We start from the raw sequence: 49,863 nt of genomic DNA on the forward strand, positions 1-49,863 counted from the left end.
ACCGTCCGATTGGACAGATAAAATATTCACTAATTTAATTCAACCAACAGGTATATTATATTCTTCGTAGACGCTTTCCAGCTCGGTTTGGAAAGTACGGAATACAGGGTTGATCATACGTTGTGAGTAAATCTCCAGCCACTTGTTGATCTGATAGGGAGGGAACGAGTTGTGATAATAAGTCAAGTCGAAACTGGTTCCGGCATTCAGTCCTTTGCCACCCATGCTCTCTATTAGGTTCATAAATTCTGTAGAAGAGCTGACTTTTGCAGCCTCTATGGTCAGTTCGTTGATTTCTTTAGCGATGGCTTCCTTTTTCAAGGGATCTGCTTCATCAGCCATTTCATCGTACTTGGCGATGATTTTCTCGTAAAGGGGTTTTTCGGCAGCCCAATCCAGTGCACCGATTTTGTCGGTACCCTTGAACATCACGTGCTCCAGATAGTGTGCCAGTCCGGTGTATTCCTCCGGATCGTTGACTGAGCCGGTGCGGCAAGCCACGATACCATATACATCCGATTTCGTGTTGTCTTCCCATATATATACGGAAAGACCATTCTTCAGCTTGAATACCTTTAGCCCTTGACCGAAAGACGGTAAAGAGACTGCCATGACAGTCAGAAGAATGAATAGATTGATAATTCTTCTCATAAATTTTAAAGTGTTTCTTAAATAAAGTGTTTTGGTTATATGTAGGCAAAACTATAAAAAAAACACAGATTCTTTACGAAATCTTCGGAAAAAGATACGTTTTTTGTTGAAAACAGCACCGAAAAACTCTCAAAAGAGGGATAAAATCTATCGGATGTCTGTTTTTCCCCTAAAGAAAAACAAAACTAATCCCCTGAGAACCGCGGAACTCGCCTATACTTGCAATCACAAATTAAATATGAATATGATGTATTTTAATAAAAACCAAAGTATGGATACTTATAATATTGAAAATGGGTTGCCTAATGGGCAAAAAGAGTTGCTTCGCTTTGGATATAAGTTGGCAATCGATAAAAAAGGATATAAGAGAATATTTCAAGGGACGTCGTTCGAAGTGTTGGGCTGGATGGATAAGTATGCTCCCGATACTAAGATCAAAAAGTGGGTGTATGTCTTTATGCGTACTCTTTTTATCGATAGCTTCCGCCGGATCGTGTGCGAACAGATTTTCGCGGACCGGACGGACTGTTACTATACTCTGGATATATCGTAGGATACCGCTTTATATTGCAATATGATATAAAACATATCTTTTGATGCGAAGATTTTGGGCTGAATTGTGTCTATATGTCAGAATAAACCTTTATATTTGTACTTGTTAAGAGCCTGTTTAAATTTTGTTCAGCCTTCTTTTGAGAGTTCTTTTTGCGGATGTTTTTCTGTTTTTATAAGGAGCATAGCGGGCTATGTGACGAATAAAAAGAGGAAAACAGACTGGAAAGAAACTCTAAAGAAGTTGAATAAAAAAACTTTTTGAAGAAAATTTAAACAGGCTCTAAGTTAACCTGAATAATTCATGTATGTTAAACCAATAACTGCTGACTGCGATGAAAAAGGAAATTAAATTCAGTCTTGTTTACCGTGATATGTGGCAATCTTCCGGTAAATATCAGCCTCGTGTAGATCAATTGGTACGCATTGCCCCGCTGATAATCGAAATGGGGTGTTTTGCTCGTGTGGAAACCAATGGAGGAGCTTTCGAGCAAGTAAACTTGCTCTATGGTGAGAATCCCAACAAGGCTGTGCGCGCTTTTACCCGGCCGTTCAATGAGGTTGGTATACAGACACACATGCTCGATCGTGGTTTGAATGGGCTGCGCATGTATCCTGTTCCTGCCGATGTACGCCGCTTGATGTATCGTGTGAAGCATGCCCAAGGGGTGGATATCACACGTATCTTCTGTGGACTAAATGAGACAAGGAATATTATTCCTTCCATCAAATATGCGCTGGAGGCAGGAATGATGCCGCAAGCTACGTTGTGTATCACTTACTCACCTGTGCATACGGTGGAGTATTATGCCCGCATTGCCGACCAGTTGATAGAGGCAGGAGCACCCGAAATCTGTTTGAAAGACATGGCAGGAATCGGGCGTCCGGGAATGTTGGGTTGTCTGACGAAGACCATCAAAGAGAGGCATCCGGAAGTGATCATCCAGTATCATGGCCATAACGGCCCGGGTTTGGCGATGGCTTCCATCCTTGAGGTTTGCGAGAATGGGGCGGACATTATCGATGTGGCTATGGAGCCGATGTCGTGGGGAAAGGTACACCCGGATGTGATTTCAGTACAAGCCATGCTGAAGGATAAGGGCTTCCAGGTGCCGGATATCAATATGAAAGCGTATATGAAAGTACGTGCCATGACACAGGAGTTTATCGATGATTTTTTGGGCTATTTCATGGATCCGACGAACAAACATACCTCTTCTCTGCTGTTGAAGTGTGGTCTGCCGGGTGGAATGATGGGCTCTATGATGGCTGACCTGAAAGGCGTGCATTCAGGCATAAACATGATACTGCGTGGAAAGAATAAGTCGGAACTCAGTCTCGACGACCTGTTGGTGATGCTGTTCGACGAAGTGGAATATGTATGGCCCAAGCTGGGTTACCCACCACTGGTGACACCCTTCAGCCAATATGTGAAAAATGTAGCATTGATGAACCTTATGCAGTTGGTGAAAGGTGAGGAGCGATGGACAATGATAGACAATCATACCTGGGATATGATACTGGGTAAGAGCGGACGTCTGCCCGGTGAGTTGGCTCCTGAGATTGTGGAGTTAGCAAAAGCGAAAGGATATGAATTTGTCGACACGGATCCCCAGCTGAACTATCCGGATGCACTGGATGACTATCGAAAGGAGATGGATGAAAACGGTTGGGAATACGGCGAAGACGATGAAGAACTTTTTGAGCTCGCTATGCACGACCGTCAATACCGCGATTACAAATCAGGGGTTGCCAAGAAGCGTTTTGAAGATGAATTATTGCGTGTCAAGGATGCTTTCATGGCAAAGAGCGGCTATTCGGAAGAAGAAATCCGGAAAATGAAGCGTGCCAAGGCAGATCCTATTATCGCTCCGGAGAAGGGGCAGGTGTTGTGGGAGGTCTCGGTCGAAGGTCCTTCGATAGCACCGTTCATCGGTCGTAAATACCAGCATGACGAAGTTTTCTGTTATCTCTCTACCCCGTGGGGCGAATATGAAAAGATATTCACCGGCTTTACCGGGCGCGTAGTGGAAGTATGCGCCAAGCAAGGCGATAAGGTGAACAAGGGTGATGTGATAGCTTACATTCAACGAAGCGATATTTTTGCCTGATTTATGCGGATGGAAGGTGTGTCAAAACGCCTTTTTAAAGAAAATCACTCCTGCCACAGCTATTTGTGACAGGGGTGATCCTTTCAATTCGAGCATTATGACACGCCTTCCGGAATGCCGTCTGTCCATCGTCAGAACGCTTCTGTTATGTTAAAGTAGAAAAGCGTCTGATTATTGACTGTGTTTTTCCCCAGTTCGAGGCGTACGTTCATACGGGGTTGTACTTCGATGCGCAGTCCTAAACCATAATTGGGCAATACACCTTCTATTTTTCCAGGAGTAGGCCCCATGAAGCCGCATCCTGCCCAGCCTGCAAAACCGAGATGGCTGATCAGCCGTTTCAATCTCGTGCTTTTATCCGTATTTATCATCTGACGGTACTCCGCTATGAGTATGTGCGAAGATTTGTCGCGATATTGTCCCATGTAATATCCGCGCAGGTCGAATGGAGTTCCGGTAAGCACATATTGTGTCAGAGGCACATGTCCGAAGACATTCTTGCTTTGTGCTGTCCAGGCGATGACTTTTCGGTTGCCTACACTCTTATATTGGCGGTAATCTATTTCCAGGCGATAGAAGTTCTTGTCACTTCCGAGTAATTTGGTGTACATCATTCCCCGGAAATCAAGATACATGCCCCGATAGGCATTGGCAGGAATGTCGCGGCTGTCGTATGTCAGCAGGAATCCGATACCAGAGTTGAAATTGTTATATCCGCTGCTTGTACCTCCGGCAGCCTTGTAGGAAGGTTCTTCCACCAGATGCTTGGCAGGCTCCGTGAGCTTGTCATAATTGATGTCTATCTGTGGGCCGGCAAAGATGTTGCTGTTGCCCAGACGGAAGAGAAACCAAGGATTGACCTGTATACCACTGTAGCGATATTGGCTGGTGGTGTCGCTACGCACATAATCCTTGTTCGTACGATAACCCAATCCGTAGAAATTGTCCGTCGTGTTTTTGTAAGCAAACTTTCCGAATATACGGAAACGGTCGCCCTTGAAGAACAACTGAGGCTTAGAGAAGAGGTTTATCCCTCCATTAAACATGAAAGCGATACCTATGGGAACCACCGAACGCAACTGAGTGCTGTCGTTAGGATTCATTCGGAAGGTCAATAGGGCACTTCCGCCAAGTACGGCGCCAAAATCGGGAGTATAGCTGGGACCACCTAAAATGTTGTAATGCAAATTCCGTTTTGCTACCTTTTGTCTCCGCAATTCTCGTTTGGTCAATGCGGTTATTGTGTCCTTGCCGGCAACTAACTCCGCAGTATCCTGAGCTGAAATAATTGTTGCAGAGAATAATAAGATCAAAATACCTGTTATAATTTTTTTCATATCATATTACAATGAGAGTGCAAAGAAAACTAAATTATTTGGTTTAGTTTTTAGCCTGAGTGACAATAAATCTAAAGAGTCTACTAAAAGTTCCAAAAAAACGATTAAATTTGCGTCATTCTCGCAGTTGGGCAAGGTTGGCAAAGAAAAAAGAATGTTTCCATACTGTGCGGGATGATTATGTAAACCAAATATACTCAACATAAAAATAGATTCTTATATGAAGAAACGAATTTTATCAGTTTTTGTTTTTAGTGCTGCTCTTTTTCCCATGCAGGCACAAGACGGAAAAGGCGGTATTAGCGAAGCCATGCTGAATCAGATCAAACAAGCCTATCAGGGAACTGCCTCCGACAAGGCGCTACGCAATGCTATTGGCAACAACGACATCCGCAAACTGGCACTCAACCAAGAGAACCTGACGGGTATGGATACCCACTTCTCCGTAAAAGTTGAGTCAAAGGGAATTACGGACCAGGAGTCTTCGGGACGTTGCTGGCTCTTCACCGGACTGAACGTGATGCGTGCCAAGGCTATCGCCCGATATGGCTTCCAGTCGTTCGAGTTTTCTCAAATCTACCCCTTCTTTTGGGATCAATTGGAAAAAGCAAATCTTTTTCTGCAAGGCGTGATTGATACAAGTAAAAAGCCGATGACCGACCAGACTGTAGAGTGGTTGTTCAAGCATCCACTGAGCGATGGAGGTACATTTACCGGTGTAGCCGACATTGTGGGCAAATACGGAGTAGTGCCTAAAGAAGCCATGCCGGAAACGAATAGCAGTAATAATACATCGCGTATGTCTAATCTGATCTCTCTGAAACTGAAAGAGTACGGTCTGCAACTTCGTGAACTTGCTGCTGGAGGAGCGAAACCTGCCGCATTGGATAAGGAGAAGACAAACATGCTTGGCACCATCTATCGCATGCTGGTGCTGAATTTAGGCGTTCCGCCTACGGAGTTCGATTATATACGCAAAGACGCCAAGGGTAATCCTGTAGAGACGGAACACCATACTCCCATGTCTTTCTTGAAGAAATATGGCGACGAAAATCTCCTGAGCAATTACGTGATGGTCATGAATGACCCCACCCGTGAATACTACAAATGCTATGAGATAGACTACGACCGCCATCGCTACGACGGCAAGAACTGGACTTATGTCAACCTGCCCGTAGAGGAAATCAAAGAGATGGCCATCGCTTCGCTGAAGGATAGTACGATGATGTACTTCTCCTGTGATGTAGGTAAGTTCCTGAATTCCGAACGTGGTTTGCTCGATGTGAAAAACTATGATTACGGTTCACTGATGGGTACTACCTTCGGTATGGACAAGAAACAACGCATCCAGACATTCTCCAGTGGTTCCAGCCATGCTATGACTCTTATGGCCGTAGATCTGGATAAAGACGGGAAACCCGTGAAGTGGATGGTGGAGAACAGCTGGGGAGCAGCGAGCGGCTATCGGGGACACCTGATTATGACCGATGAATGGTTTGATGAATACATGTTCCGCCTAGTGCTGGAGACAAAATATGTCCCGGCCAAAGTGATGGATCTGTTCAAGCAGAAGCCTGTCCGCCTACCAGCATGGGATCCGATGTTTGCTGAGGAATTATAAAATTTGAATTATGAAATTTGAATTGCTGTGTAGCCGGATTTGAATTATTGCACTGTCTGATTTGAATCGCCGTATTGTCTGATTTGAATAGCTGTACTGTCGGAACAAACACCCCCTTTCATAATTCAAATATGAACCTCGTGTTCGTTAACGAAAGGAATTACGGAAATTTCTCCGTAATTCCTTTCTTTTTTGCTCTTTATTCACGCTCTTTTTTGTTACTTTTGCGGCAAATTAATGAAACCATTATTTTATATACACGCATGGCAAATGTAATTAAGTTACGTAAAGGCCTTGACATTAACCTGAAAGGTAAAGCCGTTCAGGAGTTGAAGCCTGTGAAAGAACCGGGATTCTATGCATTGGTTCCCGACGACTTTACGGGTATCACTCCGAAAGTGGTGGTCAAAGAACAGGAGTATGTGATGGCCGGAGGACCCTTGTTTATCGACAAGAATCATCCTGAATTGAAATTTGTTTCGCCCGTGAGCGGCGTAGTGACAAGTGTGGAGCGCGGTGCACGCCGTAAGGTGCTGAACATTGTCGTTGAAGCTGCTGCCGAGCAAGACTATGAAGAATTCGGAAAGAAAAACGTGAATGCCCTGGATGGAGAATCGGTGAAAGCTGCATTGCTGGAGGCCGGTATGTTTGCGTTCATCCGTCAGCGTCCCTACGACGTGATTGCTGATCCTACGATGTTTCCGAAAGCTATCTTCGTGTCTGCCTTCGACAGCAATCCGCTGGCGCCTGATTTCGAATTTGTTCTGAAAGGGGAAGAAGCAAACTTCCAGACAGGACTCGATGCCCTTGCCAAGATGGCAAAGACGTATCTGAGTATTAGTGTAAAACAAAAGACTACTGCACTGACGCAGGCTAAGAATGTGACTGTTACCGCTTTCGATGGGCCTAACCCGGCCGGAAACGTCGGTGTGCAGATCAATCACATCTCACCTGTTGTGAAAGGTGAAACCGTGTGGACAATCGGTGCGGAGGCAGTCATCTTCATCGGTCGCCTGTTCAACACTGGTCGCGTGGACATGACACGCAAAGTGGCTGTGACCGGTTCGGAAGTGTTGCGCCCCGCATATTGCAACCTGAAGGTAGGTGCACTGCTGACCAACGTATTCAGTGGAAACGTGACTACAGATAAGTCGCTACGTTACATCAGTGGTAATGTGCTGACTGGTAAGAAGGTAAGCCCGAACGGTTACCTCGGAGCTTTCGACAGCCAGCTGACGGTGATTCCCGAAGGCGATAATATCCACGAAATGCTGGGTTGGATTATGCCTCGTTTCAATCAGTTTAGCGTGAACCATTCTTATTTCAGTTGGCTGATGGGCAAGAACAAAGAATACGTGCTTGATGCACGCATCAAGGGTGGCGAGCGCCACATGATCATGTCCAACGAATATGATAAGGTATTCCCAATGGATATTTATCCCGAATATCTGGTGAAAGCCATCATTGCAGGGGATATTGACCGGATGGAAGCCTTAGGCATTTATGAAGTGGCTCCCGAAGATTTTGCCCTTTGCGAATTTGTATGCTCTTCGAAAGTGGAGGTTCAACGCATTGTTCGTGCCGGACTCGACATGCTTCGTGCAGAAATGGCATAGTTTTTAACTAATAAACTAATAAACTGAAATTAATGAAAGCGTTAAGAAATTATCTCGACAAGATAAAGCCGAACTTTGAAGAAGGCGGCAAACTCCACGCATTCCAGTCCGTGTTCGATGGATTCGAAACATTCCTTTTCGTTCCTAACACGACTTCGAAATCGGGAACGCATATTCACGACGCTATCGACAGTAAACGCATCATGTCGATGGTAGTCATTGCGTTGCTGCCGGCGTTGTTGTTCGGTATGTATAACGTAGGTTATCAGCATTTCCACGCTACTGGTGCTACAGGTAGCTTCATCGAACTGTTTGCCTACGGTTTTCTGGCAGTATTGCCCAAAATCATTGTATCCTATATCGTAGGTTTGGGCATTGAGTTTGTAGTAGCTCAGTGGAAGAAAGAAGAAATCCAAGAGGGTTTCCTCGTTTCCGGTATCCTTATTCCTATGATTGTTCCTGTAGATTGTCCGCTGTGGATTCTGGCTGAGGCAACCGCATTTTCTGTGATTTTCGCCAAAGAAGTATTCGGTGGAACAGGTATGAATGTGTTCAATGTAGCTCTGGTTACGCGCGCATTCTTGTTCTTTGCCTATCCGACCAAGATGTCCGGTGATGCCGTTTGGGTATCCGGTGATTCAATCTTCGGCTTGGGTCAGACCGTTGACGGATTGACTGCTGCTACTCCGCTGGGTTTAGCCGCTACTTCGGGAGCCGTTCCTCCTTTCTCATGGGATATGGTGGTTGGTTTGATTCCGGGTTCTATCGGTGAGACGAGCGTTATTGCCATCGCCCTCGGTGCTATCCTGCTGTTGGCAACGGGTATTGCAAGCTGGAAGACGATGTTATCTGTGTTCGTAGGTGGTGCATTTATGGGATGGGTATTCAATACAATCGGTCCTGATACAGCAATGGCTCACATGCCTTGGTATCAACACCTTGTGCTGGGCGGTTTCTGTTTCGGTGCTGTGTTTATGGCTACTGACCCTGTGACATCAGCCCGTACGGAGACAGGTAAGTACATTTTCGGTTTCCTGATCGGTGTGATGGCAATCGTGATACGTGTACTGAATCCCGGCTATCCCGAAGGCATGATGCTTGCCATCTTGCTGATGAATATCTTCGCTCCGCTGATTGACTATTGTGTCGTACAGAGCAATATCAGCCGTCGCGAGAAACGTGCAATCAAGTCTAACAATTAAAAATACCGGAAAAAATGAATACCAATAGTAATAGTTATACTATCATTTATGCTTCGGTAATGGTTGTTATCGTTGCATTCCTGCTGGCATTCGTAAGCTCTTCACTGCGTGCTACGCAGAACAAGAACGTGGAACTTGATACAAAGAAGCAGATTCTTGCCGCTTTGAACATCAAGGATGTGAAGGATGCCGACGCAGAATATAATAAATACATCAAGGGAGACATGCTGATGGATGCCGACGGCAATCTGGCAAAGAATGAAGGCGCATTTGCCACGGCATACGAGAAAGAGGCTAAGGAAAACCAACGTCTGCACGTGTTTGTAGCAGAAGTGGATGGAGAGACTAAATATGTATTCCCGGTTTACGGTGCCGGTCTTTGGGGCGCTATCTGGGGATATGTTGCGTTGAACAGTGACAAGAATACCGTTTATGGTGTCTATTTCTCTCATGCCAGCGAGACTCCGGGCTTGGGCGCTGAAATCGCTACTCCGCACTTCCAAGGAGAATTTCCTGGCAAGAAGACACTGGAGAACGGTGAAATTGCCCTCGGTGTAGTAAAGAATGGCAAGGTTGAAAAACCGGATTATCAGGTAGACGGCATTTCGGGTGGTACTATCACTTCTGTGGGAGTGAACGATATGTTGAAGAAGTGCCTGAGCAGCTATCAGAAGTTTTTAACTAATAATAATGAGGAGAAATAAGAATATGGGAGCATTGTTTTCAACGAAAAATAAAGAAGTATTCTCCACTCCGCTGGGTATGAACAATCCGGTGACAGTACAGGTGCTGGGTATTTGCTCTGCCTTGGCTGTTACGGCTAAGCTGGAACCTGCCATCGTGATGGGACTTTCAGTGACGGTGATTACGGCCTTTGCCAATGTGGTCATCTCATTGTTGCGCAAGACCATTCCTAACCGCATTCGTATTATCGTTCAGTTGGTGGTGGTTGCCGCATTGGTGACAATTGTAAGTGAAGTCTTGAAAGCGTTTGCTTACGATGTAAGCGTACAACTTTCTGTGTATGTAGGTCTGATTATCACAAACTGTATCCTGATGGGGCGTCTGGAGGCTTTTGCCATGCAGAATGGACCGTGGGAGTCATTCCTCGATGGTGTGGGCAATGGTTTGGGATATGCCAAGATTCTGGTTATCGTAGCTTTCTTCCGCGAACTTTTGGGTTCAGGTACATTGCTCGGTTTCAATATCCTGAATCATGAGTGGTTGAAGAATCTGGGTTATGTGAACAACGGTTTGATGCTGATGCCGCCGATGGCACTGATTATCTGCGCTTGCATCATCTGGTATCAACGTGCACATCACAAAGAATTGCAGGAAAAGTAAAGTAGATTTATGATTTCAAATTTATGGTTTGTTTTCTGCTGTGTATAGTGTTGATAAATCATAATTCATAAATCATAATTCTTAAATCATAAATCAAAAAAGATTATGGAACATTTTATAAGTTTATTTGTCCGCTCCATTTTTGTGGACAACATGATATTTGCGTTCTTCCTGGGTATGTGCTCGTATTTGGCTGTATCGAAGAATGTGAAGACTGCTGTAGGACTGGGTATTGCTGTGACTTTCGTATTGACTGTTACGCTTCCGGTCAATTATCTGTTGCAGACAAAGGTGCTTGCCGCTGATGCTATAATTGATGGTGTAGACCTTAGTTTCTTAGGTTTTATTCTTTTTATTGCTGTCATAGCCGGTATCGTGCAGTTGGTAGAAATGATAGTAGAGCGTTTCAGCCCTTCGCTGTATGCTTCGCTGGGTATCTTCTTGCCGCTGATTGCCGTGAACTGCGCTATCATGGGTGCTTCGTTGTTCATGCAGCAGCGCATCACGCTGGGCGAAAGCGATCCTAAGTTTATAGGAGGCATTACAGATGCTATCTCCTATGCGTTAGGTTCCGGTATCGGTTGGCTGCTTGCTATTGTCGGTCTGGCTGCTATCCGCGAGAAGATGGCCTATTCAGATGTTCCCGCACCATTGAAAGGTTTGGGCATCACATTTATCACGGTAGGTCTGATGGCAATGGCATTCATGTGTTTCTCTGGTTTGAACATCTAATAAAGAAAGGAATAGAACAATGGATATGAATTTAATATTAGCGAGCATTGGAGTATTCCTGGTGGTTATTCTGTTGCTTGTCGTTATTCTGTTGGTGGCCAAGAACTTCTTGGTTCCTTCAGGTAATGTGAAACTGACTATTAACGGTGATAAGGTGCTGGATGTTGCTTCCGGTTCTACACTGTTGAATACGCTGTCCGTGAATGGTGTGTTCCTTTCTTCAGCTTGTGGTGGTAAAGGTTCTTGCGGACAATGCAAATGCCAGGTAATGGACGGCGGTGGTGAAATCTTGCCGTCGGAAATACCTCACTTCAGCCGTAAGCAAGTGCAGGATCATTGGCGTCTGGGTTGCCAGGTGAAAGTGAAGGGTGACATGGCTATCAAGATTGACGAGTCTGTACTTGGTGTGAAAGAGTGGGAGTGCGAGGTTATCTCTAACAAGAACGTGGCTACGTTCATCAAAGAGTTTATCGTTGCTTTGCCTAAGGGTGAACACATGGACTTCATTCCTGGTTCGTACGCACAAATCAAGATTCCTAAATATGAGATGGACTATAACAAGGACATTGACAAGAGCTTGATTGGTGAAGAATATTTGCCGGCATGGGAGAAGTTCGGTTTGTTTGGTCTGAAGTGTAAGAATGAGGTAGATACTATCCGTGCTTATTCTATGGCCAACTATCCGGCAGAGGGTGACCGTATCATGCTGACGGTTCGTATTGCTACTCCTCCGTTCAAACCGAAAGAACAGGGACCGGGCTTCATGGATGTAATGCCTGGTATCGCTTCTTCTTACATCTTCACGCTCAAACCGGGCGATAAGGTTATCATGAGTGGTCCTTATGGTGATTTCCATCCGATATTCGATTCGAAACGCGAGATGATGTGGGTAGGTGGTGGTGCCGGTATGGCTCCGTTGCGTGCACAGATCATGCACATGACTAAGACGTTGAAGACTACGGATCGTAAGATGTCTTATTTCTACGGTGCCCGTGCCTTGAATGAGGTGTTCTATCTGGAAGATTTCCTGCAATTGGAGAAAGACTTCCCGAATTTCTCATTCCACCTTGCACTTGACCGTCCTGACCCTGCCGCAGATGCCGCAGGTGTGAAGTACACGGCGGGCTTCGTTCATCAGGTGATTTACAATACTTACCTGAAAGATCATGAGGCTCCTGAGGACATAGAGTACTACATGTGTGGTCCTGGTCCGATGTCGAAAGCCGTAGAAAAGATGCTTGACGACCTTGGCGTTCCGTCTCAGAACTTGATGTTCGACAACTTTGGCGGATAAGACGGTACATCTGAGTATATAAAATACTTCGATATTGACAGAAGCTCCTGCATGACTACGGTTGTGCAGGAGTTTCTTGTTGATACAAGGCTGCAAGAGCATGCTTTTGTGAACAGTTACATGCGATTCCAACTAAGTAATACAAGTGATATGGATGTTATAAATCTGTCTATTGCTTCAGATAATAGAGAACAAGCTCTTTTTAGTTGTATTCAGAGTATGTTAACATAAATGGCTAAGTATGTTGACATACATGGCAAAGTATCTTTAGATACTTTGCCGAGTATCTTGACATACTGTCTTTGACTGGTTTTAATGCTACGGCACTTCATTTCAATGGTGAAACAGTCTGCTTGCCTGAAAGTGGACGAAGAGGGTAGCGAAGGGGCTGTTGTAACAATAGCGTTTATTGATATGGCTGCTCCTCCGGTATTCGAAAAGGCTACGTTTGAGGCTGACCGTCCGTTCTTGTTCATGATTACCGAAGGCGGAACTGATGTCATCTTGTTTATAGGAAGTGTAGAGGCTTTCTGATAACCGTATTTGGAAAAGACAGAAATAAGGACTGGGACACGAATTACGCGTGACTTGCGTAATCCGTGTCCCTTTTTCGGTTTTGTATCTTGTGTTATAATCATAAAAAACATTCTATTTCTCCTATTTCTGCTGTATATCTCGCAAGTTCGTTTTATCTTTGAACCGTCAACATAGGAGTATGTATGGTTTTTCTTGTAAAAGAGTACTTAAAAACAAGATTGAGTAAATCCAGACTGCTTCTGATTTAGAAAAAAAACAATATGGAAATTCAAGAGATACTGCGCAATCTGCAAATCGCACAACTTACCCCGATGCAAGAGGCTGTACGGGAGGCTTATCGTGAAAACAAAGACTTGGTGTTGCTTTCGCCTACGGGTTCAGGCAAGACACTTGCGTTTCTACTTCCTTTAGTTCAATCGCTGAAAGCGGGATTACTGGGCGTACAGGCTGTGGTCTTAGTACCTTCGCGTGAATTGGCACTACAAATAGAAACGGTATTTAAGTCTATGGGAACGCCGTTCAAGGCAATGAGCTGCTACGGTGGCCGTCCGGCTATGGAAGAACACCGTACGATGCGTGGCATGAATCCCGCAGTCATCATCGGGACGCCGGGACGAATGAACGACCACCTGAAGAAGGGCAATATTGATGCGCATGCCGTGTCAACCTTGATTATTGACGAGTTTGACAAATGCTTGGAATTCGGTTTTCAGGATGAAATGTCGGAGGTAATCGGGCAGTTGCCCTCATTGAAAAAGAGGGTATTGCTTTCCGCTACCGATTCGGAAGAAATACCGGCGTTTGTAAAGGTCAACTCTGCATCCGTAAAGGTCAGCTCTACGCCCGTAAAGGTCAGCTCTACATCCGTAAAGGTCAACTTGACGGATGCCAACCTTCACTCTGCTGAAACGGATGGTTTCATTAAACTGAATTTCCTGTCAGAGGAGAACGTTTCCGAACGCTTGAATTTGCAAAAAGTGTTCTCTCCCGAGAAAGATAAATTGGAAACGCTTTACCGTTTGTTGTGTACGTTAGGCAATGCCTCTACGTTAGTGTTCGTCAACTATCGGGAAAGTGTGGAACGGGTTACCGGTTATCTGCAAGCACAGAAGTTTCCTTGCGATATGTTTCATGGCGGTATGGAACAGCCCGACCGGGAACGTTCGCTCTATCGGTTTCGCAACGGAAGTTGTCCGGTATTGGTCTCTACCGACCTTGCTGCACGTGGCCTTGATATTCCCGGCCTTGACAATGTGGTACATTACCATCTTCCTGTCAATGAAGAGGCGTTTACACATCGCAACGGGCGTACGGCACGTTGGGAGGCGAGCGGAGCTTCTTTCCTGATTCTTCATTCGGAGGAACGTCTGCCTGATTATATATCGGAAGACATTCCTGTCTTTGCTTTGCCTGACCAGACACCTAAACCTTTTAAGCCCCGTTGGACTACCTTATATATAGGTAAAGGCAAAAAGGATAAACTGAACAAGATAGATATTGTCGGTTTCCTCTATAAGAAAGGAGGATTGGCGCGCGAGGATGTGGGGCAAGTGGATGTAAAGGAACATTATGCATTTGTAGCGGTTCGCCGTAGTAAAGTGAAGCAATTGCTCACTTTGATACGTGGTGAGAAAATAAAGGGCATGAAGACGATTATCGAAGAAGCGAGGTAGATTGCTTATGAATATTTACTTTTTTTGCATTTGTACTTTTGAATAAGAAGTTATGAACCAGTGTTGCTTTTAGTTTCTCTAAAAGTCGCTTCCTTGTTAAGTAAGGATAACAAAATGGTGTATATATCTTGTATAAACCATAAAAAAGTAAGTGAAATGCGGTATAACAATAGAATTTCATCATGAAAGGTTTGTTTTAAAGAAATATTTCCGTAATTTCGCAAAGTCGAAAGACACTAATGAACGAAATTGTATAACCAAAACAAACTTCAAATGAAAAAGCATAATTTCAATGCAGGACCTTCTATTCTTCCTCGTGAGGTGATTGAGAATACGGCAAATGCCATTCTTGATTTCAATGGTTCCGGCCTTTCACTGATGGAAATCAGCCACCGTGCAAAGGACTTCCAACCCGTTGTGGACGAAGCTGTAGCGCTATTCAAAGAATTACTCAATATTCCTGAAGGATATTCGGTATTGTTCTTGGGCGGCGGCGCCAGTTTGGAATTCTGCATGGTACCCTTCAACTTCCTCGAAAAGAAAGCAGCCTATCTGAACACAGGCGTTTGGGCAAAAAAGGCCATGAAAGAGGCCAAAGGCTTTGGCGAAGTGGTTGAAGTCGCTTCTTCCGCTGAATCCACTTACACTTATATTCCTAAAGACTATACCGTGCCTGCTGATGTGGATTATTTCCATATCACGACCAATAATACGATTTATGGTACAGAAATCAAGGAAGATCTGGATGTGAACGTTCCGTTGATTGCCGACATGTCTTCTGATATTTTCTCCCGTCCTATCGACGTGTCTAAATATATCTGTATCTATGGTGGTGCGCAAAAGAACCTGGCTCCTGCCGGTGTGACATTTGTTATCGTAAAGAATGATGCTTTGGGTAAGGTTTCACGTTACATTCCTACCATGCTGAATTATCAGACACATGTCGATGGTGGTTCAATGTTCAATACACCTCCGGTTGTTCCTATTTATGCGGCATTGCAGACGTTGCGTTGGATTAAGGCACAGGGTGGCTTGAAAGAGATGGAACGTCGTGCCATCGAAAAGGCAGATATGCTCTATGCTGAGATCGACCGTAACAAAATGTTTGTGGGCACTGCTGCCAAAGAAGACCGTTCACGCATGAACATCTGCTTCGTTATGGCTCCCGAATACAAGGAACTGGAAGCTGACTTCTTGAAGTTTGCTACGGAAAAAGGCATGGTGGGTATCAAGGGACACCGTTCTGTAGGTGGTTTCCGTGCATCTTGCTACAATGCTATGCCGAAAGAAAGCGTACAGGCTTTGATTGACTGCATGCAGGAATTTGAGAAACTTCATTAATCATATTGTTCACCGCAGATTACACAGAGCTACACAGATTGTATTAAGATTAGAATCTGGTGGTAATTTGTGCAATCTGTGGTGAATTCTTTTTTAATATCATAAGAATCATGAAAGTATTAGTTGCCACAGATAAGCCGTTTGCCAAAGTTGCTGTTGACGGTATTCGCAAAGAAATTGAAGCTGCAGGTTATGAACTTGTTATGCTGGAGAAATATGGAGAGAAAGCACGGTTGCTGGATGCAGTGAAGGACGTTGATGCCATCATCATCCGTAGTGACATTATAGATGCAGAAGTATTGGATGCCGCTAAAGAACTGAAGATTGTAGTGCGTGCCGGTGCCGGTTATGATAATGTAGATCTGGAAGCTGCCACTGCACATAATGTATGTGTGATGAATACTCCGGGACAAAATTCAAATGCCGTAGCCGAACTGGCATTCGGTATGATGGTTATGGCTGTACGCAATATGTATAACGGAACTTCCGGTACCGAATTGAAAGGTAAGAAACTGGGTATCCATGCATACGGCAATGTAGGTCGCAACGTAGCCCGTATTGCCAAAGGGGTTGGCATGGAAATCTATGCTTTCGATGCTTTCTGTCCGAAAGAGGTGATTGAGAAAGACGGTGTGAAGGCTGTTGCTTCTGCCGAGGAACTTTACTCTACTTGTGATGTCGTCTCACTGCATATTCCTGCCACTGCCGAGACCAAGAACTCTATCAATTATGCCTTGGTGAACAAGATGCCGAAAGGCGGAGTCCTGATAAATACGGCACGTAAGGAAGTGATTAATGAGACCGAACTGATTCAGTTGATGGAAGAACGTGTCGACCTGAAGTACATGACTGATATCATGCCTGCTGCCAATGAAACGTTTGCCGCCAAGTTTGTCGGACGTTATTTCTCTACACCGAAAAAGATGGGTGCACAGACTGCCGAAGCCAATATCAATGCCGGTATTGCTGCTGCACAGCAGATTGTAGGCTTCCTGAAAGACGGTTGCGAGCGGTTCCGTGTAAACAAGAAACCTTAGTAATCCATATAACACATACTCTTATGGCAATAATTAAACCGTTTAAGGGCATACGTCCTCCACAGGACCTGGTGGAACAAGTTGCATCCCGCCCTTATGATGTCTTAAATTCCGCAGAGGCACGTGCAGAGGCGGAAGGTAACGAGAAATCCCTCTATCATATCATTAAGCCGGAGATTGATTTCCCTGTCGGTACGGATGAACATGACGAGCGTGTTTATCAGAAAGCAGCCGAGAACTTCCAAATGTTCCAGGACAAGGGATGGCTGGTTCAGGATGATAAAGAGAACTATTATGTGTATGCGCAGACCATGAATGGGAAGACACAGTATGGTCTGGTAGTCGGAGCATACGTTCCCGACTATATGAACGGCGTTATCAAAAAACACGAGCTGACCCGTCGCGATAAGGAAGAAGACCGCATGAAACATGTCCGTGTGAACAATGCCAATATCGAACCGGTATTCTTTGCTTATCCGGATAATGCCGTGTTGGATGCTGTCATTTCCCGTTATACTTCCGAGAAGCCGGTATATGACTTTATCGCTCCTGGCGATGGTTTCGGACATACGTTCTGGATTATCGATAAGCAGGAAGATATAGATGTCATCACTAAAGAATTTGCCAAGATGCCTGCTCTTTACATTGCCGACGGACACCATCGTAGTGCCGCTGCCGCTTTGGTAGGAGCTGAAAAGGCTCAGCAGAATCCCAATCATACGGGTGATGAAGAATACAACTATTTCATGGCAGTTTGTTTCCCTGCCAACCAATTGACTATTATCGACTATAACCGTGTTGTCAAAGATCTGAATGGCCTGACACCGGAAGAGTTTCTGGCAGCCGTCAGCAAGAACTTCACGGTTGAAGAGAAGGGTGAGGACATTTATAAGCCTTTCGGTTTGCATAACTTCTCCCTCTATCTGGATGGGAAGTGGTATAGTCTGACAGCCAAACCGGGTACATATAACGATAATGATCCGATTGGTGTATTGGATGTTACTATTTCTTCCAATCTTATTTTGGATGAAATACTCGGCATTAAAGACCTTCGTTCTGACAAGCGTATTGATTTTGTTGGAGGTATTCGTGGCTTGGGCGAGTTGAAGAAGAGGGTAGATAGTGGAGAGATGAAAGTGGCTCTGGCTCTTTATCCGGTCAGCATGAAACAGTTGATGGATATCGCAGATACGGGCAATATTATGCCTCCCAAGACAACGTGGTTTGAGCCTAAATTGCGTTCAGGCCTTATCATTCATAAGTTAGTGTAAGACTATTCCCCATAATAAAAAAAGGAGTGCGTCAGAATCTTCAGAGACCAATCGTGAATTGCATCCCTAAAGTTGAGTACAGAACTTTAGGGATGCAGCACAAAAGATGAGAGGAAAATGGAAGATTTTCTTTTTCGGCCTTGAAATTGGGATGTTTGTTGTTAGGTATGGGATTGGGCTGATCACGGCCTTTATTGCGGAATTGAAGCTTAGCAAGAAATAATAGCTTGAGCACAGTAAATTCTTTAGTTACTAAGAGAAAGTTGTCAGTTACTGGCAACTTTTTTTCGTAATGGAGAACATTAAAGATATCCTGCGTGTTACTCTTTTAGTAAATAACCTAAACCGAATAAGATTATGGATAAGAAAGAAGAAGAAAAGGCTCTCGAAACGAAGAGTAAGATGCAGAAGAATATCGAAGGCAGACTGCCTGGGCGACAATTGGGATTATATACCAAAATCGATAAGAAGGAAGTACGTAATATGGTTTCCGAGATAAATCCGGATAAGAATAGCTTGGATAGCCGAGGATAACTTCGCTTTTTATCATGGTAGCAAGAAAGAGTTGTCACGTATCGTCGTTGACAGCTCTTTTTGTTTTATATTACTCTTTTTGCTAACTTTGCCGTTATTAAAATAGGATAGATATGTTTCGTAAACTTGTAGCAATAGAACCTGTCAGCTTGATACCTTCGGCAGAGAAAGAACTACGCTTGTATGCCAATGAAGTAGTGATGTATCCCGATGTGCCGGCAGGAGATGAGGAAATTGTAACCCGTATCGGAGATGCCGATGCCGTGCTCTTGAGTTATACTTCCCAGATCAACCGTTCGGTATTGGAGAGATGTACGGATGTGAAGTATATCGGAATGTGTTGTTCGCTGTACTCTCCCGAAAGCGCCAATGTAGATATCCGTTATGCCAACGAACGGGGAATCGTCGTGACGGGTATCCGTGATTATGGTGATGAAGGAGTGGTGGAATATGTGGTCAGCGAATTGGTGCGCTGCTTACATGGATTTGAACAGCAACCGTGGGATGGAATGGCGCGTGAGATTACCGGATTGAAGGTAGGCGTTGTCGGATTGGGTAAATCCGGAGGTATGATTGCGGATGCTTTGAAGTTCTTTGGGGCAGATATCGTTTACTTTGCCCGTAGCGAGAAGCCGGAAGCGGCAGCTAAAGGATATCGTTTCCTTCCGTTGGATATGCTTCTTGCCCAAAGTGAGGTAGTCTTCTGCTGCCTTAATAAGAACACGGTCCTGCTGCATGAGGCAGAGTTCGGGCAACTTGGAAATAAGAAGATTCTTTTCAATACGGGATTATCTCCGGCATGGGACGAACAGGCATTTGTCAAATGGCTGGAGGGTGATAATCTTTGCTTCTGTGATACGGTGGGAACTTTGGGAGGCGAACATCTTCTGAGCCAGCCCCATGTCCGCTGCATGCAAGTATCGACAGGCCGCACCCGTCAGGCGTTTGACCGCCTGAGCGAAAAGGTGCTTGCCAATATAAAGGAGTATCTCCGTTGACCGGATCAGGAGAATACGATCGGTGACGTGATATTGAGCAGGGTGTTCACGACAGACCACCCTGCTATTTCAGCAGTGGCACTGTACACGTCGATGACGGCATGAACCTGATCATTCTTTATCTCCACTCTTTGCGTGTCTCCTACGAATCCGGGGGTGGACTGCATAGACATCTGCATATTTTCAGGACCTACGGAAGCCAGTGAGGCGGCAACCGCTACATTGACTTTGGTGGGGAACATGGCAATGGCTTCGGTGGCATTGCCGGAGAAAACTATGCGCTGTTCGGTTTGCAGCGCCTCATCATATACGGCAGTCCCTTTCAGGGCATTGGGACCTTTTTCGTTGAAGAATTTGGCGGTCGCATTGCCCATCAGCGAGGCGGTGCGTAGCACGTCAAATCCGCCGGTGGCTCCGGAGACGATATACACGCGTGTACCGTTAGCCTTGGCTGTCTCGGTCACTTCCTGACGGAAGGCGGTGTCTGCCAGTGCGCCTATGGACAGGGTGACGATGGAAGTCCCGTTCTTCAGAGCGGGTAGGGCAAGCTCTTTCATGGCGGCAGGGGAGGCTGCTTCTACTAAATAGTCAGGTTTCAGAGCCAATAAATCTTCTATGGTTCCGCAAGCCATGCAGGCTTTTCCATGCTGTTGCATTTTGGCAACAATGCGTTCTGCTTTTTCGGTAGTGCGAGAGTATACGCCCACCAAATCATATTCCGGCAATATGCCATTGACAACTGCGTCCGAAACTATTCCGGCAAGTCGTCCACATCCGACAATAACTAATTTTTTCATGCGGCAAAGATACTCCTTATTCGCATAATTCCCAAATAGAGGCGTTAGCTCTGTGTGCCTCTCTTAACGGGGTAGCGTAGGAAAGAGCTCTTTCGGCATTGAGTGACGCGCATATCTCTCCGACATTAATATGCATATCTCTCTGACATTGACGCGCATATCTCTCCGACTGTCCGCCGGATGTTGGCGTATGCAAATCCCGGCTGCATGGCTTGGGTCAGTGGCACATTCGGGGCGTTAATGGAGAATACTCCTTGAAATCCGGCTTTATGCAGTTCGTCAGGGTCCTCTATCCTGCCGGCGAGTAAGATTACCGGAATGTTTTGCTTTCGGGCTTCCCGGAGTATGCCGGAAGGTACTTTTCCCATCAATGTCTGTCGGTCCGCCTTGCCCTCGCCGGTGATTATCAGATCGGCATCCGCTATCTTCCTGCCGAAGTCAAGCACATCCAACATCAACTGTATACCCGGTGTCAACTCTGCATTCAGAAAAGCCAGTAGGCTACCGCCCATACCGCCTGCCGCACCGGCTCCGGGGCAATTGGATATATCTTTCCCTGTTGTGCGGAGAATGACGTCTGCAAAGTTTCTCATGCCCGTATCCAATGCTTCCACCATTTTCCGGTCTGCTCCTTTCTGAGGGGCAAAGACGTATGCGGCACCATCGGGACCGTAAAACGGATTCTGCACATCGCAGGCAATCGTAAATCGGGATGCAGGCAAACCCGGATGGGCGAAGTCCGTATCAATGGAGGTTACTTGCAGCAAGGCGCTTCCATTGCCGGCTTCTAACACTCTTCCTTCTTTATCCCTGAAACGGAAACCTAATGCCTGTAGCATTCCTAAGCCTGCATCGTTGGTTGCACTGCCGCCAATGCCGATGATGAAGTTGCGGCAACCACGTTCCAATGCATCTCGAATCAGTTCTCCCGTCCCGTAGGAAGTTGTTATCATGGGATTCCTTTTTTCCGGCGGCACCAGAGGCAGGCCGCTGATGCTTGCCATTTCTATACAGGCGGTTTTCCCGTCTCCCGAAATGGCATAGTATGTATTGTGGTTTTTGAGAAGCGGGTCGTGGGCAATGATGTGGATTTTCTGACTTCCGGTCGCTGCCGCCAGTGCCTCTAACATGCCTTCGCCCCCATCGGCTATAGGCAAACACTGCACTTCACATTCCGGATATCTGCTGCGGACTCCTTCGGCAGCGGCTTTTTCTGCTTCTGCCGAAGATAAGCATCCTTTAAAGGAATCGATGGCGATGACTACTTTTTTCATTTGCTTTAGACGGTTCGTTTCGGGCAAAGTTATCCAATTTCTTCCGGTTATGCAAGAACATCTCTTTGTTGGGTATTGCCGATGACTGGGTACATCATAACAGAACCCCGTCATATTTCCCAGGTTGAGTATCGCGCCGCCGCCATTGTTTGTCCAGCCCAGTATGCCGGAGAGCGTCAGGCTCGGATAGAATGCCGCGCGACTGGAGCGGGCTATCAGGGTTTGCAGGTGGGCATCGGTGAAAAGCTTGCGCCAAGCCGGGGCGGCTATGGATGATGTTGTCCCTCGATCGGAGAACGAAAATACCAATTTGTCGGTATTGCGTGAGCCTTGTCTATCAAGTAATTTTGCACCCGTTAAACATAAAGGAGTCGGTTCCTGATGGAATACTGACTTTTGGCAAAATACAAAACAAACAACGCGCAGTGTCCTATCACGTAAGTCCAGTTGGCTTTTATGTTGGGACACTGTTTTTTGTGCCGATAACCAATGAAGTAACATCACATAATATAACTATTATATAACTATGATTGGAAGAAAGAAGATAATATTGACCGTCTGTCTGTTCGTGCTCTGCTTCACGACATGGGCACAAGGACAGAATCCGCCCTCTTTGTCAGGCCGGATTGTATCAAAAGAAAAAGAAGAAGTTTCGTATGCTACCGTTCTGCTGAAAGGCACCTCCTACGGCTGTGCCACCAACGAGCAGGGCATGTACTACCTGCACGCTCCGGCAGGGAAGTATACACTGGTTGTTTCTGCTATCGGCTATGACGCCGTGGAGAAACCTGTTACGCTGACAGCCGAACGGCAGAAGATGAACATTGTCCTGACTGCCTCGCAGGTGCAGCTGGACGAAGTGGTGGTGATGGCTACCGGCGTAGGTCGGGTGAAGCGTTCGCCCTTTAATACCGTAGCAGTGGACACACGCGAGATGCAGAACACCACTAAGAGCCTGAGCGATGCCTTGGCAAAAGCTCCGGGACTGAAGTTGCGCGAGTCGGGCGGTGTAGGCTCCGACATGTCGCTCATGCTCGACGGATTCAGCGGCAAGCACGTCAAGGTGTTCATCGACGGTGTGCCGCAGGAGGGAGTAGGGCAGTCGTTCGGGCTGAACAACATCCCCGTCAACTTCGCCAACCGCATCGAGGTCTATAAAGGCGTGGTGCCCGTAGGCTTCGGTACGGATGCCATCGGCGGAGTCATCAATGTGGTGACCGATAAACGGCGTAAAGGCTGGTTCTTGGATGCCTCCTATTCCTACGGCTCTTTCAATACCCATAAGTCTTACGTCAACTTCGGCCAGACCTTCGGAAACGGACTGACGTATGAGATAAACGCTTTCCAGAACTACTCGGACAACGACTACCACGTAGACTCTCCGGTAGAGGACTTCGAGACAGGCCGCATCGACCGTGACAAGAAGGTGCGCGTGAAGCGTTTCAACGATACCTACCACAACGAAGCCGTCATCGGCAAGATAGGCCTGACCAACAAGAGCTGGGCAGACCGCCTGATGCTGGGGCTGACCTATTCGCACATGTACAAGGAAGTGCAGACCGGTGTGCGCCAGGAAATTGTCTACGGAGAGAAACACCGCCGCGGACACTCGCTGATGCCTTCGCTGGAATATGCCAAGCGCAACCTTCTGACCAAGGGGCTGGATGTAGTCCTCACCGCCAATTACAACGATGACGTCACCACGAACGTCGATACCGCCTCCTACAAGTACAACTGGCTCGGAGAGCGTGCCTTGCTCAACTCTCCCGGCGAGCAGAGCTACCAGTACCTGCGTGCCACGAACCACAACTGGAACGGCACGCTGACCGTGAACTACCGCCTCGGAAAGGCCCACCTTTTCACCTTCAACCACGTACTGACCGACTTCCGCCGTTCCAACACTTCGCTACTGACCCGTGAAGCCGTGACTGACCCCATCGACAAGCAAACCCGGAAGAACATCTCCGGCCTCTCTTACCGCCTGATGCCTACAGAACATTGGAACTTCTCTCTCTTCGGAAAGTATTACGACCAGTATGTATCCGGTCCTGTAGCCACCACCGAAGCGATGGAGAACTACGAACGCGCCTCGCGCAGCATCTCTTTCTGGGGCTACGGTGCTGCCGGAACCTACTTCATACTGCCCTCCCTGCAAGCCAAGCTCTCCTATGAGAAAGCCTGCCGGCTGCCTACCATCGAAGAGATGTTTGGTGACGAAGACCTTGAGATGGGCGACATCGGCATCAAGCCCGAGCGTAGCGACAACCTGAACTTCAACCTGAGCTATGCGCAGACCTTCGGCAAGCACTCGGTCTATGTGGAGGGCGGCTTGGTCTATCGCAATACGAAGGACTACATCCAGCGCAACATCGCCTCCATGAGCGGCGGTAAGTATGCGGCAACCTACATCAACTACGGCAGTGTGCTGACCAAAGGCTACAACCTTTCCGCCCGCTACAATTTTGCCCGTTGGATAGGCATCGGCGGCAACTTCACGAAGATGAACGTATGTGACAACATGAAGACCTCGCAGGGAAGTACATCGCCCAACGTCAACTACAAGGAACGGATATCCAATCTGCCCTATTTGTTTGCCGATTCAGACGTCAACTTCTATTGGCACAATCTGGGCCGGAAGGGCAATGTACTAACTGTGACCTATGACAATCAGTATCTGCACAGTTTCACCTACTACTCCGCCAACATCGGAGCCAATAAGGGAGACTATGTAGTGCCCGACCAGTTTGTCCACAACCTCACCCTCTCTTACAACTTCTCCAAAGGACGGTATAATCTCTCCTTCGAGTGCCGCAACTTTACCGACGAGAAGTTGTATGACAACTTCTCCCTCCAGAAAGCAGGACGGGCGTTCTATGGAAAGGTGAGGGTACACTTATAATTTCTCAACTCTTAAAGAAATAACAATAATAGTAATAACAATAATAGTAATAACAATAATAGTAATAACAATAATAGTAATAACAATTGATTATGAAGAAAAACTATCTAAACAAGATCTCATTCGCTGCCCTGATGGCAGTAGCTCTTACGGCATGTTCCGATGATAATGGTGTTCCTGAAGTGCCGGTGACTGGAACTGACAGTAGCTTTGTATTGGCAACTTCCGTCAAGGACGGTGAACAGACTGCCAACGTGTTGCTCACCTCACAGAGCCTGGAAGAGGGTAGTGTATCTGTCCGAAACAATGGATTAGTCAACGATGGAGCTACAGAGTGGGTATTCTACAAAGACCGCTATCTTTACGCCCTGACCTACAATCAAGGAAATGCCGGGACAACCCGTTCTTATGTTATGGGTGAGGATGGACAGGTACATCCCCGTTCTGCCGAATACAAAGTCAGTCGTTTCACTTCTTTCGGTCAGTATGGCAAGTATATCCTTTCAGTCTCTACTGGCGACGGCCTTGCCGAATATGCGGATGCTGACGGAAACCTGCCTAAAATGTTGCTGCTGACCTACCTCGATGTAGAGGCTGAGACTGCCAAGGCAAGCGACTCGCGCGGCAACAAGGATGCCCTTATGGCAGAAAACTTCTTGGGTAACGGTGAGTATGTGACGCTCTCCGGTTTCGAGGAGGCAAACGGCAAGCTGTATAGCGGTATAGTCGGCATGGGGCTCAGTCCCTACGGTTCTGCCATCGACGGGGGCAAGTATATCCGCGAAGGCTATGAAGACTTGGTGAAGACCGAAAGCGGCGGCACAGGCAGCGGCTCTTATAAGAAAGGCGAACTCCTAGGAACGCAATACCCTGACGAATGCTGGGTAGCTATCTTCGACAATGAGACTTTGGGTGGCAGAAAGCTCATCAAGACCGACAAGATCAGTTATCCGTGCGGACGCTTCCGTTCTCAATATTACCAGTGTGTATGGGCAGCCGACAACGGTGACGTCTACGTATTCTCGCCCAGCTATGCCAAGACCTTGACAGACAAACGTCAGCAGACCAAACTGAATGCAGGCGTTGTGCGCATCAAAGCCGGTGCCACGGAATTTGACCCCAACTATTACTACGACCTCGAAGCACAGAGCGGCGGCGTATCGTTCCTCCGTTGCTGGCATGCCGGCGGCAACTACTTCCTGCTGCGTATGTACGACCGTTCCTTCACACAGTCGGGCACACCCGTTGCCAACCGTCTTGCTGTTTTCAACGGTGACAATGGCAAGCTGACTTTCGTCAGCGGACTGCCTGAGGCAGACCAGATTTCCGACTTCGGTAAGATGCCCTACGTGGCAGACGGTCATATCTACATGCCTGTCGCAACATCCGACGGTTATCCGGCCATTTATAAAATCAATCCGGCGACTGCCACAGCCACGAAAGGCTTGACGATGGAAGTCAACACCGCAACGGCAGTGGGTCGGTTGAGCATGTTGAATTGATGGAATGCTTTATGCAATGATTTGAATACTTTATATGACGATTTTAAATGTTTTATACGACAATGAAAAAGTTATTCCGTAAGATACATCTTTGGCTTTCTGTGCCTTTCGGCCTTTTTATTACACTGATATGTTTCTCGGGCGCCATGATGGTGTTCGAGAAAGAAATCAACGAGATATGCCGCCACGACCTCTACTTTGTGAAAGAGGTCAAGGAGAAGCCCCTGTCGCTGGACGAACTGATGCGGACGGTAGCAGCTACTTTGCCCGACAGTGTCACTATCACCGGAGTAACAGTCTCTCCGGACACTGAGCGTGCTTATCAGGTAAGCCTTTCCAAGCCCCGTCGCGCCTCCATCTATGTAGATCAGTATACGGGCGAGGTGAAAGGTCGTAGCGATCGTCTGCCTTTCTATGACACCATGTTCCACCTGCATCGCTGGATGATGGGAAGTTCTCAAGGTTTCGGCAAGTGGCTGGTAGGTACCTGTACGCTGCTGCTCGTAATCATCCTTATCACAGGTATCCTGATGTGGCTCACCAACAAGCATAAGCCTTTGGCAAAGAGCCTGACTATCTCCTTTACTAAAGGATGGCCCCGCTTTTGGCACGATCTGCACGTGGCAGGAGGTATCTATGCTACCGTCTTTCTGCTACTTATGGCGCTGACAGGACTTACGTGGTCGTTCTCTTGGTACCGTACCGGTTTCTACACCTTCTTTGGCGTAAAGGCAAGTGCTGAACAGCGAGGGGGAGGTCGTGCCGGAGGTGGACAGACGGGGCATACTCCTCGTGCTCCGTTTGCCCATTGGCAGGAGGTTTACGAGAATCTGGCAATGACGCATCCCGGTTATCGGCAGATAACGCTTTCCGAAGGTTCGGCAAGTGTGGTTCCTGCCGGGCGTAACAGCCTGCGTGCGGGCGATCGCTTCGACTTCGATGTCAGAAGCGGCAAGATAACGGGTAGCAAGCCCTATGCCGAGCAGGACAAGGCGACCAAGCTACGTAGCGCCATTTATACTGTGCACGTAGGCAGCTGGGGAGGAATCTTTACCCGTATCCTCAATTTCCTTGTTGCCTTGCTGGGAGCCACATTGCCGCTGACGGGATATTACCTGTGGATCAGAAGGTTGGTGAACAAATCTGCGCATACATCGCATCTCCGAAAGTAAGTCTGATATTTCTAATTAAGTAGATGCCCTTGTTCGTCTCGTGAGATAGGTGATTTCGTCTCATGAGGCGAAAAAATCCGTCCCGTGAGATCAAAAAATCCGTCTCACGGGACGGATAATTTCATCTCGTGGGACGAATAATTTCATCTCACGAGACGGATTTTTTCATCTCACGAGACAAATAAATTCATCCCGTGAGGCAAATCCGTCCGTTCTATGGGATGAAGAAAATCCTCCTGTGAACAGGAAAAAACGACAAGGGAGAGAGCAATAAACAATTTCTCTATAACGATAAGAATTAGTATCTTTGCGGCATGAGTGAAGATACCTATAAAACCATAAGCCTTCCTTCCGAGGGGATTTATACCGAAAAGCGCAGCAAGTTCATTGCTATAGCCTTGCCAGTGCGTACTGTAGACGAAGTAAAATCGCATCTGGAAACTTATCAGAAGAAGTATTACGATGCCCGTCATGTCTGCTATGCCTACATGCTGGGGGCAGAGCGCAAGGACTTTCGTGCCAACGACAACGGCGAACCTTCCGGTACGGCAGGAAAACCGATACTGGGGCAAATCAACTCCAATGAACTGACAGACGTCCTGATTATCGTTGTCCGTTATTTCGGCGGCATCAAGTTAGGTACAAGCGGACTGATCGTAGCCTATAAGGCAGCTGCTGCCGAAGCGATAGCCGCCGCCGAGATTGTAGAAAAGACTGTGGACGAAACGATAACCTTCCTCTTCGAATACCCTTTCATGAACGACGTCATGCGCATTGTCAAAGAGGAAGAACCCGAAATTCTGGAACAATCATACGATATGGATTGCCGCATGGCGCTCCGCATCCGCAAGTCGATGATGCCGAAGCTGAGGGCACGCTTGGAAAAGGTGGAAACTTTGAGAGTAGAGGATTGAGAGCGGATAGTTGAGAGTTAGGAAGGGAATAAAGGTATTCTGAGTAACTCTCCACTCTTAATTCTCACTTAATTAAATAAAAACATAACTATGTCATTCGAAGCAACAAAACGTGAATTGGGCGAACTATACACCTTCTTTCGTCTGCTGGCGGACGGAAAAGTCTCGTTAGGTACGCCGCAAGCAAAGAAAGATGAGACCAAGTGCTGGCCCGTGGCGCTGGTACAAAGAGAAGAACATGACGGTACGCGCCGTTATTATATCGGAAATGACAACGTCCGCATAGTCAGCGGCACACTGGAGAAAGACGGCACGTTCATCGCGTCTGCTGAAGGAACCCAAGTCCCCCGCGAAGACTTTGGCGGAGCAGCCGACCTGATACTGCAACTGCTAAAAACGACAACCGGTTCCGATGCGATCGAAGTTTCCGAAAGCCTGGAAGGATTTCTCGATGCCGTCAATATCTACGACCTGGAGGCAAAGACGGAAGACCGTACGGACTTTTCCGTAGCCTTTTGGCATACCGAGGCTCCGTTGACGGGGTTCAATGTACGTTGCAGGCTCAGCGGAATGAATCCCTTGCTGGACGGTGGGCGCACGGCAAACCTCAAACTGGAACAGACAGGTGTCAAGTTTGCCACGCCTACGGTGAACAAGATAAATGCCCTGCCGGAGTCGCCGACCGAGGTGACGGAACGCATGCTGATGATTGAACGCCTGGGCGGAGTACTGAAATACTCGGATGTTGCCGACCGTGTATTCCGCTGCAACCTGCTGATGATCGACTTGCATTTTCCCCGTATGCTGGCGGAGATGGTGCGCATGATGCACCTCGAAGGCATCTCCCGCGTCAGCGAGCTGACTGAACGTATCAAAGAGACCAATCCCCTGAAGATAAAGGACGAACTGATAAACAAACATGGTTTCTATCAGTATAAGATGAAGCAGTTCCTGCTGGCACTTGCCTTGGGCATGCGTCCGGCGAAGATATACAACGGCACGGATTCCGCCGTCGAAGGTATCCTGCTAGTCACTGCCGAAGGTGAGATACTTTGTTACCACCAGTCGGAGCGCCGCACCTTTGCCGATTTCCTTTACCAGAACTCCCGTTTCGAGAAAGGCTCGTTGGACAAAGACAAGTACGGCTTTCTGGAGAAGGAGAACGGTACGTACTATTTCAAACTGAATGTAAAAATCGGACTGACCAAAAAATAACAAGTATGAACGAGATTCTGAAGAACATCAAGTCGCGCCGCAGTGTGCGCGCCTATACGAAGCAGCAAGTTTCGTCCGAAGACCTGACCGCCATATTGGAAGCGGCAACCTATGCCCCCAGTGGGATGAACCTACAGACGTGGCATTTCATTGCCATCCAAGACGCCTCCGTGCTGGAGGAACTGAACGAGAAGATCAAAGGCGCTTTTGCCAAGAGTGACGAACCCCGCTTGCAAGAGCGCGGGCATAGCCAGACTTATTGCTGCTATTACCATGCGCCTACGTTGGTCATCGTCTCCAACGAGCCTACACAATGGTGGGCAAGCATGGATTGCGCCTGTGCATTGCAGAACATTTTCCTTGCAGCCCATTCGCTTGGCATCGGTTCCTGCTGGATCAACCAGTTGGGACAGACGTGCGACGATCCCGGAGTCCGTGCTTTCCTTACGAAGCTGGGCGTGCCTGAGAATCATCGTGTGTATGGTTGTGCGGCATTGGGCTATGCAGTACCCGATGCTCCGATAAAGGATAAGAAGCTGGTGAAAGGAAGCGTGACGGTCATAAAGTGAACGTTTGCACGCTTGCCCTTACCTGATAAAGTGTGGCGTATGAAGATGCCTTACCGATAAAAGACGGGTGTGTCTAAGCTGCTTTTTATCATAAGTTACCCCGATTAGTACAGATTATCTGACGCGATTCTTGATCGTTTAAAGATAAATCCGTGCTAATCGGGGTAATCTGTTGTCAGTCTCGGCACGTTGTCCTCAGAAGGTGCGAGAAACTACCGTTACTCGAAGCATCCGTAGCATGTCGGCAACAGCTTGCGGTCACCCAGCGTATTATCTACGCGTGCCACGTTCACCCAGAACTTGTTCTCGCGTACGCTCTCTATCGGATAAGCTGCTTTCTCACGTGTATAGCTGTGTTCCCAATTGCTGGACACTACTTCATACTCGGGATGTGGCGCATTGACCAGAACATTATCCGTCTTGTCCGCTTTTCCGTCTTTCACTTCTTTTATTTCCTCCCAGATGGTGAGCATCACATGCACGAAGTTATCCAGTTCGGCAAGGCTTTCGCTCTCCGTAGGCTCTATCATGAGTGTGCCGTGCACAGGGAAGGAGAGCGTAGGAGCGTGATACCCATAATCCATCAGACGTTTGGCAATATCATTTTCGCTGATGCCCGTCTCTTCGTGTATCTTACGGCACTCCAATATCATTTCGTGGCCGACAAAACCCGTAGCGCCGCGATATACGATGCCGTATGTATCTTTCAGGCAGGCAGCCAGATAGTTGGCGTTCAGGATAGCTGTCTTGGTGGCGCGTGTCAGTCCTTCCGTTCCCATCATGCGGATATATCCGTAGGTGATGGGCAGGATACCCGCACTGCCGAATGGAGCGGCGGAAACTTCATTGGCCGGATTGCCGAACAACGTATGTCCGGGCAAGAACGGAACCAGATGTTCGGCAACGCAAATCGGACCTACACCCGGACCGCCGCCGCCATGAGGCGAAGCAAATGTCTTGTGCAGATTCAGGTGGCAAACGTCTGCACCGATAAAACCAGGATTCGTCAGCCCCACCTGTGCATTCATATTGGCACCGTCCATATATACTTGCGCTCCGCAAGCATGGATAATGCGGCAGATCTCTACGATTTCCGTCTCGAAGATGCCGTGCGTAGAGGGATAAGTGATCATCAGTGCGGCGAGATCATCTTTGTTCTCTTCCGCCTTGGTGCGCAAGTCGTCCATGTCTACATTGCCCTGATTGTCGCAGGCGCAGGTCACCGTAGTGAAACCTGCCTGAACGGCGGATGCCGGATTAGTGCCGTGTGCCGAAGCAGGAATCAGTATCTTGTTACGGTGTCCCTGACCGATGCTTTCCAGATAGGCACGGATAACGCGCAAACCTGTATATTCGCCTGCCGCACCGGAGTTGGGTTGCAGGCTGACTCCGGCAAAGCCGGTAATGGTCTTCAGCTCTTCGCTGAGGTTGTTTATCAGTTCGCGGTAGCCTTCGGCCTGGTCTTCGGGGACAAGCGGATGCATGCACATGAATTCCGGTCGGCTGAGGGGCAGCATTTCTGCCGCGGCGTTCAGCTTCATGGTGCAGGAACCGAGGGAGATCATAGAGTGGGCAAGGGAGATATCCATGCGGTCGAGTCGTTTGATGTAACGCATCATTTCTGTCTCCGTATGGTATTTGTTGAATACCCCATGCGTCAGATAGGAACTTTGGCGTTTAAGGTCTGCACTGATCGTATTGGCTACGGGAATATCTTCCACCTTGTCCCAATCCCTCCCGGCAGCAATGGCAAAAATGGAGAGCAGGACGTTGGCGGCAGATACATTGGTCGTCTCGTCGATACTCATGCCTACATCTCCGTTGTGGAAATAGCGCAGGTTGACCTCTTTACTGAGGGCGATGGTACGTATCTGTTGTGCCGAAACGTTGTCGGGCAATGTGAAGCGCAGTGTGTCGAAGTACTGGGCATTCACCTGCTTGTATCCTAATTTGTTGATGGCACTCTCCAAGTATGCGGCAATGCTGTGGATGCGTTCTGCGATGGTGCGGATGCCTTCAGGTCCGTGATATACGGCATAGAATCCGGCCATTGTGGCAAGCAGGGCCTGTGCGGTACAGATGTTCGAGGTGGCTTTTTCCCTCTTGATATGCTGCTCGCGGGTTTGCAGTGCCATGCGGTAGCACAGTTTCCCATATTTGTCCTTCGACCAACCAATGATTCGTCCCGGCATGCTACGTTTGTATTCATCGCGTGTGGCAAAGTATGCAGCCGAAGGTCCGCCATAGAACATGGGCGTACCGAGGCGTTGGGTGGTTCCGAACACGATGTCGGCTCCCCATTCTCCCGGAGGAGTGAGTAGGGCAAGGCTGAGGATGTCGGCTGCTACGGCCACTTTGCAGTGGGCGGCATGTGCCTTTTCTACAAAATTACGGTAGTCTTCTACGTTTCCGCTGGCGTTGGGATATTGCAGCACGCAGGCAAAAACGTCCGGAGTGAGTTCTGCTTCCGTATATTTTCCCGTACGTATCTGGATGCCTTGCGGAATGGCACGCGTAGTCATTACGGCCAGTGTCTGCGGGAAAATCTTCTCGTCCACAAACACGACGTTTGCACCGGACTTCTGCATGTCGCGCGGACGCAGGGCATACATCATGCTGACGGCTTCGGCAGCGGCAGTGGCTTCATCCAGCAGCGAGCAGTTGGCAAGCGGCATACCCGTCAAGTCGCAGACGGTCGTCTGAAAGTTCATCAACGCCTCGAGACGTCCCTGCGAGACTTCTGTCTGATAAGGAGTGTATGAGGTGTACCATACCGGATTCTCGAATACATTCCGTTGGATGACAGCGGGGGGGATGGTGTTGTACCAACCGAGACCGATGTACGTGGTGTAAAGTTTGTTTTTGCATGCCAGTTGGGCGATATGCTGGCCGAATTCATATTCTGTCATCGGTTCGGGCAATGCCAATGGTTCTTTCAGGCGAATGTTTGCGGGGATGGTTTGGTCGATCAGTTCATCCAGGCTGTTGACTCCGATTTTGCGGAGCATTTTCTCTTCGTCTTTTTCATTGATGCCGATGTGGCGGCAAGCTAAAAGGTCGCTTTTCATGGTAGTATCTATTTATTTAAGTTTATCTGAAAAATGGGTTTTCTGCCTTCTCTACACCTATGGTGGTCGGAGTTCCGTGTCCCGGATAGACTACTGTTTCATTGGGCAGCACGAACAAACGGCTGCAAATGTGCTCTTTCAGTTCGTCAAAGTTGCCTCCAGTAAGGTCGGCGCGTCCGATACTGCCTTGGAAGAGGACGTCACCGGAGAACATGCAGTGGTCTTTGGCGCAATAATAGACAAGACTGCCCGGCGAATGCCCCGGTACGTGGATCGCTTCGAGTGTTGTATTGCCGAAGGTGACCATATCACCGTCATGCAGGTAGGCACCTATCGGTGCCGGTGTTTCATTCCACTGGAAGCCGAACATGCGGCTCTGCTTTGGGGCTTCGTCAATCCAAAACTCGTCTGCTTTGTTGGCTTTTATGGGCAGGCCGAATTCTTTGGACATGAAGTTATTTCCGAAGATGTGGTCCAGATGTAGATGAGTGTTGAGGAGGTGTTTCACTTTTAGTTCATTCTTTACGATGAAGTTTTTCAGTGTCTGCTTTTCCTCTTCGTAGAAGCAACCGGGGTCTATTACCGCTGCTTCGAGGGTATCGTCCCACACAACATAGCAGTTGACGGGGAACATGTTGAATTCAAACCTTTTTATTTTCATGATAGGTATATGTGTTAATCATCTTCAGTTGTCAGACAGCCACGTAGACCACTTTCTTGGTGTCGAAGAACTCTTCGTCGAAGTAGTTCTTCAGGTCGTACATGGTTGTTTTGTGTTTGAAAGGCATGGTTTCGTTGGCCAGCTCACCACCTTTCAGGCAAATCAATCCGTTGGGCAGGGCATTATGCTGTTCGGATGCGATGTTCTTGCGGATAATCTTCAGCAGGTCGGCAAGGGGCATCACAGCACGGCTGACGACAAAATCAAATTGCTGTTTCTCTTCTTCAGCGCGTGCATGGCGGAAGGTGACGTTCTTCAGCCCGATGCTATTTGCCACTTCCGTAGCTACGCGCACTTTCTTGCCGATGCTGTCGACAAGATGGAACTGCACTTCGGGAAACAAGATGGCAAGGGGGATGCCTGGAAAGCCGCCGCCAGTACCCAGATCCATGATACGTGTACCTGTCTTGAAGTGGATGATCTGAGCTATTCCCAGCGAATGAAGTACGTGGTGTTCGTACAGGTTTTCGATATCCTTGCGGGATATGACGTTTATTTTTGAGTTCCAGTCCATATAGAGGTCGTAGAGGGCGGCAAACTGCTGCTTCTGCGTTTCTGTGAGGTCAGGGAAGTACTTTAGTATGATTTCCATGTTCATAATGAATAAACCGTATATTAATTGTTGTATCTCACTTCGTTCAATACCATAGTGTCGTCGCTCAATAGATGGGACATGATTTCATAGGGCAGAGTGATCTCTATCGGTCCCATCACGTAGGGGGCAATTTCATAGATATTATAATAGAAAGTGATGCCTTTATCATTGAGGTAGAAGTTTTCGGTAGGTTCCAGGTTTCCGGTACTGGTGTATCCTAAGGCTTCCACTTCCTGGCGGGTGGCGACTTTATTGTCCGCCATGAGCTGGTTCCACAACAAATCGGTGAGCGCTTCCTCGTATTCATTTACAAAGAGGTCGTCCAGACGTATTGGACTTAGGGTATGCAGGTTGATGTTGAGGAAGGTGGACATATACATGCCATGCGCTCCTCCGGTATATTCGTTGTAGTCGATGCGGTAGACCAGCAGGTGCTTCTTGTAGAGTTGCACGTGGCTTTCGATACCCCTGTAGTAGGAGTACCATGCCTGCATGGAAGAGGAATCCTCCTTTTCCGCTTCATCTTTGGCATACATGGGTTCCAGGTCTTTCAGGTATTCTTTGATGTAGTTTTCCTTGTAGAGCCTGATGGCCTCGTTGGGACTGAGTGTCATGTATTTGTTACCGAAAGATGCGGAGAGAAGGTAGTTGTTCAGGCTGTCTTTCAGTTTGTTGTCCGATGATGTGCTGACATAGGTGAAGTGTATGGCGATGTTACAACCAGGCTTTGCTGTATCGCCAAAGAGATGACCGACTTCATTTATCTGTATACTGTCGAACTCCAGCGCACCTGCGTTTCTGTTCACGGTGTTACTGCATGAAAATAAAAAAACACTTGCCGTAAGTAGAATGACAAGTAGACTGACATATTGCTTTCCCATTTGCATTTTCTTAGTTAAATTCAACATTGCTCTTTGGTTTCGCTATCGACAAATATAGAACATATTAACGAATAGAATGTATAAAAATAAAAAAATAATAAGAACAGATAGCTTTATTTCCCTATTTTTGTGTTATGTAATTGCTCTCTGGGGTATGTTGCAACTTTGTTGCACGGCATATAATTCTATATTTGCATCCTCTGCTGATGTACTCAGTGAGGTAACTTTATTAATCCACTAAAAAAGGAGAACTATTTATGAAAACGAAAAAGCAGACGTTTCCTGTGCTGGGCATGCACTGTGCAGGCTGCGCCAATAATGTAGAAAGGACTGTCCGAAAACTGGACGGCACGATAGAAGCATCGGTCAATTTCGCTTCCAATACATTGTCCGTTTCTTATGAGACAAGCAAACTGACCCCTCAGAAGATACGCGCGGCAGTGCAGGCTGCGGGTTATGATCTTATTGTCGGAGAGGAGTATGCCGAAGAGCGTCAAGAAGAGGAGCAACGTAAACACTATCGTCGTTTGAAGTTACGTGTGATAGGAGCATGGATGTTTGCTTTCCCGCTGCTGTTACTTTCTATGCTCTTCATGCATGTGCCTCATTCCGGTGAGATACAGATGGTGCTTGCCGTTCCGGTACTGGTGTGCTTTGGTGCACCGTTCTATATCGGAGCATGGAAGCAGGCACGGCTGGGACGTAGCAATATGGATACGCTGGTGGCACTGAGTACGTCGATCGCTTTTTTGTTCAGTGTATTTAATACCTTCTTCCCCAACTTCTGGTATAGCCGTGGGCTAGAACCTCATGTCTATTATGAGGCTACCGTGGTTATCATCGCTTTTGTCCTGACCGGTAAGCTGATGGAGGAGCGTGCCAAAGGAAATACTACTGTCGCTATCCGCAAACTGATGGGGCTGCAACCTAAGGTGGCACGTGTGCTTCGTGGCGGTAAAGAGCAGGACATCCCTTTGGAACAACTGAAGATTGATGATCTTGTCAGTGTCCGTCCCGGTGAGCGGATTCCGGTGGATGGCAGCTTGGTTGAGGGTGACTCTTACGTGGATGAGAGCATGATCAGCGGCGAGCCTATACCGGTGGGAAAACGGATTGGCTCGCACGTGCTTGCCGGCACCATCAATCAGAAGGGGAGCTTTGTTGTCCGTGCCGAAAAGGTGGGCGGAGAGACCGTGTTGGCACGCATCATACGTATGGTGCAAGAGGCGCAGGGCAGCAAGGCTCCCGTGCAACGTATTGTTGATAAGGTGACAGGCATCTTCGTGCCGGTTGTGTTAGGTCTGTCGATGCTGACTTTTTTGGTCTGGATGCTTTTCGGCGGGGTAGGGATGCTTTCACATGCTCTGCTTTCGGCTGTCTCCGTACTGGTGATAGCCTGTCCTTGTGCTCTGGGGCTTGCCACTCCTACTGCCCTGATGGTGGGTATAGGCAAGGCAGCTGACGAGCATATACTGATAAAGGATGCCGTGGCATTGGAGCAGATGCGTAAGGTGAACGTTGTAGTGCTGGATAAGACTGGCACACTGACTGAAGGGCATCCCACAGTAGTCGGCTGGTTATGGGCGCATCGGGAGAATGAACAAGATAAAGCCGTACTTTTGGCTGCTGAACTCAAATCGGAGCATCCACTTGCCTATGCCATCGTAGCCGCATTGCAGGAAGAAGAGCGGATAGTGCCTGCTGTTTTGGACGGCTTTCAGAGTATTACGGGCAAAGGTATTAAAGTGTTCTGCCGACAGACGGAATACTGGGTGGGTAGCCATAAACTACTGAAAGATTACGACGTCACGCTGACCGATGCATTGGGCGAGGAATTGGCCCAGTATGCATCCGAGGGATGTAGCATTGTCTACTTTGGGCGGGAAAATGAACTTCTTGCGGTAGCAGCTATCAAGGACCGGATAAAGGAGACTTCTGCCGAAGCTGTCAGGGAACTTCGCAAGCAGGGTATTGAGGTCTATATGCTGACAGGCGATGGAGAACGGACCGCTTCCGCCGTTGCAGCGCAATTGGGAGACATCCGCTACGAAGCCGATGCACTGCCTGACGACAAAGAGGAGTTCGTGCACCAGTTGCAACTTCAGGGTAAGACAGTAGCTATGGTAGGTGACGGCATCAACGATTCGCAGGCTTTGGCTCGTGCCGATGTCAGCGTGGCGATGGGCAAAGGAACCGACATAGCGATGGACGTGGCGATGGTTACTCTGATGACGTCTGATTTGCTCTTGTTGCCGAAGGCATTCAGCCTCTCCCGGCAGACCGTACGTCTGATCCATCAGAACCTCTTCTGGGCGTTCATCTACAACTTGATAGGTATTCCGGTAGCGGCAGGACTGCTCTATCCCGTCAATGGACTGCTATTGAATCCCATGCTGGCAAGTGCCGCTATGGCATTCTCCAGCTTTTCAGTGGTACTGAACAGTTTGCGGCTGAGAAACTAAATCTTCTGCAACGCAAGAACCATATGGCATATCGCTGGAGTACTAAGAGCCTGTTTAAATTTTCTTCAAAAAGTTTTTTATTCAGCTTCTTTTAAGTCTCTTTAGAGTTTCTTTTCGGTCTGTTTTCCTCTTTTTATTCGTCACATAGCCCGCTATGCTCCTCATAAAAACAGAAAAACATCCTCAAAAAGAACTCTCAAAGGAAGGCTGAACAAAATTTAAACAGGCTCTAAGCATTTCTGTACTCCAGTGGGCTTATTCCCACGTATCTCTTGAAGTATTTCCCGAAAAAAGAGGCACTGGGGAAGTTGAGCGAGTAGGCAATCTCCTGAATGGTCATGTCCGTAGACTTGAGCCGCGCCTTGACATCGGTGATGACTACTTGCGAGATGATGTCGAGTGCATTTCTTCCTGTAACCTGCTTCACCGTGGTGCTGAGGTGCTGCAGAGAGATGCCCAGTTTGTCGGCATAGAACTGTGCGCGGCGTTCGATCATGTAATTCTCGATGACCAACTGCACGAACTTTTGGCATATTTCTTCTTTTCTACTTTTGGTTACAGTGTTCTGAGGGCGACGTGCATAGAGCGTATTGATGCCAATCAATATGTTGTGGAGCGTACTTTGCGCCATAAGGGTATTGGTGGAGGTCGGAGTGGCAATGGATACGCGTGTGAGCAGTGCGAAGTAGTCGGTAAAGTAAGAAGCTATCTGGTCACTGATGCTGAGTATGGGGTTGTCCCATATTTTGGAGAATGAACCCATTGTAGCCTGTATCAGGTTGATTCCGTTGACACAGTGGGAGGAGAACCCGACGAAGCAAAGCCGTACTTTCTCTTTCTGTTCGTTGAGCTGGATGATGGCACCCGGCATCAGGATGATCAGATCATTCTTCTTTATTTCATATTCCATCAGGTTGATGGATGCCGTGATCGTACCTTCGGTGCAAAGGGCGAGAATGAATGTTTTCAGTCGGCACGACTGGCGGTAGAGATTCAGGATGTCTTCGGTGACGTCCGTCCATGCCAGCATTTCCACTGGCAGGTCCACTTGGGGAAAATTATATTTCATCTTTTTATTATTTGCTGTCGGCAAATATACAGTTTTCTCTCTAAAATATTAATTTTGCAGGCATGAAACTAAGTGTTGAAGATTGGAATGTGATTCCGTATGCAGAGGCTTGGACCCGGCAGTCGGAATATTTCGAGACTCTCATCCGCGCCAAGGAGGCGGGACAGGAGTACACGAACCGTATCATCTTGTGCGAGCATCCGCATGTCTACACCTTGGGGCGTAGTGGCCGCGAGGGAAACATGCTATTGGGTGAAAGGCAGTTGCAGGAGATGGGAGTTACGCTCTATCATATCGACAGAGGGGGAGATATTACCTATCATGGTCCGGGACAGTTGGTTTGTTACCCCATACTGAACTTGGAGGAGTTTTCGCTAGGGCTGAAAGAGTATGTGCATTTGCTGGAAGAGGCTGTGATCAGTGTGTGTGCATCGTATGGCATTTCTGCCGGACGGTTGGCAAAGGCTACCGGTGTGTGGCTGGAGACTGAGACGGTGCGGGCGCGTAAGATTTGCGCTATTGGTGTGCGGAGCAGCCGTTTTGTTACCATGCACGGGTTGGCACTCAACGTGAATACCGATATGAGATACTTCGGTTATATCAATCCCTGCGGATTTGTAGACAAAGGAGTGACTTCGTTGCAACGCGAGCTGGGGAGAGAACTGCCGATGGCGGAAGTGAAAGAGAGAATGACAGAAGCGTTGCTTCGGTTGCTCGGCTAGTGGAAGTTTTTTTGTTTACTTATGGTAAAGCCTGCCTTCGACGATTGTAGATATCGTCGATTGGCAGGCTTTTTTTATTTGAGTCTATTTTTTCAGCCAGCGGTCGAGCCACTCGAAGAAGGTACGTTGCCAGAGTACGCCGTTTTGCGGTTTCAGTACCCAGTGGTTTTCGTCGGGATAGATCAGCAGTTGGGCAGGAACTCCGCGCATCACTGCGGCGTCGAAGGCTGCCATTGCCTGGTTGGGCAGGATACGGTAGTCCTTCTCACCGTGGATGCAGAGTATGGGCGTGTCCCATTTATCCACAAACTTGTGCGGAGAGTTGGCGAAAGTGCGTTGCGCCGTAGCGTTGTCCTTTTCCCAGTACGCACCGCCCATGTCCCAGTTGGCAAACCATTTCTCCTCGGTTTCGAGATATTGCATTTCCATGTTGAAGATACCGTCGTGTGCAATGAAGGCCTTGAAACGTTTGTCGTGGTGTCCGGCAAGCCAGTAGACGGAGAATCCGCCGAAGCTGGCTCCCACGCATCCCAGGCGGTCGGCATCAACGAAGGGCTCTTTTGCCATTGCATCGATGGCGGTGAAGTAGTCTTTCATGCACTGTCCGCCGTAGTCACCGCTGATGGCTTCGTTCCATTCCACTCCGAAGCCGGGCAGACCGCGGCGGTTGGGTGCTACGATGATGTAGCCGTTGGCGGCCATGATCTGGAAGTTCCAACGGTAGCTCCAGAACTGGCTGACGGGGCTTTGTGGTCCTCCTTCGCAGAAGAGCAGGGTGGGGTACTTCTTGTTCGGGTCGAACTGCGGGGGATAGATGACCCAGGTGAGCATCTGTTTGCCGTCAGTGGTTTCCATCCAGCGGGGTTCTACTTTACCCATTTCGAGTTGGTCGTAGATGTGCTGGTTTTCGGTGGTCAGTTGTCGGGCGGGAGCGGGTTGTTCGCTGTCTGCCTGTACGGCAAATATCTCGTCGGCGGCACTCATGGAGTGGCGTTTGGCGATGAGGCTGTTGCCGCAAAGGGCGATTGAGGCGTAGTCGTACATACCCTGAGTCAGCGGACGTACGGTAGGTTCCTCTTTCGTGATGTCAGCGTGGTAGATGTGGGTCTCGCCGTGCCATACGCCGAGGAAATAGATCCCTTGCGAGTCTTTGTTCCAAAGGAAGGCATCGACGTTCGAGGGGAAGTTGCGTGCGTCTACTACGAAGCGTTTCTCACCAGTGGTGCGGTTCATTACGCACAGGCGGTTGAGGTCAGCTTCATATCCGTCGCGCTCCATACTCTGCCAAGCGATGTACTTTCCGTCGGGCGAATATTGAGGATTGGTATCGTAGCCCATGAACTCGTCGATGCTGTTCGGTTGTACACCGTCTCCGTTTTGGGCTGCGGCTTCTGTCTGGGTCTTGACATCCCGCTTACAGAGGTTGATGAAGCCGCCGCGCAAGAGATCGTATTCGTAGATGTCGGAGTCAGTGGAGATGGCATAGGCGAGGCCTGTCTTCATGCGGCAGGTGAAAGCCACCTTGTCCGATGCCGGGCTCCACGCCAGTTGTTCGATGCCGCCGAAGGGCTTCATCGGGCTTTCGTAGGGCAAGCCTTCGAGGATGTCTTTTGTATTGCTGATGGCATTGCCGTCAAAGTCGGCGATGAAGGGATGGGGGGCGGTGGTTACCCATTCATCCCAGTGTTTGTACATGAGGTCATCGACGATGATGCCTGTTGCCTGAGGCAGGTCGGGGTGCTTGTCGGCTGTGCTCTGCTTGGTTTTCACCTGAGCGATAAAGAGCAGTTTCTTTCCGTCGGGTGAGAAGGCGTAGCCCTCTATGTCGCCGTCGTACTGCGTCAGTTGTCGGCGTCCGCTGCCGTCCGGGTTCATTTCCCAGATCTGGCTGCTGCCGCTTTCGCTGGAGAGGAAGGCGAGTTTGGTGCCCCCCTTGATCCAGCTTATCTCACCTTCGCGGAAAGTGGTGTAGGTGAGCTGGCGGTTGTCGGTGCCGTCGGCGTTCATGAGGAAGATTTCGCTGTTGCTTTTGTTCTGTTCTACGCTGTAGTAGGATACGGTGTAGGCGATTTGTTTCTCGTCGGGCGATACGGCTACGCCGCCGATGCGTCCCATGGCCCAAAGGGCTTCGGGGGTCATGCGTTTGCCTTCAATCTGGATGTCCGACCGCTCGATGAGCGGTGTTCCTGCCTGTCCGGCATCTTTCGTTCCGCCGCATGAGGCAAATGTCATTGCTGCTGACATAAGCAATAGATTTACTGATTTCATATTATGTATTAATTGGGTTATTGTGTCACGGAGTTGGTTTTATTATCATAGGGTCAGTTCACTTTTCTTATTGGGCCATTTGTTTCTTTTTGTGGGAACGGTGTTTTCTTATATTAAAGGTTCGACTGTCCTGGCTTATGGAGGCATCCGCTTTATATGTCCTGTCCGAAAGGAATGGCGGAATGCCTCCGGTTAGCTTTTGCAAAGATACGATAATAAAATGATTTGGAGCCTCTTCGGGCTTGGATAAAATGCGGGATTACGCACTCAGATCTCTTTCTCTTCCCATTTTCCCCGTTTTATATACCATCGGCAGAAGAGCAAAATGAATGCTGCATATACCATCTCTGAGGTCCAACACAGTGCTACGTCCATCCTCAGGTAGAGTATCGTATAAGTGATGTATGCCACATAGATGGCAAGCGTTCCCAATTCCAGCACCAATGCCATGCGTGTATTTCCTGTTCCGGATACGGACTGGAAGTAGACATTAGCCGGCACAAGCAACAGGTAAGAAGCGCACATCACCCAAAGTGAGTGCACCGCCGCATCTTGCAGGTTGCCCATATCGGTATAGATGCCAAGTATCGTTGTGGGGAACAGTGCGAACAACAGTGCCAGTGGCAATACAAACAGGTAGGCTATGCGAATATGCTGCCTGATGGTTCCCGCTACACACTCCTTGTGTCCCGCTCCGATCAGGTTGCTGACCAGCGAACCGCATGTCGATGCAAACGCCATCATCACCATAAACAGGAATCCTGATACGCCCCGGACAATGTTCGTCACCGCCAGTGCCCGTTCGCCCAGATGTTCCACATAAAGGAAAAACAGGAACCAGGTGGAGAGCGAAATCACGTTCTGTATCATGGTCCAGAACGAAACGTCCAAAATCCTCTTTAGTATTCTCCGGTCGAACTTCGGGATACGGTCGAGTCCATACTTGCGGCAGTCCACTCGTTTGCGCATGTAGAGGATGAAGAACACCAGAGAGACCAGTTCTGCCAACGATGAACCTATCGCGGCCCCCGCAATACCCATTGCCGGTATCCCGAACTTACCGAATATCAGTATATAGTTGAAGAGTATATTGCTCAGTACCATCACCACCGAGTTCAACGTCAGCGTCTTTGTCTGCGTTGTCCCGAGGAAGAATGCACGGAACATTACTCCGCTGAACGAGAAGAATGCTCCGAATACCCTCCAGTTCAGGTAACTTACTGCTGCATCGTAGATGTGTTCCGAAGCCACGATGCGTTTCAATATCAGCGGTGACAGGCTATGGGACAGGGCGAACATGACTACTGCCAGTCCCACTTGAAAATAGATCCCCTGATAGAACATGTTTCCTATCTGTCCGTACTGTTCTTCACCGTTTCTTCGTGCAATGAGAATCTGTGCCCCGATGCTGAATCCGAATGCTGCCATGAATATCACCAGATAGAAGACTCCCGCAATGGCGGATGCTCCCAGTTCCACTTCGCCCACTCTGCCCAGGAAAGCGGTGTCTGTCATACCTATCATTTGTTCCATCAGCAGGCTGATCAGGATGGGATAGGCTATTGTCCATATCTGCTTGTATGTATATTGCGTTTTCATCTGTTTTTTGTTTTTAGTGTGAATATTCTGTTTCCTCTATTTTTATCATTCTCTTTATTCTATAGGTGAGATCATTCGTCTTGTGAATGTGAATACTCTCTCATCTTTGATTTTTTACTTTTAGCTCTTGTTTCTTTTTGCTGCACTCTCCCTTTAAAATCGTCTCGTGGGACGGATAATTTCGTCTCGTGAGGCAAAAAAATCTGTCTCGTGGGACGAATTTTTTCAGCTCACGGGACGATTTTCTTCGTCTTACGAGACGAAAAAATACGTTTCATCATTCAGAGCCTGTTTAATTTTTCTTCAAAAAGATTTTTCTTCAGCTTCTTTTGAGTCTCTTTTCGGCCTGTTTTCCTGCTTTTAGGAGCATAGCGGGCTATGTGACGAATAAAAATAGAAAAACATCCTCAAAAATCGCTCTCAAAAGAAGGCTGAACAAAATTTAAACAGGCTCTCAGCTGCTATGGTTTCAACAGGCTTTTCGGATTGATCCTCCTGATTATCTTTTTGGGGTAGAAAGCAAGAAGCTGGGCAATTACGTTCAATTGTCCGGCTTCCAGGTCGTCAGGTCGATGAAAGATCGTTCAGGATTATCTCCTGTTTTGTCTCTCTTTCATCAGTTGTTCCTGTTGTTTCTGCATTGCCTCCAGACGTGCGGCAAAGCTACTCTTATTCATCTTCTTCGGATCCTTCTTTCTTGCTTCGAGTTGGGCGAGCAATTGCTTTTCGTCGGTTGTCTTCCGCAGGATGATTGTAGTCACTACGCTGATCAATGTCGAAATGAAGTAGTAATAGTTCAAGCCTGACGGATAACTGTTCAGGATGAACAACATCATGACTGGCATGAAATAAGTCATCCACTTCATCGCTGCTACTTGCGGATTGGCTCCCGTGTCCTGTTGTTGCATCATGAACTTCGAGTTCAGCAGGTTCACAACCGTCATCAGCAGGCAAAACAAACTCAAGTGGCTGCCCAAGAATGGGATGTGGAACGGGAAGTTGACGATGGCATCATACGTAGAAAGGTCGTCAGCCCACAAGAAACTCTGCTGGCGCAGTTCGATGGCGCTCGGCACGAACATGAACAATGCAATCAGTATCGGGAACTGTATCAACATCGGCAAGCATCCTCCCATAGGACTTACGCCATATTGGCTGTACAATCCCATGATCTCCTGCTGCTTCTTCATGGCATCTTCCTGCTTGGGATATTTCTTGCCGATTTCGTCTATTTTCGGTTTCAGCACGCGCATCTTTGCCGATGACATGTAGGTCTTCCATGTTGTAGGGAACACTACAATCTTCACAATCAGCGTCATCAGCAGCAATACCATGCCCATGCTCAGACCCCAGCCCGACAGCCAGTCGAATATATTGATCGTAAACCACTTGTTGATCCAGCGTATCAACGGCCAGCCCAAGTCGACCAAACGGTTCATTTCCCACTTCTCTTCGCGCCCTTTGTCCAGTGCGGTCAGTGTCTTGTAGTGGTTCGGTCCGAAGTAGAAGTGCATCTGCGTAGCTTTCTCTCCTGTGGGATCGAAGGCGGTACTCATCTCGGCAGAGTAATCCTTAATGTATCCGCTACCCTCATGTTCCATCCTCGAAGCCAGTTTCGTCTTCTCAAAGTCGGCGTCTGCAATGAATACCGATGAGAAGAACTGGTTCTTGAAGGCGATCCAGTCCACGCGTTCGGCTATCTCCTTCTTGTCGTCTTTTCCTGCCGACAGGTCGTCGGTACCCTCACCGCTGATCTTATACGTCAGTTCCGACAGCCGGTTCTCATACACATATCCTTTCTCTATCTGCCGTGCACGTTGCGCCCACTCAATGTCGACATAGTTATTGCTTGTCGCCAACTTGTTTGCCATTCCTTTGGCTTCGATGCTGAAGTCGGCAAGATAGGTGTCGGCATGCATTGCATACTTAAAGTCAATGTAGCTTGCACTATCGGCAACCAGTCGCAACGTAACGGTACTGTCGGTACGTTGCACGATGTTGAAATAATAATTTCGAGTCTGTATGGTCTCTTTCTTATTATAGAAAAGGAAGTTCATGGAGACGTCGTTTCCGTTGAATAAGGTCACAGGCGTCTTTTTGTCCTGCTCCATATACTTTTTCAGTACGGCCTTATATATGGAACCTCCCTTTGTGTTGAGGGTCAGCTCTGCCAGATTGTTGTGTATGGTCACCAACTCTTCTTTCCCTTGTCGCGCATTGAAGAAGAGTGAGGCGGAGTCTGCCGCTTCTGCTTCTCTTTCGTTGGCGAGTGCTGCTTCAGCTTTGGCTTTCAGCGCTTCTTCGCGTTGTTGCACAAGGGCAATAGAGTCGTAGTAACGTTGCTGTGCTTCTAATTGTTCTTGGCTTGGACGGCTCAGAAAACTGAATACAACCAACAAGATAGCTATTAAAACAAACCCTGTAATGGTATTTTTATCCATAGAATCTTTATACTATTTACTATATGATAACTTTAGAATTTATTGGAGTGTCGTTTTTTCGTCGAAGTTCTCGATAGCCGCTTTGATAAAGGACACGAACAACGGATGCGGTTTCAATACCGTACTGCTGTATTCCGGATGGAACTGTGTTCCGACGAACCACTTCAATTCCGGTATCTCTATGATCTCTACCAGATCAGACTCTGGATTGATGCCCACACATTTCATGCCGGCAGCTTCATATTCGGCTTTATAGTGGTTGTTGAACTCATAACGATGACGATGGCGTTCTTGGATATGCTCTGTCCCGTATGCTTCGTATGCCTTGCTACCTTGCTGCAATACACATTCATAAGCACCCAGACGCATGGTTCCGCCCATGTTGGTGATGGACTTCTGCTCTTCCATGATGTCTATCACGTTGTGCGGAGTCTTCTCGTTCATCTCGCGTGAATCGGCATCAGTGTATCCCAACACGTTGCGTGCAAACTCGATGGCGATGCACTGCATGCCCAGACAGATACCGAACGTCGGAATGTTGTGCGTACGTGCATACTTGATGGCAACAAACTTGCCTGCAATGCCACGTTCGCCGAATCCCGGTCCAATCAATACGCCTGCCATGCCTTTCAGTGCTTCGGCTACGTTGTCTTCGGTCAGCTTCTCACTGTTCACGAAGTCTACCGATACTTTACGGTCATTGTAGGTTCCTGCCTGCGAAAGAGCTTCGCGGATGGACTTGTATGCATCTTGCAGGTCATACTTGCCTACTAAGGCAATGTGTAAAGGTTCCGTATCTTCTGCCTTGTGACGACGTTCGAGGAATGCACGCCACGGACCCAATCCCGGAGTATCTCCTACGGGCAATCCCATTTTTCTCAGGATCGTCTCGTCCAACTTCTGTGCCTGCATCAGGATGGGCACTTCGTAGATTGTCGGTGCGTCGATACTTTGCACCACTGCATTTTCATCTACATTGCAGAACAAGGCAACTTTCTTGCGGAGATTTGTACTCAGTTCGTGCTCCGTACGCAGCACCAAAACATCCGGCTGGATACCTGCGCTTTGTAGTTCCTTTACGGAGTGTTGGGTCGGTTTGGTCTTCAGCTCACCGGCAGCGGCAAGGTAGGGCACATAAGTAAGGTGTACGCACAATGCGTCGTGTCCCAATTCCCATTTCAACTGACGGATGCTTTCCAGATACGGCAAAGACTCGATGTCGCCTACTGTACCACCGATTTCCGTAATCACGAAGTCAAACTTATATTTGTTGCCCAGTAACTTTACGTTCCGTTTGATCTCGTCCGTAATGTGCGGAATGATTTGGATGGTCTTACCTAAATAATCCCCACGACGTTCTTTGTCAATGACACTTTTGTAGATGCGTCCGGTAGTAATGTTGTTTGCCTTGGTGGTCTGAATACCTAAAAAGCGTTCGTAGTGTCCCAAATCCAAGTCTGCCTCATGGCCGTCTACGGTCACGTAGCATTCTCCATGTTCGTAAGGGTTCAAAGTACCCGGATCAATGTTGATATACGGGTCAAACTTCTGGATGGTTACTTTATAACCTCTTGCTTGCAGCAATTTACCGATGGAGGATGAAATAATGCCTTTACCTAATGAAGAGGCCACGCCACCGGTGACGAAAATGTACTTTGTTTCTCCCACAGCTATACTGTTTTTAATATTATTTTGTTATTCTGATGTTGTACACTTGAGCAATCTGATCATGCAAGTGTGAAACTTAAAAAGCGCAAAATTACAAAAAAAAGGAGAAGTATATCAAGTTTCCATGAAACAATTCTATAAAAACTTGCTTTCTTTTCCTTTGCTTTTCTATGTTTTCTAAACATTTTAAATTACTTTTGCACTCAAAACATAGATTTTAGGGCGTTATGAAGAATAGATATTTATCGTTGTGGGCGGTTGCTGCACTTTTATCTTCGTCTGTTATGGCGCAGAATCCGGTGCAGTCTGTCAAAAAAGCCGCAGAAGAGTCGGCTACAGTACAAGTAGATACCTTATCGGACTTGATGAAACAATATTTTGTTTTGAAATTGAAACAGGGAGAAGATACATTAAATTTGGATACGGTCTCCATGTTGCATGAGAAGTATTTCGGAATCCTGAAATATCTGAATGATCCTTCTACTCCGGAACGTTATATCGCACTGAATCCTGACTATTATCGTCTGTTTATCCCCCTGACATATTATAATTCTCCGTTGGAGAGCATTTCCACGTTGAAATGGAAACCCCAGCCTTTGGATACGATTGAGGATCCAACCAAAGAACTTTTGCCTTTCGATGAAAGAGCCTTCACTGCAAAGAAACGTGCGAATGAAGTTGTGGATCGGACGTTGCTTTATCTGTATGCAAATGAAGATCCGCGCAGGATTATATCATGGGAAGATGAGATCATGCAGGTGAAAGCCTTCAAAGATGATATCGAAAAGGAAGTCTCTTCCAAACCCTCTGTAGTCAAACTGTTCTCTCAGGAAAATATGGTGAATGTGAAAGAGGACGTGGAAGTGGTTATCCGTAAACCGAACTGGTGGGTGACGGGTGGAAGCGGTTCTCTGCAGATCACCCAGAACTACATCTCAGACAACTGGTACAAGGGAGGCGAAAGCACCAATTCCGTACTGGCGAGCCTACAGTTGTTTGCCAATTATAATGATAGGGAAAAGATACAATGGGAGAATTTATTGGATGCTAAGTTAGGGTTCTCCTCAGCGCCCTCGGATGAGTTTCATAATTATCTGGTGAATACTGACCAGCTCCGTATATATAGTAAATTAGGTGTGCAGGCTGCCTCCAATTGGTATTATACCATTTCGACAGAGTTTAAGACTCAGTTCTGTCACGGCTATAAGGCGAATAAGGAACCGTTGGTGTCTTCTTTCCTGGCTCCGGCAGACTGGTCGGCAAGTATCGGTATGGACTATAAACTGAAAAAGAAGAAGTTCAACCTGTCAGTGTTTATTGCTCCGTTAACGTGGACTATGCGTTATGTAGGCAACAAAGAAGTGAACGAGGTGGACTTCGGTTTGGAAGAAGGCAAGACGGTGCGCCACAACTTCGGTTCGCAAGTGAAGCCGACGCTTTTTTGGCAGATTATACCTTCCATTACGCTGGATTCCCGTTTGGACTACTTGACGAGTTATGAGTGGGTTCGTATCGAATGGGAAAACACTTTCAATTTTGTGCTGAACCGGTATCTTTCTACTAAACTCTATATACATGCCCGTTTCGACGATAGCAGTATGCCGACTACCGGAAGCAGTCACTTCCAGGTGAAAGAGTTGTTGAGTTTCGGTATCAATTACAAATGGTGATTGGCTATATGACAAGTGATTGATTATAATGTTGGTGTTTTTTTGTAAGGCTGTCTCTGGTCAAGATCAAGAGACAGCCTTATTTTTTTCTATCTCATCCGATATTTGGAGTGATGCGTAATGGTAATGGCATGACACCTTGTATGTTATGTATCCGGAGATTTGGGGTGGCTAAAGTTCACGTTTGTGTCGCTAAACCTAAGCATTGTCATGCTAAACCTCAACATTGTGTCGCTAAACCTTAGCATTGCTATGCTAAACTATAGGCTGTGATGAATATACGGAACCAGCGTGTTGGATACGACAAACCACGGATGGGAATACAGGTAAATGAGTCCTTCTACTACAAGAAGTTTCACCATAAATATTTGTGTATTATACGATTATCGGGTGGGTGAAGGATGTGAGGGATGAAATATGGTATTTATTGGTTCTTCGTCACTTTTGGGGCAGTAACTATTCAGCGAGAACAAAGGATACGAAGAATTAGCCCGTCAGTTTAGACG

37 protein-coding genes and 1 pseudogene are annotated in these 49,863 nt (G+C 47.6%); 25 read left to right on the forward strand and 13 right to left on the reverse strand.

Annotated elements, in window-relative coordinates; genetic code table 11:
- Positions 1 to 54: 54 nt before the first annotated feature.
- Positions 55 to 651: pseudogene (locus QZ323_RS08195) on the reverse strand (insulinase family protein); the annotation flags it as partial.
- A gap of 271 nt (positions 652 to 922) precedes the next feature.
- Here QZ323_RS08195 and QZ323_RS08200 point away from each other — a divergent pair.
- On the forward strand, positions 923 to 1,204 hold the full coding sequence (locus tag QZ323_RS08200) for a hypothetical protein (protein WP_294634115.1): 282 nt from the start codon (positions 923 to 925) through the stop codon (positions 1,202 to 1,204).
- Positions 1,205 to 1,538: 334 nt separating this feature from the next.
- Complete coding sequence (locus QZ323_RS08205; RefSeq protein WP_294634116.1) at positions 1,539 to 3,314, forward strand: biotin/lipoyl-binding protein; 1,776 nt, start codon at positions 1,539 to 1,541, stop codon at positions 3,312 to 3,314.
- A 131-nt stretch (positions 3,315 to 3,445) separates the two neighbouring features.
- Here the strand turns inward: QZ323_RS08205 and QZ323_RS08210 are convergent, their stop codons facing one another.
- Entirely contained in the window at positions 3,446 to 4,651 is a 1,206-nt protein-coding gene (locus QZ323_RS08210; RefSeq protein ID WP_294634117.1) for a BamA/TamA family outer membrane protein, read from the reverse strand.
- Positions 4,652 to 4,871: 220 nt separating this feature from the next.
- On the opposite strand from QZ323_RS08210, the gene QZ323_RS08215 reads away from it, so the two are divergent.
- The 14 genes from QZ323_RS08215 (at position 4,872) to QZ323_RS08280 (ending at position 19,851) form a co-directional block, all read left to right on the forward strand.
- Positions 4,872 to 6,272, forward strand: a complete 1,401-nt coding sequence (locus QZ323_RS08215) for a C1 family peptidase (RefSeq protein ID WP_294634118.1) — start codon at positions 4,872 to 4,874, stop codon at positions 6,270 to 6,272.
- Positions 6,273 to 6,403: 131 nt separating this feature from the next.
- Entirely contained in the window at positions 6,404 to 7,888 is a 1,485-nt protein-coding gene (locus tag QZ323_RS08220; protein ID WP_294634119.1) for a Na(+)-translocating NADH-quinone reductase subunit A, read from the forward strand.
- 32 nt (positions 7,889 to 7,920) lie between these two features.
- Entirely contained in the window at positions 7,921 to 9,090 is a 1,170-nt protein-coding gene (locus tag QZ323_RS08225; RefSeq protein ID WP_294634120.1) for an NADH:ubiquinone reductase (Na(+)-transporting) subunit B, read from the forward strand.
- A 14-nt stretch (positions 9,091 to 9,104) separates the two neighbouring features.
- Positions 9,105 to 9,794: a Na(+)-translocating NADH-quinone reductase subunit C gene (locus QZ323_RS08230; protein ID WP_294634121.1), complete on the forward strand. Its 690-nt coding sequence runs from the start codon at positions 9,105 to 9,107 to the stop codon at positions 9,792 to 9,794.
- Between the two features lie 4 nt (positions 9,795 to 9,798).
- Complete coding sequence (locus tag QZ323_RS08235) at positions 9,799 to 10,434, forward strand: NADH:ubiquinone reductase (Na(+)-transporting) subunit D (protein ID WP_294634122.1); 636 nt, start codon at positions 9,799 to 9,801, stop codon at positions 10,432 to 10,434.
- Positions 10,435 to 10,539: 105 nt separating this feature from the next.
- The gene (nqrE, locus tag QZ323_RS08240) at positions 10,540 to 11,166 is read left to right on the forward strand and encodes an NADH:ubiquinone reductase (Na(+)-transporting) subunit E (protein ID WP_294634123.1); all 627 of its coding nucleotides are present in this window, start codon (positions 10,540 to 10,542) and stop codon (positions 11,164 to 11,166) included.
- Positions 11,167 to 11,185: 19 nt separating this feature from the next.
- On the forward strand, positions 11,186 to 12,460 hold the full coding sequence (nqrF, locus tag QZ323_RS08245) for an NADH:ubiquinone reductase (Na(+)-transporting) subunit F (protein ID WP_294634124.1): 1,275 nt from the start codon (positions 11,186 to 11,188) through the stop codon (positions 12,458 to 12,460).
- Positions 12,461 to 12,796: 336 nt separating this feature from the next.
- Complete coding sequence (locus QZ323_RS08250) at positions 12,797 to 12,994, forward strand: serpin family protein (protein WP_294634125.1); 198 nt, start codon at positions 12,797 to 12,799, stop codon at positions 12,992 to 12,994.
- A 263-nt stretch (positions 12,995 to 13,257) separates the two neighbouring features.
- Positions 13,258 to 14,670 carry a DEAD/DEAH box helicase gene (locus QZ323_RS08255; RefSeq protein ID WP_294634126.1) on the forward strand — a complete coding sequence of 471 codons (1,413 nt, stop codon included), beginning with the start codon at positions 13,258 to 13,260 and terminating at the stop codon, positions 14,668 to 14,670.
- A gap of 273 nt (positions 14,671 to 14,943) precedes the next feature.
- Positions 14,944 to 16,011, forward strand: a complete 1,068-nt coding sequence (gene serC, locus QZ323_RS08260) for a 3-phosphoserine/phosphohydroxythreonine transaminase (RefSeq protein ID WP_294634127.1) — start codon at positions 14,944 to 14,946, stop codon at positions 16,009 to 16,011.
- A gap of 110 nt (positions 16,012 to 16,121) precedes the next feature.
- A complete protein-coding gene (locus QZ323_RS08265; RefSeq protein WP_294634128.1) occupies positions 16,122 to 17,048 on the forward strand; it encodes an NAD(P)-dependent oxidoreductase in 927 nt (308 codons plus the stop codon).
- Between the two features lie 23 nt (positions 17,049 to 17,071).
- Positions 17,072 to 18,319: a DUF1015 domain-containing protein gene (locus tag QZ323_RS08270; RefSeq protein ID WP_294634129.1), complete on the forward strand. Its 1,248-nt coding sequence runs from the start codon at positions 17,072 to 17,074 to the stop codon at positions 18,317 to 18,319.
- A 357-nt stretch (positions 18,320 to 18,676) separates the two neighbouring features.
- Positions 18,677 to 18,853, forward strand: coding sequence for a hypothetical protein (locus tag QZ323_RS08275; RefSeq protein ID WP_294634130.1), 177 nt, complete (start codon positions 18,677 to 18,679; stop codon positions 18,851 to 18,853).
- A 113-nt stretch (positions 18,854 to 18,966) separates the two neighbouring features.
- On the forward strand, positions 18,967 to 19,851 hold the full coding sequence (locus QZ323_RS08280; RefSeq protein WP_294634131.1) for an NAD(P)-dependent oxidoreductase: 885 nt from the start codon (positions 18,967 to 18,969) through the stop codon (positions 19,849 to 19,851).
- 5 nt (positions 19,852 to 19,856) lie between these two features.
- Here QZ323_RS08280 and QZ323_RS08285 read toward each other — a convergent pair whose 3' ends face one another.
- A complete protein-coding gene (locus QZ323_RS08285; RefSeq protein WP_294634132.1) occupies positions 19,857 to 20,648 on the reverse strand; it encodes an aspartate dehydrogenase domain-containing protein in 792 nt (263 codons plus the stop codon).
- A 125-nt stretch (positions 20,649 to 20,773) separates the two neighbouring features.
- Positions 20,774 to 21,922 (reverse strand): glycerate kinase, encoded by a 1,149-nt coding sequence (locus QZ323_RS08290; RefSeq protein WP_294634151.1) that lies wholly within the window; start codon positions 21,920 to 21,922, stop codon positions 20,774 to 20,776.
- A 526-nt stretch (positions 21,923 to 22,448) separates the two neighbouring features.
- Between QZ323_RS08290 and QZ323_RS08295 the strand changes: the two genes are divergently transcribed.
- The 6 genes from QZ323_RS08295 (at position 22,449) to QZ323_RS08320 (ending at position 30,193) form a co-directional block, all read left to right on the forward strand.
- A complete protein-coding gene (locus tag QZ323_RS08295; protein WP_294634133.1) occupies positions 22,449 to 24,821 on the forward strand; it encodes a TonB-dependent receptor in 2,373 nt (790 codons plus the stop codon).
- Positions 24,822 to 24,913: 92 nt separating this feature from the next.
- Positions 24,914 to 26,323: a DUF4374 domain-containing protein gene (locus QZ323_RS08300; RefSeq protein ID WP_294634134.1), complete on the forward strand. Its 1,410-nt coding sequence runs from the start codon at positions 24,914 to 24,916 to the stop codon at positions 26,321 to 26,323.
- A gap of 62 nt (positions 26,324 to 26,385) precedes the next feature.
- The gene (locus tag QZ323_RS08305) at positions 26,386 to 27,495 is read left to right on the forward strand and encodes a PepSY-associated TM helix domain-containing protein (protein ID WP_294634135.1); all 1,110 of its coding nucleotides are present in this window, start codon (positions 26,386 to 26,388) and stop codon (positions 27,493 to 27,495) included.
- Between the two features lie 314 nt (positions 27,496 to 27,809).
- The gene (locus QZ323_RS08310; protein ID WP_294634136.1) at positions 27,810 to 28,409 is read left to right on the forward strand and encodes a YigZ family protein; all 600 of its coding nucleotides are present in this window, start codon (positions 27,810 to 27,812) and stop codon (positions 28,407 to 28,409) included.
- Positions 28,410 to 28,499: 90 nt separating this feature from the next.
- On the forward strand, positions 28,500 to 29,624 hold the full coding sequence (locus tag QZ323_RS08315) for an HpaII family restriction endonuclease (RefSeq protein WP_294634137.1): 1,125 nt from the start codon (positions 28,500 to 28,502) through the stop codon (positions 29,622 to 29,624).
- Positions 29,625 to 29,629: 5 nt separating this feature from the next.
- Positions 29,630 to 30,193 (forward strand): nitroreductase, encoded by a 564-nt coding sequence (locus QZ323_RS08320; RefSeq protein ID WP_294634138.1) that lies wholly within the window; start codon positions 29,630 to 29,632, stop codon positions 30,191 to 30,193.
- Between the two features lie 218 nt (positions 30,194 to 30,411).
- Here the strand turns inward: QZ323_RS08320 and gcvP are convergent, their stop codons facing one another.
- The 4 genes from gcvP to QZ323_RS08340 are packed head-to-tail and all read right to left on the reverse strand — an operon-like array spanning position 30,412 to position 35,458.
- Positions 30,412 to 33,261, reverse strand: coding sequence for an aminomethyl-transferring glycine dehydrogenase (gene gcvP, locus QZ323_RS08325; protein ID WP_294634139.1), 2,850 nt, complete (start codon positions 33,259 to 33,261; stop codon positions 30,412 to 30,414).
- Between the two features lie 22 nt (positions 33,262 to 33,283).
- Positions 33,284 to 33,922: an MBL fold metallo-hydrolase gene (locus tag QZ323_RS08330; protein ID WP_294634140.1), complete on the reverse strand. Its 639-nt coding sequence runs from the start codon at positions 33,920 to 33,922 to the stop codon at positions 33,284 to 33,286.
- 31 nt (positions 33,923 to 33,953) lie between these two features.
- The gene (rsmG, locus tag QZ323_RS08335; protein WP_294634141.1) at positions 33,954 to 34,574 is read right to left on the reverse strand and encodes a 16S rRNA (guanine(527)-N(7))-methyltransferase RsmG; all 621 of its coding nucleotides are present in this window, start codon (positions 34,572 to 34,574) and stop codon (positions 33,954 to 33,956) included.
- A 23-nt stretch (positions 34,575 to 34,597) separates the two neighbouring features.
- Positions 34,598 to 35,458: a DUF3298 and DUF4163 domain-containing protein gene (locus QZ323_RS08340; RefSeq protein WP_294634142.1), complete on the reverse strand. Its 861-nt coding sequence runs from the start codon at positions 35,456 to 35,458 to the stop codon at positions 34,598 to 34,600.
- 257 nt (positions 35,459 to 35,715) lie between these two features.
- On the opposite strand from QZ323_RS08340, the gene QZ323_RS08345 reads away from it, so the two are divergent.
- On the forward strand, positions 35,716 to 37,920 hold the full coding sequence (locus QZ323_RS08345; protein WP_294634143.1) for a heavy metal translocating P-type ATPase: 2,205 nt from the start codon (positions 35,716 to 35,718) through the stop codon (positions 37,918 to 37,920).
- A 229-nt stretch (positions 37,921 to 38,149) separates the two neighbouring features.
- On the opposite strand, the gene QZ323_RS08350 is transcribed toward QZ323_RS08345, so the two are convergent.
- A complete protein-coding gene (locus tag QZ323_RS08350) occupies positions 38,150 to 38,989 on the reverse strand; it encodes a helix-turn-helix domain-containing protein (protein WP_294634144.1) in 840 nt (279 codons plus the stop codon).
- Positions 38,990 to 39,051: 62 nt separating this feature from the next.
- Here QZ323_RS08350 and lipB point away from each other — a divergent pair, with 62 nt between their 5' ends.
- On the forward strand, positions 39,052 to 39,711 hold the full coding sequence (gene lipB, locus QZ323_RS08355) for a lipoyl(octanoyl) transferase LipB (protein WP_294634145.1): 660 nt from the start codon (positions 39,052 to 39,054) through the stop codon (positions 39,709 to 39,711).
- A gap of 84 nt (positions 39,712 to 39,795) precedes the next feature.
- Here lipB and QZ323_RS08360 read toward each other — a convergent pair whose 3' ends face one another.
- From QZ323_RS08360 to QZ323_RS08375, 4 genes are all read right to left on the reverse strand, one after another.
- Entirely contained in the window at positions 39,796 to 41,979 is a 2,184-nt protein-coding gene (locus QZ323_RS08360) for a S9 family peptidase (protein WP_294634146.1), read from the reverse strand.
- A gap of 267 nt (positions 41,980 to 42,246) precedes the next feature.
- Entirely contained in the window at positions 42,247 to 43,578 is a 1,332-nt protein-coding gene (locus tag QZ323_RS08365; RefSeq protein ID WP_294634147.1) for an MATE family efflux transporter, read from the reverse strand.
- 590 nt (positions 43,579 to 44,168) lie between these two features.
- On the reverse strand, positions 44,169 to 46,019 hold the full coding sequence (yidC, locus tag QZ323_RS08370; protein WP_294634148.1) for a membrane protein insertase YidC: 1,851 nt from the start codon (positions 46,017 to 46,019) through the stop codon (positions 44,169 to 44,171).
- Positions 46,020 to 46,058: 39 nt separating this feature from the next.
- Positions 46,059 to 47,687, reverse strand: coding sequence for a CTP synthase (locus tag QZ323_RS08375; protein WP_294634149.1), 1,629 nt, complete (start codon positions 47,685 to 47,687; stop codon positions 46,059 to 46,061).
- Between the two features lie 227 nt (positions 47,688 to 47,914).
- Between QZ323_RS08375 and QZ323_RS08380 the strand changes: the two genes are divergently transcribed.
- Complete coding sequence (locus tag QZ323_RS08380; protein WP_294634150.1) at positions 47,915 to 49,357, forward strand: DUF3078 domain-containing protein; 1,443 nt, start codon at positions 47,915 to 47,917, stop codon at positions 49,355 to 49,357.
- Positions 49,358 to 49,863 lie beyond the last annotated feature (506 nt).

The organism is uncultured Bacteroides sp. (assembly GCF_910585845.1).
Taxonomy (GTDB): domain Bacteria; phylum Bacteroidota; class Bacteroidia; order Bacteroidales; family Bacteroidaceae; genus Bacteroides.

Coding starts and splice junctions, on each gene's coding strand:
- QZ323_RS08305 (WP_294634135.1), top strand. CDS start 26,386: ATGAAAAAGTTATTCCGTAAGATACATCTTTGGCTTTCTGTGCCTTTC.
- QZ323_RS08290 (WP_294634151.1), bottom strand. CDS start 21,922: ATGAAAAAAGTAGTCATCGCCATCGATTCCTTTAAAGGATGCTTATCT.
- QZ323_RS08320 (WP_294634138.1), top strand. CDS start 29,630: ATGAACGAGATTCTGAAGAACATCAAGTCGCGCCGCAGTGTGCGCGCC.
- serC (WP_294634127.1), top strand. CDS start 14,944: ATGAAAAAGCATAATTTCAATGCAGGACCTTCTATTCTTCCTCGTGAG.
- QZ323_RS08300 (WP_294634134.1), top strand. CDS start 24,914: ATGAAGAAAAACTATCTAAACAAGATCTCATTCGCTGCCCTGATGGCA.
- nqrE (WP_294634123.1), top strand. CDS start 10,540: ATGGAACATTTTATAAGTTTATTTGTCCGCTCCATTTTTGTGGACAAC.
- QZ323_RS08225 (WP_294634120.1), top strand. CDS start 7,921: ATGAAAGCGTTAAGAAATTATCTCGACAAGATAAAGCCGAACTTTGAA.
- QZ323_RS08315 (WP_294634137.1), top strand. CDS start 28,500: ATGTCATTCGAAGCAACAAAACGTGAATTGGGCGAACTATACACCTTC.
- QZ323_RS08345 (WP_294634143.1), top strand. CDS start 35,716: ATGAAAACGAAAAAGCAGACGTTTCCTGTGCTGGGCATGCACTGTGCA.
- QZ323_RS08265 (WP_294634128.1), top strand. CDS start 16,122: ATGAAAGTATTAGTTGCCACAGATAAGCCGTTTGCCAAAGTTGCTGTT.
- QZ323_RS08255 (WP_294634126.1), top strand. CDS start 13,258: ATGGAAATTCAAGAGATACTGCGCAATCTGCAAATCGCACAACTTACC.
- yidC (WP_294634148.1), bottom strand. CDS start 46,019: ATGGATAAAAATACCATTACAGGGTTTGTTTTAATAGCTATCTTGTTG.
- QZ323_RS08275 (WP_294634130.1), top strand. CDS start 18,677: ATGGATAAGAAAGAAGAAGAAAAGGCTCTCGAAACGAAGAGTAAGATG.
- QZ323_RS08220 (WP_294634119.1), top strand. CDS start 6,404: ATGAACCTCGTGTTCGTTAACGAAAGGAATTACGGAAATTTCTCCGTA.
- QZ323_RS08365 (WP_294634147.1), bottom strand. CDS start 43,578: ATGAAAACGCAATATACATACAAGCAGATATGGACAATAGCCTATCCC.
- QZ323_RS08330 (WP_294634140.1), bottom strand. CDS start 33,922: ATGAAAATAAAAAGGTTTGAATTCAACATGTTCCCCGTCAACTGCTAT.
- QZ323_RS08210 (WP_294634117.1), bottom strand. CDS start 4,651: ATGAAAAAAATTATAACAGGTATTTTGATCTTATTATTCTCTGCAACA.
- QZ323_RS08340 (WP_294634142.1), bottom strand. CDS start 35,458: ATGGGAAAGCAATATGTCAGTCTACTTGTCATTCTACTTACGGCAAGT.
- QZ323_RS08215 (WP_294634118.1), top strand. CDS start 4,872: ATGAAGAAACGAATTTTATCAGTTTTTGTTTTTAGTGCTGCTCTTTTT.
- rsmG (WP_294634141.1), bottom strand. CDS start 34,574: ATGGAAATCATACTAAAGTACTTCCCTGACCTCACAGAAACGCAGAAG.
- QZ323_RS08200 (WP_294634115.1), top strand. CDS start 923: ATGGATACTTATAATATTGAAAATGGGTTGCCTAATGGGCAAAAAGAG.
- QZ323_RS08205 (WP_294634116.1), top strand. CDS start 1,539: ATGAAAAAGGAAATTAAATTCAGTCTTGTTTACCGTGATATGTGGCAA.
- QZ323_RS08280 (WP_294634131.1), top strand. CDS start 18,967: ATGTTTCGTAAACTTGTAGCAATAGAACCTGTCAGCTTGATACCTTCG.
- QZ323_RS08250 (WP_294634125.1), top strand. CDS start 12,797: ATGGTGAAACAGTCTGCTTGCCTGAAAGTGGACGAAGAGGGTAGCGAA.
- QZ323_RS08285 (WP_294634132.1), bottom strand. CDS start 20,648: ATGAAAAAATTAGTTATTGTCGGATGTGGACGACTTGCCGGAATAGTT.
- QZ323_RS08270 (WP_294634129.1), top strand. CDS start 17,072: ATGGCAATAATTAAACCGTTTAAGGGCATACGTCCTCCACAGGACCTG.
- QZ323_RS08350 (WP_294634144.1), bottom strand. CDS start 38,989: ATGAAATATAATTTTCCCCAAGTGGACCTGCCAGTGGAAATGCTGGCA.
- QZ323_RS08230 (WP_294634121.1), top strand. CDS start 9,105: ATGAATACCAATAGTAATAGTTATACTATCATTTATGCTTCGGTAATG.
- QZ323_RS08295 (WP_294634133.1), top strand. CDS start 22,449: ATGATTGGAAGAAAGAAGATAATATTGACCGTCTGTCTGTTCGTGCTC.
- QZ323_RS08310 (WP_294634136.1), top strand. CDS start 27,810: ATGAGTGAAGATACCTATAAAACCATAAGCCTTCCTTCCGAGGGGATT.
- gcvP (WP_294634139.1), bottom strand. CDS start 33,261: ATGAAAAGCGACCTTTTAGCTTGCCGCCACATCGGCATCAATGAAAAA.
- lipB (WP_294634145.1), top strand. CDS start 39,052: ATGAAACTAAGTGTTGAAGATTGGAATGTGATTCCGTATGCAGAGGCT.
- QZ323_RS08360 (WP_294634146.1), bottom strand. CDS start 41,979: ATGAAATCAGTAAATCTATTGCTTATGTCAGCAGCAATGACATTTGCC.
- QZ323_RS08380 (WP_294634150.1), top strand. CDS start 47,915: ATGAAGAATAGATATTTATCGTTGTGGGCGGTTGCTGCACTTTTATCT.
- QZ323_RS08235 (WP_294634122.1), top strand. CDS start 9,799: ATGGGAGCATTGTTTTCAACGAAAAATAAAGAAGTATTCTCCACTCCG.
- nqrF (WP_294634124.1), top strand. CDS start 11,186: ATGGATATGAATTTAATATTAGCGAGCATTGGAGTATTCCTGGTGGTT.